The sequence below is a fragment of the Microseira sp. BLCC-F43 genome, assembly GCF_041929235.1.
In the GTDB taxonomy this organism is placed as follows: domain Bacteria; phylum Cyanobacteriota; class Cyanobacteriia; order Cyanobacteriales; family Aerosakkonemataceae; genus Microseira.
Genome location: NZ_JBHFNP010000152.1, coordinates 1 through 57671 on the forward strand (window position 1 = coordinate 1; position 57671 = coordinate 57671).

General features: G+C 44.8%; 52 protein-coding genes and 2 pseudogenes (1 of these 54 running past the window's edge). 27 read left to right on the forward strand and 27 right to left on the reverse strand.

Annotation, left to right across the window (positions count from 1 at the left end; genetic code table 11):
- The 3 genes and pseudogenes from ACE1CM_RS21580 to ACE1CM_RS21590 form a co-directional block, all read left to right on the forward strand.
- A pseudogene (locus ACE1CM_RS21580) lies at nucleotides 1-1091 on the forward strand (hypothetical protein); the annotation flags it as partial.
- A gap of 268 nt (nucleotides 1092-1359) precedes the next feature.
- Complete coding sequence (locus ACE1CM_RS21585; RefSeq protein ID WP_374880222.1) at nucleotides 1360-1650, forward strand: hypothetical protein; 291 nt, start codon at nucleotides 1360-1362, stop codon at nucleotides 1648-1650.
- A gap of 72 nt (nucleotides 1651-1722) precedes the next feature.
- Entirely contained in the window at nucleotides 1723-7083 is a 5361-nt protein-coding gene (locus tag ACE1CM_RS21590; protein WP_374880224.1) for an AAA family ATPase, read from the forward strand.
- On the opposite strand, the gene ACE1CM_RS21595 is transcribed toward ACE1CM_RS21590, so the two are convergent.
- Nucleotides 7055-7351, reverse strand: coding sequence for a hypothetical protein (locus tag ACE1CM_RS21595; RefSeq protein WP_374880226.1), 297 nt, complete (start codon nucleotides 7349-7351; stop codon nucleotides 7055-7057). The two genes, ACE1CM_RS21590 and ACE1CM_RS21595, sit on opposite strands and share 29 nt — an antisense overlap.
- 77 nt (nucleotides 7352-7428) lie before the next feature.
- On the opposite strand from ACE1CM_RS21595, the pseudogene ACE1CM_RS21600 reads away from it, so the two are divergent.
- Both ACE1CM_RS21600 and ACE1CM_RS21605 read left to right on the forward strand, forming a co-directional pair.
- Nucleotides 7429-12867, forward strand: a pseudogene (locus ACE1CM_RS21600) (AAA family ATPase).
- A gap of 338 nt (nucleotides 12868-13205) precedes the next feature.
- Nucleotides 13206-15869, forward strand: a complete 2664-nt coding sequence (locus ACE1CM_RS21605; protein WP_374880228.1) for a PAS domain S-box protein — start codon at nucleotides 13206-13208, stop codon at nucleotides 15867-15869.
- Between the two features lie 145 nt (nucleotides 15870-16014).
- Here the strand turns inward: ACE1CM_RS21605 and ACE1CM_RS21610 are convergent, their stop codons facing one another.
- Nucleotides 16015-16155, reverse strand: coding sequence for a hypothetical protein (locus ACE1CM_RS21610; protein WP_374880230.1), 141 nt, complete (start codon nucleotides 16153-16155; stop codon nucleotides 16015-16017).
- Nucleotides 16156-16314: 159 nt separating this feature from the next.
- Here ACE1CM_RS21610 and ACE1CM_RS21615 point away from each other — a divergent pair, with 159 nt between their 5' ends.
- Complete coding sequence (locus ACE1CM_RS21615) at nucleotides 16315-17199, forward strand: ion channel (protein ID WP_374880316.1); 885 nt, start codon at nucleotides 16315-16317, stop codon at nucleotides 17197-17199.
- 72 nt (nucleotides 17200-17271) lie between these two features.
- Complete coding sequence (locus ACE1CM_RS21620; RefSeq protein WP_374880232.1) at nucleotides 17272-19047, forward strand: ABC transporter ATP-binding protein; 1776 nt, start codon at nucleotides 17272-17274, stop codon at nucleotides 19045-19047.
- A 414-nt stretch (nucleotides 19048-19461) separates the two neighbouring features.
- Here the strand turns inward: ACE1CM_RS21620 and ACE1CM_RS21625 are convergent, their stop codons facing one another.
- The 3 genes from ACE1CM_RS21625 to ACE1CM_RS21635 form a co-directional block, all read right to left on the reverse strand.
- Entirely contained in the window at nucleotides 19462-19539 is a 78-nt protein-coding gene (locus tag ACE1CM_RS21625) for an element excision factor XisI family protein (RefSeq protein WP_374880318.1), read from the reverse strand.
- A gap of 46 nt (nucleotides 19540-19585) precedes the next feature.
- On the reverse strand, nucleotides 19586-19792 hold the full coding sequence (locus ACE1CM_RS21630) for an element excision factor XisI family protein (RefSeq protein WP_374880234.1): 207 nt from the start codon (nucleotides 19790-19792) through the stop codon (nucleotides 19586-19588).
- Nucleotides 19793-20033: 241 nt separating this feature from the next.
- A complete protein-coding gene (locus ACE1CM_RS21635) occupies nucleotides 20034-20423 on the reverse strand; it encodes a nuclear transport factor 2 family protein (RefSeq protein WP_374880236.1) in 390 nt (129 codons plus the stop codon).
- 147 nt (nucleotides 20424-20570) lie between these two features.
- On the opposite strand from ACE1CM_RS21635, the gene ACE1CM_RS21640 reads away from it, so the two are divergent.
- The gene (locus ACE1CM_RS21640; RefSeq protein ID WP_374880238.1) at nucleotides 20571-21035 is read left to right on the forward strand and encodes a GNAT family N-acetyltransferase; all 465 of its coding nucleotides are present in this window, start codon (nucleotides 20571-20573) and stop codon (nucleotides 21033-21035) included.
- Nucleotides 21036-21338: 303 nt separating this feature from the next.
- Here the strand turns inward: ACE1CM_RS21640 and ACE1CM_RS21645 are convergent, their stop codons facing one another.
- Nucleotides 21339-22133, reverse strand: coding sequence for an aspartyl/asparaginyl beta-hydroxylase domain-containing protein (locus ACE1CM_RS21645; protein WP_374880240.1), 795 nt, complete (start codon nucleotides 22131-22133; stop codon nucleotides 21339-21341).
- A gap of 70 nt (nucleotides 22134-22203) precedes the next feature.
- On the opposite strand from ACE1CM_RS21645, the gene ACE1CM_RS21650 reads away from it, so the two are divergent.
- Nucleotides 22204-23685 (forward strand): dihydroorotase family protein, encoded by a 1482-nt coding sequence (locus ACE1CM_RS21650; RefSeq protein WP_374880242.1) that lies wholly within the window; start codon nucleotides 22204-22206, stop codon nucleotides 23683-23685.
- A gap of 8 nt (nucleotides 23686-23693) precedes the next feature.
- Here the strand turns inward: ACE1CM_RS21650 and ACE1CM_RS21655 are convergent, their stop codons facing one another.
- The 11 genes from ACE1CM_RS21655 to ACE1CM_RS21705 all read right to left on the reverse strand — a co-directional run bounded on the left by ACE1CM_RS21655 (nucleotide 23694) and on the right by ACE1CM_RS21705 (nucleotide 31831).
- Nucleotides 23694-23987: a type II toxin-antitoxin system RelE/ParE family toxin gene (locus ACE1CM_RS21655; protein WP_374880244.1), complete on the reverse strand. Its 294-nt coding sequence runs from the start codon at nucleotides 23985-23987 to the stop codon at nucleotides 23694-23696.
- A gap of 2 nt (nucleotides 23988-23989) precedes the next feature.
- Nucleotides 23990-24253 carry a type II toxin-antitoxin system ParD family antitoxin gene (locus tag ACE1CM_RS21660; RefSeq protein WP_374880246.1) on the reverse strand — a complete coding sequence of 88 codons (264 nt, stop codon included), beginning with the start codon at nucleotides 24251-24253 and terminating at the stop codon, nucleotides 23990-23992.
- A gap of 411 nt (nucleotides 24254-24664) precedes the next feature.
- Complete coding sequence (locus ACE1CM_RS21665; RefSeq protein ID WP_374880247.1) at nucleotides 24665-25096, reverse strand: YybH family protein; 432 nt, start codon at nucleotides 25094-25096, stop codon at nucleotides 24665-24667.
- A gap of 1 nt (nucleotide 25097) precedes the next feature.
- A complete protein-coding gene (locus ACE1CM_RS21670; RefSeq protein WP_374880249.1) occupies nucleotides 25098-25463 on the reverse strand; it encodes a hypothetical protein in 366 nt (121 codons plus the stop codon).
- Between the two features lie 26 nt (nucleotides 25464-25489).
- Nucleotides 25490-26680: a class I SAM-dependent methyltransferase gene (locus ACE1CM_RS21675; RefSeq protein ID WP_374880250.1), complete on the reverse strand. Its 1191-nt coding sequence runs from the start codon at nucleotides 26678-26680 to the stop codon at nucleotides 25490-25492.
- Complete coding sequence (locus tag ACE1CM_RS21680) at nucleotides 26677-27450, reverse strand: DUF4437 domain-containing protein (RefSeq protein WP_374880252.1); 774 nt, start codon at nucleotides 27448-27450, stop codon at nucleotides 26677-26679. Before ACE1CM_RS21680 ends, ACE1CM_RS21675 begins: the two co-directional genes overlap by 4 nt.
- A gap of 4 nt (nucleotides 27451-27454) precedes the next feature.
- The gene (locus ACE1CM_RS21685) at nucleotides 27455-28276 is read right to left on the reverse strand and encodes an alpha/beta fold hydrolase (RefSeq protein WP_374880253.1); all 822 of its coding nucleotides are present in this window, start codon (nucleotides 28274-28276) and stop codon (nucleotides 27455-27457) included.
- Between the two features lie 24 nt (nucleotides 28277-28300).
- Entirely contained in the window at nucleotides 28301-28744 is a 444-nt protein-coding gene (locus ACE1CM_RS21690; RefSeq protein WP_374880255.1) for a DUF3598 family protein, read from the reverse strand.
- Nucleotides 28745-28760: 16 nt separating this feature from the next.
- Complete coding sequence (locus ACE1CM_RS21695) at nucleotides 28761-30179, reverse strand: aldehyde dehydrogenase family protein (protein WP_374880256.1); 1419 nt, start codon at nucleotides 30177-30179, stop codon at nucleotides 28761-28763.
- A gap of 69 nt (nucleotides 30180-30248) precedes the next feature.
- Nucleotides 30249-31271 (reverse strand): nitrilase-related carbon-nitrogen hydrolase, encoded by a 1023-nt coding sequence (locus tag ACE1CM_RS21700; protein WP_374880258.1) that lies wholly within the window; start codon nucleotides 31269-31271, stop codon nucleotides 30249-30251.
- Nucleotides 31272-31300: 29 nt separating this feature from the next.
- The gene (locus tag ACE1CM_RS21705; RefSeq protein WP_374880260.1) at nucleotides 31301-31831 is read right to left on the reverse strand and encodes a PadR family transcriptional regulator; all 531 of its coding nucleotides are present in this window, start codon (nucleotides 31829-31831) and stop codon (nucleotides 31301-31303) included.
- Nucleotides 31832-31935: 104 nt separating this feature from the next.
- Between ACE1CM_RS21705 and ACE1CM_RS21710 the strand changes: the two genes are divergently transcribed.
- From ACE1CM_RS21710 to ACE1CM_RS21730, 5 genes are all read left to right on the forward strand, one after another.
- Complete coding sequence (locus ACE1CM_RS21710; protein ID WP_374880262.1) at nucleotides 31936-32406, forward strand: DUF3291 domain-containing protein; 471 nt, start codon at nucleotides 31936-31938, stop codon at nucleotides 32404-32406.
- A gap of 24 nt (nucleotides 32407-32430) precedes the next feature.
- Nucleotides 32431-32841, forward strand: coding sequence for a 2TM domain-containing protein (locus ACE1CM_RS21715; RefSeq protein ID WP_374880264.1), 411 nt, complete (start codon nucleotides 32431-32433; stop codon nucleotides 32839-32841).
- Between the two features lie 59 nt (nucleotides 32842-32900).
- Complete coding sequence (locus tag ACE1CM_RS21720; RefSeq protein ID WP_374880266.1) at nucleotides 32901-33221, forward strand: hypothetical protein; 321 nt, start codon at nucleotides 32901-32903, stop codon at nucleotides 33219-33221.
- Nucleotides 33222-33330: 109 nt separating this feature from the next.
- Nucleotides 33331-34635, forward strand: coding sequence for an RNA-guided endonuclease IscB (iscB, locus tag ACE1CM_RS21725; RefSeq protein ID WP_374880268.1), 1305 nt, complete (start codon nucleotides 33331-33333; stop codon nucleotides 34633-34635).
- Nucleotides 34636-34967: 332 nt separating this feature from the next.
- On the forward strand, nucleotides 34968-36011 hold the full coding sequence (locus ACE1CM_RS21730; RefSeq protein ID WP_374880270.1) for an agmatinase family protein: 1044 nt from the start codon (nucleotides 34968-34970) through the stop codon (nucleotides 36009-36011).
- Between the two features lie 110 nt (nucleotides 36012-36121).
- On the opposite strand, the gene ACE1CM_RS21735 is transcribed toward ACE1CM_RS21730, so the two are convergent.
- From ACE1CM_RS21735 to ACE1CM_RS21755, 5 genes are all read right to left on the reverse strand, one after another.
- Entirely contained in the window at nucleotides 36122-37615 is a 1494-nt protein-coding gene (locus tag ACE1CM_RS21735; RefSeq protein WP_374880272.1) for an adenylate/guanylate cyclase domain-containing protein, read from the reverse strand.
- 257 nt (nucleotides 37616-37872) lie between these two features.
- The gene (locus ACE1CM_RS21740; RefSeq protein WP_374880274.1) at nucleotides 37873-38277 is read right to left on the reverse strand and encodes a hypothetical protein; all 405 of its coding nucleotides are present in this window, start codon (nucleotides 38275-38277) and stop codon (nucleotides 37873-37875) included.
- 213 nt (nucleotides 38278-38490) lie between these two features.
- Nucleotides 38491-39138: an HAD family hydrolase gene (locus tag ACE1CM_RS21745; RefSeq protein ID WP_374880276.1), complete on the reverse strand. Its 648-nt coding sequence runs from the start codon at nucleotides 39136-39138 to the stop codon at nucleotides 38491-38493.
- A 192-nt stretch (nucleotides 39139-39330) separates the two neighbouring features.
- Nucleotides 39331-40089 carry an SDR family NAD(P)-dependent oxidoreductase gene (locus ACE1CM_RS21750; protein ID WP_374880277.1) on the reverse strand — a complete coding sequence of 253 codons (759 nt, stop codon included), beginning with the start codon at nucleotides 40087-40089 and terminating at the stop codon, nucleotides 39331-39333.
- A gap of 147 nt (nucleotides 40090-40236) precedes the next feature.
- Entirely contained in the window at nucleotides 40237-41664 is a 1428-nt protein-coding gene (locus ACE1CM_RS21755) for a bifunctional orotidine-5'-phosphate decarboxylase/orotate phosphoribosyltransferase (RefSeq protein WP_374880279.1), read from the reverse strand.
- A 473-nt stretch (nucleotides 41665-42137) separates the two neighbouring features.
- Here ACE1CM_RS21755 and aroF point away from each other — a divergent pair, with 473 nt between their 5' ends.
- From aroF to ACE1CM_RS21770, 3 genes are all read left to right on the forward strand, one after another.
- Entirely contained in the window at nucleotides 42138-43001 is an 864-nt protein-coding gene (gene aroF, locus ACE1CM_RS21760) for a 3-deoxy-7-phosphoheptulonate synthase (protein ID WP_374880281.1), read from the forward strand.
- Between the two features lie 228 nt (nucleotides 43002-43229).
- Nucleotides 43230-43457, forward strand: a complete 228-nt coding sequence (locus tag ACE1CM_RS21765; protein WP_374880283.1) for a DUF433 domain-containing protein — start codon at nucleotides 43230-43232, stop codon at nucleotides 43455-43457.
- Nucleotides 43454-43777: a DUF5615 family PIN-like protein gene (locus ACE1CM_RS21770; RefSeq protein ID WP_374880285.1), complete on the forward strand. Its 324-nt coding sequence runs from the start codon at nucleotides 43454-43456 to the stop codon at nucleotides 43775-43777. Before ACE1CM_RS21765 ends, ACE1CM_RS21770 begins: the two co-directional genes overlap by 4 nt.
- Nucleotides 43778-43814: 37 nt before the next feature.
- On the opposite strand, the gene ACE1CM_RS21775 is transcribed toward ACE1CM_RS21770, so the two are convergent.
- Entirely contained in the window at nucleotides 43815-44279 is a 465-nt protein-coding gene (locus ACE1CM_RS21775) for a DUF29 domain-containing protein (protein WP_374880287.1), read from the reverse strand.
- Between the two features lie 212 nt (nucleotides 44280-44491).
- Between ACE1CM_RS21775 and ACE1CM_RS21780 the strand changes: the two genes are divergently transcribed.
- Complete coding sequence (locus tag ACE1CM_RS21780; protein ID WP_374880289.1) at nucleotides 44492-44911, forward strand: XisH family protein; 420 nt, start codon at nucleotides 44492-44494, stop codon at nucleotides 44909-44911.
- Complete coding sequence (locus ACE1CM_RS21785; protein WP_374880291.1) at nucleotides 44899-45237, forward strand: XisI protein; 339 nt, start codon at nucleotides 44899-44901, stop codon at nucleotides 45235-45237. The genes ACE1CM_RS21780 and ACE1CM_RS21785 overlap by 13 nt, the downstream gene beginning before the upstream one ends.
- Before the next feature lie 76 nt (nucleotides 45238-45313).
- On the opposite strand, the gene ACE1CM_RS21790 is transcribed toward ACE1CM_RS21785, so the two are convergent.
- Nucleotides 45314-46462 (reverse strand): alanine--glyoxylate aminotransferase family protein, encoded by a 1149-nt coding sequence (locus tag ACE1CM_RS21790; protein WP_374880293.1) that lies wholly within the window; start codon nucleotides 46460-46462, stop codon nucleotides 45314-45316.
- A gap of 535 nt (nucleotides 46463-46997) precedes the next feature.
- On the opposite strand from ACE1CM_RS21790, the gene ACE1CM_RS21795 reads away from it, so the two are divergent.
- A complete protein-coding gene (locus ACE1CM_RS21795; RefSeq protein WP_374880295.1) occupies nucleotides 46998-47186 on the forward strand; it encodes a DDE transposase family protein in 189 nt (62 codons plus the stop codon).
- A 67-nt stretch (nucleotides 47187-47253) separates the two neighbouring features.
- Here ACE1CM_RS21795 and ctpC read toward each other — a convergent pair whose 3' ends face one another.
- Nucleotides 47254-48552 carry a carboxyl-terminal processing protease CtpC gene (gene ctpC / locus ACE1CM_RS21800; RefSeq protein ID WP_374880320.1) on the reverse strand — a complete coding sequence of 433 codons (1299 nt, stop codon included), beginning with the start codon at nucleotides 48550-48552 and terminating at the stop codon, nucleotides 47254-47256.
- A 125-nt stretch (nucleotides 48553-48677) separates the two neighbouring features.
- The gene (gene ispG / locus ACE1CM_RS21805) at nucleotides 48678-49904 is read right to left on the reverse strand and encodes a (E)-4-hydroxy-3-methylbut-2-enyl-diphosphate synthase (RefSeq protein WP_374880297.1); all 1227 of its coding nucleotides are present in this window, start codon (nucleotides 49902-49904) and stop codon (nucleotides 48678-48680) included.
- Between the two features lie 215 nt (nucleotides 49905-50119).
- On the opposite strand from ispG, the gene ACE1CM_RS21810 reads away from it, so the two are divergent.
- The 6 genes from ACE1CM_RS21810 to ACE1CM_RS21835 all read left to right on the forward strand — a co-directional run bounded on the left by ACE1CM_RS21810 (nucleotide 50120) and on the right by ACE1CM_RS21835 (nucleotide 54657).
- Nucleotides 50120-50698: a CHAT domain-containing protein gene (locus ACE1CM_RS21810; protein WP_374880299.1), complete on the forward strand. Its 579-nt coding sequence runs from the start codon at nucleotides 50120-50122 to the stop codon at nucleotides 50696-50698.
- Between the two features lie 158 nt (nucleotides 50699-50856).
- Nucleotides 50857-53154, forward strand: a complete 2298-nt coding sequence (locus ACE1CM_RS21815) for a WD40 repeat domain-containing protein (RefSeq protein WP_374880321.1) — start codon at nucleotides 50857-50859, stop codon at nucleotides 53152-53154.
- A gap of 199 nt (nucleotides 53155-53353) precedes the next feature.
- Complete coding sequence (locus ACE1CM_RS21820; protein ID WP_374880301.1) at nucleotides 53354-53608, forward strand: hypothetical protein; 255 nt, start codon at nucleotides 53354-53356, stop codon at nucleotides 53606-53608.
- 197 nt (nucleotides 53609-53805) lie between these two features.
- Entirely contained in the window at nucleotides 53806-53940 is a 135-nt protein-coding gene (locus tag ACE1CM_RS21825; protein WP_374880302.1) for a type II toxin-antitoxin system HicB family antitoxin, read from the forward strand.
- Between the two features lie 277 nt (nucleotides 53941-54217).
- Entirely contained in the window at nucleotides 54218-54415 is a 198-nt protein-coding gene (locus tag ACE1CM_RS21830; RefSeq protein WP_374880304.1) for a hypothetical protein, read from the forward strand.
- 8 nt (nucleotides 54416-54423) lie between these two features.
- Nucleotides 54424-54657: a hypothetical protein gene (locus ACE1CM_RS21835; RefSeq protein WP_374880306.1), complete on the forward strand. Its 234-nt coding sequence runs from the start codon at nucleotides 54424-54426 to the stop codon at nucleotides 54655-54657.
- 165 nt (nucleotides 54658-54822) lie between these two features.
- Here the strand turns inward: ACE1CM_RS21835 and ACE1CM_RS21840 are convergent, their stop codons facing one another.
- Nucleotides 54823-56118, reverse strand: coding sequence for a response regulator (locus tag ACE1CM_RS21840; RefSeq protein WP_374880308.1), 1296 nt, complete (start codon nucleotides 56116-56118; stop codon nucleotides 54823-54825).
- 473 nt (nucleotides 56119-56591) lie between these two features.
- On the opposite strand from ACE1CM_RS21840, the gene ACE1CM_RS21845 reads away from it, so the two are divergent.
- Nucleotides 56592-57671, forward strand: the 5' portion of a protein-coding gene (locus ACE1CM_RS21845; protein WP_374880310.1) for an ABC-ATPase domain-containing protein. The gene runs 642 nt beyond the window's last position; only the first 1080 of its 1722 coding nucleotides appear in the window; its start codon is at nucleotides 56592-56594; its stop codon lies beyond the right edge, outside the window.

Here is a 57671-nt window from a genome sequence, read left to right on the forward strand (position 1 = left end):
CTTCCCCAGGGGGGCCAGGGGGGATCCTGCCTTCCCAAGGGGGGCCAGGGGGGATCCTGCCTTCCCAAGGGGGGCCAGGGGGGATCCTGCCTTCCCCAGGGGGGCCAGGGGGGATCCTGCCTTCCCAAGGGGGGCCAGGGGGGATCCTGCCTTCCCCAGGGGGGCCAGGGGGGATCCTGCCTTCCCCAGGGGGGCCAGGGGGGATCCTGCCTTCCCAAGGGGGGCCAGGGGGGATCCTGCCTTCCCCAGGGGGGCCAGGGGGGATTTTAGCCACCGGGAGTGCCGACAATACGGTCAAAATTTGGCAATCGGATACGGGAAAGCTGATTCGCACGTTGTTAGGGCATTCGGATACGGTGAATTGCATTGCGTTTAGCCCCAATAGTACTGGTGCGGAAACGCCGCCTTTAATTGCTTCCGGCAGCGGCGACAAAACGATTAAAATTTGGCAGTTAGATACGGGCAAGCTAATTCACACGTTGACGGGGCATTCGGTGACGGTATTTTCCATCGCCTTTAGTCCGGATGGGGAAATGCTTGCCAGCGCCAGCGGGGATGGTACGATTCGCCTGTGGCATCCCGGCACTGGCAAACTGCTCAACGTCCTCGCCGGACATTCGGACTTTGTCGAGTCGGTGGCGTTTAGTCCATCGGGCGATCGCATCGCCTCCGGCAGTTGGGACAATACGATTAGAATTTGGCAAGTCAGCACCGGCAAACTGCTTCACACGATCAAAGGACATTCTGGCGGCGTTTGGTCAGTCACCTTTAGTCCCGACGGTCAAACCCTCGCCAGCAATAGCGGCGATAACACGATCAAACTTTGGCATCCGGAAACCGGCACGTTGAAGTACACCTTGACAGAAAATTCAGACTCTACTTGGTGTGCTATCTTCAGTCCCGATGGTCAAACCCTCGCCAGCGATAGCGGCAACGACACAATCAAAATTTGGCACCTGCCCAGTCGGAAAGTGCGAACCACCCTCTCTGGACATTTATCCCAAGTGCGGTCAATTGCCTTTAGTCCCGATGGAAAAATGTTAGCCACCGGCAGCGACGACAAAACGTTCAAAATATGGCGATTTGAATAACAGGGATTAGGGGTGCTTCTTGTGCAGGTGAGCAAGTAATATCATGTCCTTAAGCAATGGTAGTGCATATTTTTTGATCTTGTAGGGGCGGGTTTGACCAATCAATCGGTGGAACCACGACATATCTCGTTAAACCCGCCCCCCCGTGGGATGCCGATGCAACCGGACATGATATCACGAGGAAAGTGGTGCGCGGATTTGGTATTAAGCGCGATCGCACGGAGCGTCGAACACCCCACTATACACAACCGATGCGAAGGGACAGGATATGACGCAAAGAAACCCGGTTTCTAACATCGTCGCGCCTAAGTTCTACGCTATATACACAGGACTAAAGCTGCCTGTCACAATCGGTGGTTGGTGCGTGACGCTACAAGTCCCATTGCTACGTTCAAATATGCTCGCCGCGTCACGCACCCTACAGAAAAAATATGCCAGTTGCGTAAGTCCTAATACATTCAAATTCCCCCCTGCACCACTGCTCACCTGCACACCTGCCCACCTGCCCACCTGCACACCTGCCCACCTGCCCCTCTGCCAAGATTTCCTGTTGATGTGAGTTTCAAAATTGAGCGGGGAACTATAGCATGTGATACCCTGCCCTCCAATTAGAAAAATAGACCAACAAACCATGCTAGAAACCCTGAGAATTCCCGGCTATGAGTTAACCGAAGTTGTTCGCGAAGGCGCAAATAATATCATTTGTCGCGCAATTTGGCAACCCGATCGGCAGCCCGTTATCCTCAAAATCCTCAAAGAGGAATATCCCACCCTCGAACAAATTACCCGGATCAAGCACGAATACAAAATCGCGGAAAATTTAGAGGCAGCAGGCATTGTCAAAATCTATCGCCTGGAGACTTATCAAAACCGTCTCGCACTGGTATGCGAAGACTTTGGCGGACAGTCGCTCAAACAACTGCAAGAAGGTGAAAAGCTTTCCCTCATTTCCTTTTTAGGCATTGCCGTGCAACTGGTGCAAGCTTTAGCATCCTTGCATCAGCAACAGATTATTCACAAAGATATTAAACCTGCCAATATTATTATTAATACCGCTAATGGAATTGTTAAAATTACCGACTTCAGCGTTGCTTCCCGCCTATCAAAAGAAACACCCCAACTGAGTAACCCCAATTCGTTAGAAGGGACGCTTGCTTATATGTCTCCCGAACAAACGGGGAGAATGAATCGTGCCGTTGATTATCGGACTGATTTTTATTCTTTGGGCGTTACTTTTTATGAAATGCTGACGGGAGAATTACCCTTTAAAAATAACGACTTCCTAGAATTAGTCCACTGTCATATTGCCAAACAACCCGTGGCGATTGAGGAATTAAATCCAGAAGTGCCGTGCGCGATCGCATCCCTAATCGCCAAACTGATGGCAAAGAACGCCGAAGACCGCTACCAAAGCGCCGCCGGACTTTTAGCTGACCTGGAATATTGTCTCGTTCAACTCAAAACTAACGGCAAGATTACGAATTTTATTCCCGGACAGCTAGATTGTTCTGCACAACTGCTCATTCCCCAAAAACTTTACGGACGGGAACAGGAAGTTGAGGAACTGTTAGCTGCGTTTGAGCGCGTTGCAGGAGAAGAGGACGCTCTGAGGCGGGGACGGGGAGACGCGGAGATAGAATCCAAAAGCGAAATGATGTTGGTTTCTGGATATTCGGGTATCGGGAAATCATCGCTAGTTAATGAAGTCCATAAACCGATTGTCCGGCAGCGGGGATACTTTATCAGCGGTAAATTTGACCAGTTCAAGCGCAACATTCCCTATGCATCTTTAATTCAGGCATTTCAATCTTTAATCGGGCAGTTACTAACCGAAGATGCAGCTTCTTTACAAGCATGGCGCGACAAATTGTTAGCCGCATTGGGGAGCAACGGACAAGTAATTATTGACGTAATTCCTGAAGTTGAACTAATTATCGGCAAGCAACCAGAAGTACCCCAACTAGGGGCAACCGAATCTCAGAATCGTTTTAACCGAGTTTTTCCACAATTTATCGGTGTTTTCACCCAAAAAGAGCATCCGCTAGTTATCTTTTTAGATGATTTGCAATGGGCAGATGCTGCTTCTTTAAAATTAATGCAACTGCTGATTACCGCTCCAGAAAGTCAATATTTGCTGTTAATTGGAGCTTACCGGGATAACGAGGTGAACGCGACCCATCCCTTGATGCAAACAGTGGAGGAAATTCAAAAAGCCGGGACAATTGTTAATAACATTGTCGTGAAACCGTTAAACTTAACTCACGTTCATCAAATAATTGATGACGCCCTTAACGAAACCGACAAAGTAAAAACGCAAGAACTCGCCTCGCTTTTGTTTAACAAAACCGCTGGGAATCCCTTTTTCCTGACGCAGATATTGAAGACATTGGAGCGGGAGAATTTACTTACCTTTGATTTTGTTAAAGGTTGCTGGGAGTGGGATATTAAGAAAATTCAAGCATTTGGCATTAACGACTTGAGTGTGGTAGAATTAATAGCTCGCAATATTTGCCAGCTGCCCCAGGGGACTCAGGAGATACTGAAACTGGCAGCTTGTATAGGCGATCGCTTCAAATTAGACGTACTTGCCACCACCAGCGAAAAATCCGCAGCTGAAGTCGCCAGGGATTTGTGGTCAGCTTTACAACAAGGGCTAATTTTACCCTTAAGCAACAACTACAAAATCCCCTTATTGTTTGGATGGGAAGAACTCCAGCGTTTCAGTTTTGATGACTCCAGATTAGAATATCGCTTCCTGCACGATCGCGTGCAACAAGCAGCATATTCTTTAATTCCCGATAGTCAGAAAAAAGCCGCGCATCTTCAAATAGGTCAACTGCTGCTAAAAAATACCGAACCCAATCAAATTGAAGACAACATTTTTGATATTGTCAACCAACTGAATATCGGTATTGAATTCATCGAGCGCCAGTCAGAAAAAAATCAGCTAGCACAACTAAATGCGATTGCTGGTAAGAAAGCTAAAGCCTCGAACGCTTATGAAGCTGCTGTTAAATATTTGAATTTGGGTTTAGAACTCCTAGCACCAGATAGTTGGCGTTGTCAGTATGACCTAACCTTAGAGCTTTATGTAGAAACCACAGATGCCGAATACTTAAATACCAACTTTGACCGAGCCAACCAGTTATCTACAATAGTTTTATCCCAAGCCAAAAATTTACTCGAAAAAGTTCCAGTTTATCAAACAAAAATCCAGTTTTATATTGCTCAAAACCAGATGCAATTAGCCATAGATACAGGTTTGGAAGTCTTGCAAATGCTGGGTTATAGTTTGAATGCAGAACCACCAAGTCTGCTAACCATCGAACAGTTGCTCAATCTGCCAGAAATGCAAGATCCGTATCAACTAGCAGCACTGCGGATCTTAAATCAGATGATTAATCCAGCTTTTATCGCAGCTCCTCATATTTTACAGCAGATTGTATTGACAATGGTCAATCTTTCTATCCAATATGGCAACTCATCTCTCGCTGCTATAGGCTACGTTTTTTATGGAATGATCCTGAGTGGTTTTATGGGAGATTTCGACGGAGGATATCAATTTGGCAAGCTAGCTGAAAGGATATTAGATAAATTTCCCAATATCGAATTAGAATCTAGAGTACAAGCGCCAGTTAACGTTGTTATCAGACATTGGAAGGAGCATATCAGAGAAACTTTAATTCCTCTGATGGATGCAGCTCAAACTGGGTTGATTGCTGGGAATTTAGAATTTGCTGCTATCTGTAGTAAAGACCGTTGTACTCATCTAGTTCTAATAGGAGAAGATCTTGAACATGTAGATGCTCAATTCATCAATTCTCTGAATTTATTGCGAGAAATTAAACAGGAATACTCTCTCTACTACGCAAAGATATGGAGACAACTGGTTTTGAACCTGATGGGGCGAGTTGAAGACAAATATCGTTTAATTGGTGAGAGTTTTGATGAAGTAGAAATGCTGCCCTATTTGGTAAAAACTAATAATCTAACTTCAGTATTTTCCGCATACCTTGCCAAAGGAATCCTTGGTTACTTATTTAAAGACTACGTCGAGTCAGTGGAAAATTTTGAGCTAGCAGCACGCTATGTAGAAACAGCTGTGGGGTTTGCAACTGTAGGCACGCTAAACTTTTACCAATCTTTGGCTATGCTTGCTTTGTATCCCACCGTTGAAACTGGCGCGCGAACGCAAATATTACAGCAGGTTCAAGCGAATCAGGAAAAAATGCAGCAATGGGCATACCATGCTCCCATGAACTATCAGCATAAGTATCAGTTAATAGAAGCTGAAAAAGCTCGCGTTTTGAGCAATAAAATAGAAGCTATTGATTACTATGACCAAGCTATCAAAGCAGCAGCGGAAAACGGTTACATCCAAGAAGAAGCCTTAGCTTATGAGTTAGCTGGAGAATTTTATGAATCTCTAGGTAAAGAGATAATTGCTCAGGCATATATGACAAAAGCCTATTATTACTATATCCGTTGGGGAGCTTTAGCCAAAGTTAAAGACTTAGAATCTCGCTATCCCTACCTAGTAACTCGCACAAAAGAAACAACATCCAAAGATATTACAGTCACAACTACTTCAACAACTGTTGGAAATGCTTTTTCCCTAGATATATCAACAGTTGCTAAAGCATCTCAAGCACTTTCTAGCGAAATTGTCCTAGATCGCTTGCTAGAGAAACTCATGCACCTAGTGGCAGAAAATGCAGGCGCTGAAAAAGTATTCTTTATCGCCAAAACAGACAATCAATTAGTCATAGAAGCAACGCTTTCCGGGGAAAGACAAGTCACGGTATTGCAGTCGCTTCCCATTAGCGAATGCGACAATATCCCCAGAACATTAATTAACTACGTAGCGAGAACCCAAACTCCCTTAGTCTTAGATGACGCTACCGAGGTAGAACAATTCAACCGCGACGCTTATATTGTAGCGAATCAACCCAAATCTATTCTCGTATCGCCTATCCTTCATCAAGGCAACCTCACGGGAATTTTGTACTTAGAAAATAATATAACGCGAGCAGCTTTTACCAGGGACAGGTTAAAAGTTTTGGGAGTGCTTTCTGCTCAAGCAGCTATTTCTTTGGAAAATGCCCGTTTCTATAACACGCTGGAAACGCGAGTCACCCAAAGAACCCAGGAATTGCAAACCGCCATAGAAGAACTGCGCTGCACTCAATTGAGGTTAATTCAAACCGAAAAAATGTCCAGTTTAGGACAACTGGTAGGGGGAATGGCACACGAAATTAATAACCCGATTAACTTTATTTATGGAAATTTACAACATGCGAACGACTATGCTCAGGACTTGCTAGAGTTACTGAGTCTGTACCAGAAACACTATGCCAATCCGATCCCGGAGATAGTAGAGAAAGCTGAGGAAATTGAACTGGAATTTATTAAGAAAGATTTTACTAAAATCCTTGGTTCAATGGAAAGCGGAGCAGAGCGACTTCGGGATTTGGTGCTGAGCTTGCGAAATTTCTCTCGGTTAGATGAATCCGCTCGCAAAACGGTCAATATTCACCAGGGAATGGACAGTACTTTAACGATTTTGCATAAAAAGTTAGGAGACATTAAAGTCATTAAAGAGTATGGCAAATTGCCTTTAGTGAACTGTTATGCGGGAGAAGTCAATCAAGTGTTTATGAATATCCTGAGCAATGCCATTGATGCGTTGGATCGAGGAGTAGGAAGTAAAGTAGACTCAACACAGGTTCCGACAATTCGGATTTGCACAGAATTAAGAGAAAGAAATCAAGTAGCGATTCATATTGCTGATAATGGCGTGGGAATAAGTTCAGAGGTAGTGGATAAAATTTTCGATCCGTTTTTTACGACTAAACCTGTGGGGAAAGGCACGGGTTTGGGATTATCAATTAGTTATCAAATTGTAGTGGAGCAGCATGGGGGACAGTTACTTTGCCAGTCTGCACCCGGAGAGGGAACGCAGTTTACAATTGTGCTACCCATAGCTCTGTAGTCCAGAAACCGGGTTTATTTGGTTGATAGAAACCCGGTTTCTTTGGTCGAGAAACCGGGTTTCTGCGTTGATCTCTGATTGCCAAACCAACGATTTTTCCTAGAAACCCGGTTTCTTTGGTCGAGAAACCGGGTTTCTGCGTTGATCTCTGATTGCCAAACCAACGATTTTTCCTAGAAACCCGGTTTCTGCGTTGATAGAAACCCGGTTTCTTTAAGAAACCGGGTTTCTGTGTTTGTTTCTGTGTTTCTGCGTTAGTTTCCGCCACCAGCTGGGAACTCTAATTGATAGGCAACTATATCCGCTTTGATCCCATTCCTCGTAGTTAAGGCAAGGTTTGCAGATATGAGCAACACTCTGGTTACGCTTCCAGGTTATCAAACTGTCGAACAAATTTACGCAGGGACTCGTACCCTGGTTTATCGCGGAATTAGAGAATCAGACTCATATCCCGTTGCGATCAAACTGTTGCGATCTGAATTTCCCAACTTTAACGAACTCGTACAGTTCCGCAATCAATATACCATTGCTAAAAACCTCGATCTGCCAGGAGTTGTTCGCCCTTTATGTCTAGAAAATTACCGCAATGGTTATGCCCTGATTATGGAAGACTTTGGGGGCATTTCCCTGAAAGACTATGTAGCTTTATTGGCAGCAGAGAGGCAAGAGGTATCCGGAAAATTACCAATTCCTGAATTTCTCTCCATCGCGATTCAAATTGTCTCCACTTTAGACTTGCTGATTCGCCACCGAGTCATTCACAAAGATATTAAACCTGCGAACATTCTAATTAATCCCAATACCAAAGAAGTCAAACTCATCGACTTCAGCATCGCTTCCTTATTGCCAAGAGAAACCCAAACTCTCACATCTCCCAATGTGTTGGAAGGGACTCTTGCTTACCTGTCTCCGGAACAAACGGGAAGGATGAATCGGGGAATTGACTACCGCAGCGATTTCTATTCTTTGGGTGTCACTTGCTTTGAATTGCTTACCGGACAGTTGCCTTTTAGTTCGGAAGATGCGATGGAATTGGTTCACTGTCACATTGCCAAGCTTCCCCCATCCGTTCATAGTCTCAATGCCGATATTCCGTCAGTTCTTTCTGAGATCGTCAAGAAATTGATGGCGAAAAATGCGGAAGACCGCTATCAGAGTGCTTTAGGGTTAAAGCACGATCTGCAAACTTGCCTCGCTCAACTGAAAGAAACTGGCAAGATTGAAGGGTTTGAATTAGCGAAGCGGGATCTGTGCGATCGCTTCCTCATTCCCGAAAAACTCTACGGTCGTCAAACCGAGGTTGAAACGTTACTAACTGCATTTGAACGGGTCAGTTCCGGTGCAACAGAATTGATGTTAGTAGCGGGTTTTTCTGGGATTGGTAAAACCGCTGTCGTCAACGAAGTCCACAAACCAATTGTACGGCAACGGGGTTATTTTATCAAGGGGAAATTCGACCAATTTCAGCGCAACATTCCCTTTAGTGCATTCGTGCAAGCATTCCGAGATTTGATGGGACAACTGCTGACAGAAAGTGACGCACAAATTCAACATTGGAAAACCAAAATCCTGTCAGCCTTGGGCGACCAAGGTCAAGTTATTATTGAAGTCATTCCCGAACTGGAACGCATTATTGGCAAGCAACCACCCGTTGGAGAACTTTCTGGAACTTCGGCGCAAAATCGCTTTAATTTGCTGTTTCAGAAATTCATCCAAGTTTTTACGACAAAAGGGCATCCCCTAGTCATTTTCCTGGATGACTTGCAATGGGCAGACTCAGCATCTTTGAAATTGATGCAATTATTAATGAGCGAAACCGATACTCGCTATTTGTTATTAATTGGTGCGTATCGAGATAATGAAGTTTCGCCAGCCCATCCGCTGATTTTGACCTTGGGAGAAATTCACAAAGCTGATGTTACCATCAATACCATTAATTTAGCACCCCTCAACCAAACTGACTTAAATCACCTGATTGCTGACACCCTTAGTTGTTCGTCATAACTTGCATTACCGTTAACGGAAATGGTTGATTTGAAAACAAAAGGTAACCCTTTCTTTGCGACGCAATTTATCAAATTATTGCCGGAAGATGGTTTTATTACCTTTAATTTTGATGCTGGTTATTGGCAGTGCGATCTTGCCAAAGTCCGCGAATTATCTCTGAATGATGATGTGGTTGAGTTCATGGCACTTCAGTTACAGAAGTTGCCGGAAGTCACTCAAGAAGTGTTGAAACTCGCCGCTTGTATTGGCAACCAATTTGACTTAGGTACGCTCTCGATTGTGCATGAGAAATCCCAAATCGAGACGGCGGCTGATTTGTGGAAAGCTTTGCAAGAAGGTTTAATTATTCCCGTTAGCGAAATTTACAAATTCTTTCAAGATGGCGAGGGAGAAGCATCTAGTCAATTACCCATTACCGATTACCAATTACCCAGTTATAAATTCTTGCACGATCGCGTGCAACAAGCGGCTTATTCTCTAATTGTTCAAGATAAAAAACAGGCAACTCACCTCAAGATTGGTCAACTGCTGTTGAAAAATATTCTAAAAGAGGAACGGGAAGAAAAGATTTTTGAGATTGTCAACCAGTTGAATATGGGGGTAGAGTTAATCACCGAGCAAGCTGAGCGGGATGAACTAGCTGAGCTAAACCTGTTAGCTGGAGGAAAAGCTAAGGCTGCAACTGCTTATGTTGCTGCGTTGGAGTATGCAAATGTAGGAATCGGGTTGCTGAGGACAGATAGCTGGCAAAGTCACTATGAGTTGACGCTGGCACTGTATGAGTTAGCGACAGAGGTTACCTACCTTTGTGGTTTATTTGAGCAGATGGAACAATTGGTTGAAACAGTGCTGCACCAAACCAAAACGCAGCTCGATCAAATCAGAGTCTATGAGATCAAAATCCAAGCGTATACATCGCAGAACAAACTTTTGCAAGCGATCGCGATCGCACAAAAGTTTCTATTCCAGTTTGGTATAAGTTTCCCAGATGAGCCAACCCAGAACGATATTCAGCAAGCACTGCAAGAAACCTCTACACTAATAGCTGGGAAAAATGTTGATGAATTGATCTACCTGTCGTTGATGACCTCGCCTGAAAAATTGGCAGTTATGCGGATCGTATCAAGTGTGGTTCCAGCAATCTATATAGCAGAGCCTAAACTTTATCCACTGATGATTTTGTCGCAGATCAAATCATCTATTCAGTATGGTAATGCACCGTATTCTGCCTTTTTTTATGCGAGTTACGGTCTCCTTTTAAACGGCATACAACAAGATATTGAAGCAGCGGATATGGTAGGCAGGTTAGCTTTAGGTTTGCTGAAAAAAATTGATGCTAATGAAATTAAAGCGCGGACAATTTTAATTGTGGGACTCTTTGTTGTTCCGGGCAAATATCATCTAAGGGACACCTTGCATTTTTTACAAGAAAGCTATCAAGCAGGATTGGAAACAGGAGACTTGGAGTTTGTTGGCTACTCCGCCAATGATTTCTGTCAGTATTCCTATTTAAGCGGTCAGGAACTGGGATGTTTAGAACAACAAATGAAGGCTTACACTCAAGTTTTAGTAAACTTCAAGCAAGTAACTACCTTAAACTATTGCCAAATTTACAGACAAGCCGTTCTGAAGTTACTAGGAAAAACTGATAATTCTTGTGTTTTATTGGGTGAAGCTTTCAACGAAGAGGGATTAGTATCTGTTTTCCTTGAAGCAAATGACATGACTGGACTTTATTGCTTCTATGTTCATAAACTCATACTCTGCTACTTGTTTTGCCAGGGGAGGCAAGCGTTAGCAGAAGCTGCGGCTAAAGCCAGACAATATTTGGCGGGAGGCATAGGGTATATCACCGTGCCTATCTTTCATTTTTATGATTCGCTCACAGCCTTGGCGTTGTACCCCGAAAACCAATCTGAGCAAGATAGTTTGCTCAAACAAGTGGCTGATAACCAAGCAAAGTTGCAGAAATGGGCAGATCATGCTCCGATGAATCACCTACATAAATTTTATCTAGTAGAGGCAGAACGGCATCGGGTGCTGGGTGAAAAAATAGAAGCGATGGAAATGTACGATCGCGCGATTAAAGAAGCGCGCATAAACGAATACATCAATGAAGAAGCTTTAGCTAACGAACTGGCTGCTAAATTCTACCTAGAATGGGGCAAAGACAAAATCGCCCAAACCTACGCGATTGATGCTTACTACTGCTATGCTCGCTGGGGTGCAAAAGCCAAAGTTGAAGATTTAGAACAACGCTATCCTGACTTACTCGCCCCCATCCTGTTGCGGGAAAAAATTAGCCCCAATCCCAGTACAGCGAATAGTATCACGTCTGAAACTTTCACTTCCACCAGTGCGGGTGTTTCGGCACTTTTGGACTTGACAACGGTGATGAAAGCTGCTCAAACTTTGTCTGAGGAAATTGTTTTAGAGCAGTTGCTTTCAACTTTGATGCAGGTGTTAATTGAAAATGCCGGGGCGGAAAATGGCTGTTTAATTTTGCCCAAGGATGGCAACTTGGTAATAGAAGCGACTAAAACCAGTCGCAGTACTCAGGCTAATGTACTGCAATCTATCCCAGTTGAGTCTAGCTCTGTTGTTCCAGTAACAGTTATTAATTATGTTTGGCGCACGCAAAAAACCCTGGTGACAAGCGATGTTACGACTCTTAACAGGTTCGCCTCTGACCCTTACATTATCCAGCGGCAACCTAAAAGTCTGTTATGTAGTCCGATTGTGAATCGCGGCAAGTTAATCGGGATTCTTTACTTGGAAAATAATTTGATAGCGGGGGCATTTACGAGCGATCGCATCTCGATCCTCAACCTTCTTTGCACCCAAGCTGCTATCTCTCTAGAAAATGCCCGCCTCTATCAAAAATCCCAAGATTATGCCCAGCAGTTAGAAGCATCCCTGCAACAACTCCAACAAACGCAACTGCAAATGATTCAAAGTGAAAAAATGTCTGCCCTGGGTAATTTAGTTGCGGGAGTTGCTCATGAAATTAATAACCCGGTTGGCTTTATTTCAGGCAATATTAACGAAGCAACGGCAACGGTTGAAGATTTAATCAATCACTTGCGACTCTATCAAGAAAAATTTGCCAATCCGGGTGAGGAAATTGAACGGGATGCTCTTGATATCGATTTAGAGTATGCTTTGTCAGATTTACCGAAGATGCTTTCTTCGATGAAAGTAGGGTGCGATCGCATACGCAATATCAGCACCTCTCTCCGTACTTTCTCCCGCGCCGATAGCACCTCTAAAGTCTCAGCCAATCTCCACGAAGGACTCGATACCACGTTGATGATTTTGCAATATCGCCTGAAAGCAAAGGAAACCCGTCCCGCCATTCAAGTTATCAAGGAATATGGGAAAATCCCCTCAATCAAATGCTATTTTGGACAACTGAATCAGGTGTTTATGAATATTATATCGAATGCAATAGACGCGCTTGAAGAATCGAATCAGGGACGCAGTTATGCGGCAATTGAACAGCATCCTAATATGATTACAATCAAAACAGAAATTCCTGAAGATAACCAAAGTGTCGTGATTAAGATTAAAGACAATGGTTTGGGGATGACCGAGGAAGTTAAGTCGCGCATCTTTGACCACTTATTCACTACGAAAGGAGTTGGAAAAGGTACTGGGTTAGGGTTATCAATTAGCCGTCAAATTGTGGAAGAAACCCACGGCGGTAGTTTAACTTGCGAGTCAGTGTTGGGAGAGGGGACTGAGTTTGCCATCGTACTCCCCCTCGATCGAGCTTAAATTACTCCGAACCAAACTTGTATATTATGAAACCAAGTATTCAACAGCGATAGTTGCAGCGCGATCGCCCTGGCTTAATGTATTGCGATCGGGACTGACGCAAAGAAACCGGGTTTCTATCTACGCAGAAACAAGAAACCCGGTTTCTGGGATCGTCGTGCGTCAGTCCTCGTCATATAAAATACGGTTAATTTCAGTCCTAACTTGGGAATTCTATGGCTGGGGCGTAGTAAATTACGTCACAGGGAGTGATTACTAGGAACGCAAAAACTGAGACATTTTCCGAAAAAGTAGTACATCTCGCTGTAATAAGTGCAACTAAAGGAAAAGAATTAACTATGCCACAGGCCAAATCGCGGCGCCAAGATATAACCGCTCTCCGCCAGCGTGTCGCTGAACTAGAACGAGAATTAACACAAACCCAGCAGCAGTTAACCGAGTGCCAATGCTTGCAGGCAGATGAAACCCTGAAACTGTACAAGTATGCTGTGGAAAGTTCCAGCGATGCGATTGGCTTTGCCGATGGTACAGGTAAGCATTTATACCAAAATTCAGCCTTTGGCAGCCTGTTTGAGTGCGATCGCCCAGAGGAGTTTCACGCCGCTGGGGGAATTCCGGCAAGGTTCGTTAATCGAGAAATTGCTGACGAGATGCGGCAAACTATGATCAAAGGGGAATCTTGGGCGAGCGAAGTGGAAATGCAGTCGTGCAAAGGTCGGCGTTTCCAGGCTTGGGCGCGATTCAATGGGATTCGCGATGAATCTGGCAGGATTTTAGCGCTAATCGGCACGATCTCGCACATTACCGCCCGCAAGCAGGCAGAGGAAGCTTTGCGGGTATCGCAAGCAAGGTTTGCAGGCATTGTAGAAATCGCCAAGGATGCGATTATTTCGGTAAATTCCAGCCAGCGCATTACCTTGTTTAACCAGGAAGCAGAGAAGATTTTCGGCTACACGGCGGCTGAGGTTTTGGGGCAACCCCTCAGTCTGCTCCTACCGCAGCGGTTTGCAGCAGCCCATGAAAAGCATGTGAGTAATTTTACTCAATCGCGCCCAATGGCAGAACGAAGCGAGATTTTCGGTCGCCGCAAAGATGGTAGGGAGTTTCCGGCAGAAGCGTCAATTTCCCATCTGCAAATTGGGGACGAAACTATCTACACGGCGATTTTGCGGGATATTAGTTCGCCCATTGCGGCGGCAGCTGCCCTCGCCCAAAGCAATGCCCTGTTGCGAAGCGTGATGGAAAGCACAACCGATGCCATCTTTGTGAAAGACTTGCAAAGTCGGCACATACTGTTGAATTCCACCACGCTCGAACTCTTGGGTAAATCTGAGGCAGAGGCGCTCGGTAAAACCACTGAGGAACTCTTTCCCCCCCATGTGGCTGATTCCTTGATGCAAGTTGACCGTCGCATCATCTCTTCGGGGGTAGGAGAAATGATCGAAGAAACGATCGTCGATAGGAATGGTATCCAACGCACGCTGCTGACAACCAAGAATCCCTGGCGCAACGAAGACGGAACGGTGATGGGAGTGGTAGGAATTGCGCGAGATATTAGCGATCGCAAGCTAGCGGAGGAAGCGTTAAAAGCACAAGCGGGGTTGTTGTCTTTTCGGGCAGAAGTTGATGGGATTCTGGCTCGCAGCGAGCAGCTACAGGATATGCTACAGGAATGCACTGAGGCAATTGTTGAGCGTTTCGATGCTGCTTTTGCGCGCATCTGGACGCTTAATCAAGCCGAAAATGTGCTGGAATTGCAGGCGAGTGCGGGCATGTATACGCACATTGACGGCCCCCATCGCCGCGTTCCAGTAGGAATGTACAAAATTGGCCTCATAGCAGCAGAAAAGCAACCCCACCTCACCAATTCTGTACTGGAAGATTCCCGCATCAGCAATAAAGAATGGGCGAAACGAGAAGGAATGGTGGCGTTTGCCGGATATCCGCTGTTGGTGGAAGATGCGCTTGTCGGTGTAATTGCCATGTTTGCGCGCCATCCCCTGTCGGAGTCCGTTTTAGAGGCAATTTCATTAGTTGCCAATGAAATTGCGATTGGGATCAAACGCAAGCAAGCGGAATTGGCATTGCAAGCATCGGAAGCGCAACTCAGACAGCAAACCCAAAACCTGGAACAAACCCTGCGGGAACTCCAACGGACTCAATCCCAGCTAATCCAAAGTGAAAAAATGTCTTCTCTCGGTCAACTGGTAGCTGGCGTTGCTCACGAAATTAATAACCCCGTCAGTTTTATCTTCTGCAACATCACCCATGCCGACACATATACTCAAGACTTACTCCAACTAATTCAGCTTTATCAAAAACACTATCCTCAACCAGTTGCCGAAATCCAAGCGCAAGCAGAAGCAATCGACTTGGAATTTATGTTAGAAGACTTACCCAAACTCCTCACCTCAATGAAAGTGGGTGCAGAACGCATTCAGCAAATTGTTCTTTCCCTGCGTACCTTCTCCCGCATGGATGAAGCACAGATCAAACAGGTTAATATTCACGATGGCATCGATAGCACGCTGACGATTCTGCAAAATCGCCTCAAAGCCAAACCAGATTGCCCTGAGATTGAGGTAAGTAAAGACTATGGCAATTTACCTTTGGTCGAGTGCTACGCCGGACAACTCAATCAAGTATTTATGAATATTTTGTGCAATGCAATTGATGCGCTGGAAGAGGGTCATAAGTCACGAGTCATCGGGCATAGGAAAGAAGACCAATCGCCCATTCCCACAATTCGCATTCGCACTCAATTGATACAACCTAACCAGGTGATAATTCAAATTGCCGACAACGGACCGGGAATGACGGAAACAGTTAGACAGCGCTTATTCGATCCGTTTTTTACTACCAAACCAGTTGGTAAAGGCACGGGGATGGGTCTATCAATTAGCTACCAAATTATCACCGAACGGCACGGCGGATCGTTGCAGTGTATTTCTTCACCCGGACAGGGAGCAGAGTTTGCGATTCAAATTCCGCTCAAACAGTGAAGGGGATGCTTTGTTTGGGAATTGGTAATTGGGAATTGGTAATTGGTAATTGTTCTGAATTATTATTTATATGATGTCCGCCTAATTACCCTGAATAAAAATTTCGACCCGTCACCGTGTCACCCTTCTCCCAAGTCATTCCTAACTATGGGTGTTTCACCGGACATGATATTATTACCTCTGCCGACCCTTCTACAAACACGCTGTCGGTAAACTTAATCGCATTTCCAATTAGCTTGTGCAGCATCTTTTGCCAGGGATTTTCATCAGCTCGATCTAGGGGCAATGCCAATCATACCGTTGAGTAGCGTTCGCAGTTCGTGAGAAGTATTGCCTAAAATTTCGCGACTTTTCCGACTTTTCCGACTTTTTCGACTTTTTCGACTTTTCCGACTTTTTTGGCGAAGTTTTATGGAATTATAAAGATAGCTAATGACTTGTGACTATGGGCAAAAGGCAAGATTCCCCCGCGCGCTCGCGCTTTGTCCGCCGGGATGGACAAACTGATATCCTCCGTAAAGGTTCGTCTCACTCTTTGAAAAGCGATCTGTATCATTGGCTACTCGCACTAAAGTGGCTTCAATTCTTTGGTTTAATTAGTCTGCTGTATCTGGCATCTAACGCTTTATTTGCTTTTGCGTACTTGCTAGAGGAAGGTAGCATTCATAACGCGCGACCTGGGTCTTTTTTGGATGCCTTTTTCTTCAGCGTCCAAACAATGGCGACGATTGGTTACGGTGCGATGTATCCGCAAACGCCTTATGCGAATGCGATCGTTGCTTTAGAAGCGCTTGTGGGTTTATTGGGAGTAGCAATGGTGACTGGATTGGCATTCGCGCGCTTTTCCACACCCACAGCAAAAGTAATGTTTAGCGATGTAGCAGTAATTGCCACCCGAAATCAAGTGCCAACCTTGATGTTACGCGCAGCTAACCGACGCCGCAATTCGATTTTAGAAGCGCAAATACGGCTAACTTTGGCACGCAACGAGTTGACCGACGAGGGGGAATTTATGCGTCGCTTGCACGACCTGGAATTAATTCGCAACGGGACGCCAATTTTCGCACTAAGTTGGACGGCAATGCATCCGATCGATCGGAAAAGTCCTTTATATGGATGTACAGCAGAATCCCTGGCGGAGCAAGAAGTTGAGCTAATCGTCACCCTGACTGGACTCGACGAAACGGTTTCGCAAACGATTCACGCGCGTTACTCTTATGTAGCAGAGGAGATTTTGTGGAATATGCGTTTTGTGGATATTTTGGGCAAAACTCCTGAAGGAAAGCGCTATGTTGATTACAGACGCTTTCATGATGTAATTCCTGTATAGTTGGTAATTGGTAATTGCTAATTGGTAATTGGTAATTGCTAATTGCTCCTCTGGTCACCTTTCCTCTGTCTTATGCCTTATAAAGTTCATCCCCTCCAGCGACTGCTAACTTATGGTCGCAAATATCGCGGGCAAATTTGGCTGGCAACAATTTGCTCCATCCTGAATAAAATATTCGACCTCGCACCTCCCGCTATCATCGGTGCTGCGGTGGATGTGGTGGTGCAAAAACAAAATTCTTTGATTGCTCAAATAGGCATCAAAGATTTATTTGGACAACTTGTGGTTTTATCCATCATTTCCGCGCTGATTTGGAGTCTGGAATCTGCGTTTGAGTATGCCTATAATTGGCTTTGGCGCAATCTCGCCCAGCGGATTCAGCACGATTTGCGCTTGGATGCTTATACGCATATTCAAAATTTGGAATTGGCTTATTTTGAAGACCGCAGTACGGGCGGGTTGCTGTCTATCTTAAATGACGATATCAATCAATTGGAACGGTTTTTAGATGGGGGAGCGAATGAAGTTATACAAGTTATTACAACGGTAATAATTATTGGCGGGGGTTTCTTTATTTTATCTCCTAGCTTGGCTTGGTGGGCGATGCTGCCGATGCCGTTTATTTTGTGGGGTGCGATCACATTCCAAAAATTCCTCGCTCCCCGCTATGCAGATGTGCGGGAAAAGGTCAGTTTGCTCAACGGACAACTATCAAATAACTTGAGCGGAATTACCACAATTAAAAGTTTCACAACTGAGGAATATGAAGCGAGGCGAATTGAGAGAGAAAGCGAGGCATATAAGAAGAGTAATCGAAGAGCGATCGCTCTCTCTGCCGCGTTCATTCCTTTAATCCGCTTCCTGATTTTATTCGGGTTTACCGCAACTTTATTGATTGGGGGGCGAGAAGCGATCGCAGGTAGATTATCCGTCGGCAATTACAGCGTTTTAGTCTTCATAACTCAGCGCTTACTTTGGCCTTTAACCAGATTAGGTCAAACCCTGGATCAATATCAACGGGCAATGGCATCTACTAACCGCGTCATGCATCTTTTATATACACCCATCGCGATTCATTCCGGACATATTTCTTTACCCGTTCAGCAAGTACAGGGCGAAGTACAATTAAACAACGTCACCTTTGCTTACCGCGAGGGATTTCCAGTCATTAAAAACCTGACATTATACGTACCGGCGGGAAAAACGATCGCGATCGTTGGTTCCACTGGATCGGGTAAAAGTACTGTGGTAAAATTGTTACTAAGACTGTACGAAATTCAATCGGGAACGATTACTCTCGACGGTATTAACTTGCAAGATTTGAAATTGCCAGATTTGCGGCGATCGATTGGTTTAGTCAGTCAAGATGTATTCTTATTCCACGGAACAGTTGCAGAAAATATTGCTTACGGCAGTTTTGAGGCAAGTTTAGCAGAAATAATCGAAGCTGCAAAAATTGCCGAAGCCCACGATTTTATTATGCAATTGCCGCAAGGATACGACACAATTGTAGGCGAACGAGGGCAGAAATTATCCGGAGGACAAAGACAGCGAATTGCTATTGCGCGTGCGGTGTTAAAAAATCCGCCGATTCTCATATTAGATGAAGCGACATCGGCGGTGGATAACGAAACCGAAGCGGCGATTCAGCGATCGCTCGAACGGATTACGATAGAGAGGACGACGATAGCGATCGCGCACCGCCTCTCCACCGTGCGTAACGCCGATTGTATCTACGTCATGGAACAAGGTAGCATCGTAGAACGAGGACGACACGAGGAATTATTGGAACGAGGCGGAATTTATGCCAGTCTTTGGCGAGTGCAAACAGGAGTGAAAGAATTTTAGATTGTAGATTGCTGATTGCAGATTGAAAGAATTGATTAAATCTCAAAAGCCTTTACCTGTAGGGTGCGTTAGCGCTAGCGTAACGCACCGCCTCGCTATATTTCGCATCATAGCGCTGAAATAAATTTCGCACTCAAAGCTTAAGTCATATGATGTCGGGTTGATTACCCATAATTAGCAGCCGGGACACGGCAAAATCAAAGTTATCTGTTTGTCCGAGAAATCTATGATGCCGTGTCCCTACGCAACAAGAGGGTGAGGTTTTTTTATTACGGGCAATTCAACGGACATTATATCAGTTAAAGCTGACTAAAAATTCAACCTGTTTTGACAGGTTCAGAACTGACGCAAAGACACTAAATATCGCGTAATGGTGCGTTACGCTAGCGCTAACGCACCCTACATATAGAAACTTTAACCAACAGCAAACTCAGTAAATTTCCGTTTATAGGGAGCCTTAAATGCCAAAACTATATCTTGTGCGCGGAACACCAGCTTCTACTAATTCATTAGCAACTCCGATTTCTGTACCATCCCGTTATATCCAAATTTTGCCATCTTTAATTTCCACGTAAATGATACAACCAAATACTCTGGTTAAATCTTGCCAACCAATATTAAGAACTTGATAGCGCTCGCGCTCTGTATCAAATATTAGTTGCACTTCTGTCTGACTATTTGGACGATTTTTTACATGATTTTTCAGAATTGTTTGTACCACTTCTGGGTAATTTAGTTTCTCCATCTCACAATCTCCTCTCTTTCTGGGTTAAAAATTAATTTTGAATATGCCATAGCAGCATTAGAAAAATTTGGGTTTGACACTAAATATGGTGAATGGTGCGTTATGCGATCGCTAACGCACCCTACATATCTACATATAGAAACTGAAACTTCAACCTGTTTTAACAGGTTTTAGCTTTCAGCCTGAAATTTATTTCAGGGCTGCAAACTCTGACTATTACCCATTACCCATTACCCATTACCTAATTCGACTTCCCATCGCTGCCCAAATATTCCCGATATCCGCAAATCTTATCGCCTCGAATATCAAACGAAACCGCAATTCTATTTTTATAAGGTTCACCCCGCATTTTACCCTCATCCCGAAACTCAAAAACAACCGTCGTATCGCTGCTAGTAACTCGCTCTATCGAGGTAATTGTAATGCCTGGGCTGAAGAGTTCACTCACATACTCAAAAAATGCCCTTGCTCTTTCTTTCCCCTCATTTAAGCCGTGGAAAGAACCGACGGGAAACCAAAAAGTAAAATCATCGGTGAGCATATCTAAAAACGAGTCCCACTCCCCCGTCGCCAAGCCGTGAGTAAAGTACTCGAATCCCTGCTGGGCGACTGCCATCGTGTCTTGCTTCATTGCGGTTGTTAAGTTTCAGCTATCAGCTTTTATTATCCTGTTCGATGGGGGCATTGCGATCGCAAAACCAGACGCTCCCCTCATTCCCAGGCTGAGCCTGGGAATGAGAAAATAGAGGCTCAGCCTCTAGCTCAAACGAGCAACGCCATGAAAAGTAGAGTTTCAATTGTCGATTACTCAAACTCACATCGCCCTGCAATTCGTAGAATTCTCGAACATATAGGCTGGGCAGAGCAATACATTACTGCTAGCGAACACAACGCTGATGTTTTTTCGCAGAATTCCGATATCTATGGCGTATACATTGCTATTCACAACGATATAGCGATCGCATTCATTTACGTGCAATTCCATATTTGGAATCAACTTGCTCAAATTCAAGGATTGGCAGTCGATCCAACCTATCAAAGACAAGGTATAGCCTCAGCATTGGTAGACAAAGCAGAAGCTTTTGCACGACTCAAAAAGGCACGAGGCATTTATGTTGATACACCCGTTTTAAATGCTAAAGGAAGAAGCTTCTATGAAGCCGCTGGTTATCAATTTGCCTACATCATGCCGCGTTATTACGAAGATACTCTCGATGGAGTAACGTATCAAAAGTTTTTTTGAACAAAAACCATGACAGGCATCTGCATTCGGTGGCATCTTTTCGATTAATATCGATTGTAGGGGCACGGCGAGAGAAAACCTTCTCGTTAACGGCAAAGCTGATTTATGCCGTGCCCCTACCAGGATCGTTGATATTGCATGTTTCTGGCACAACACATATCGTCATTATCTTCTAATATCAAATCCGGTTCGACAACCCCTATAATCTTCTTTCTTCTTGGCGAACAGGCGCGTCTTGGCGGTTCATTTAAAAGGAGGGTCATGGAAGCGGATTTGGTATAATATCCAACTATCCTATTAAGCTTACAAAGCTTTATCCCATTCCAACTGATGACTTAAATTATACTTAATAAAGTCTTCAGTTGTAGCTTTATCATTCTTCCCAAAAACACCTAAACTGTAAGGATTTTCTTCCATCCGCTGACTGACTAATTCCCGTTCAAACTGGAGCGATTCTTCTCTAGAATTCTCAGGTTTAAAGAAATCTACAACCAAAACAGTCCTTTCGTAATCGGTGTAATTATGCGGACAGTGGGGATAGCTGTGATCTAAAATCATAAATTCGCCTTCATGCCAATAAAGCTTGTCATGGCAGATTTTCATCGCCACATCTCCTTCTGGTACAATTAACCCTAAATAACCGCGATTCATGTGCGGGTTATAATTCACATGCAGTTTAACATCCAGCCCTGGAAGAAATGTCCCAAAATAGACATTTCTGAGAATGTTGTCATTCAGCGAATTTGTTGCTTCTATCGCCTTAGTTAAATTGGGAAAGTATCTTTCTCTTAATTCCCGTGCTTTTTCGGGTACATCCTGTAACTCATACTGAGGATATTGAATTTGATGCACTTGAATATATTGTTCAATAAACAGTCCTTGAAATAGCACCCCAAAAGCGCTATACTTCGACTTACCTTTGGTCTTAATCGTTTGACTTTTAGGCCCCATCACGTCAAAGGTAAACTGCAACTCTTCCTGAGAAGCTTTCTGCCTAAAGTTGGTGAATTCATCTCGAATCGCTTCCCAGTTCTCTTGCAGGGTGTTCAGAAAAGGGAACTGCTTTGGGTCTAAATGATACTCGTTAAAAGTTTCCATTGTCTTTTCTCCTGAATGCGATCGCATAGAACCCGGTATAATTCCATTCTAGAAGCTTGATTTTACACCTGTGTCTGAAACTATAGTTCTGGATAGACTGATCAAAAACGTCCGCGTAGTTCGTCCCAATCAATCATCGGTGGATCGCCTGGATCTGGGAATAAAAGATGGTAAATTCAGCCAAATTTCACCGGAAATCAGCCCAGAACAGGCACTAGAGGTGTTTGACGCTCAAAACCTACTCGGTTTTCCAGGGGTGGTTGATGCCCACATGCACATCGGCATCTATCAACCCCTCGACCAAGATGCTGTCACCGAAAGCAAAGCAGCGGCAATGGGGGGAGTGACCACCAGCTTGAACTATATCCGCACGGGTCAGTATTACCTGAATAAAGGTGGTTCTTACAAAGATTTTTTCCCTGAAGTGCTGGCTTTATCAGATGGCAATTTTTTTGTTGATTATGGCTATCATATAGCGCCGATTAGCCCTCAGCATATCGAAGAAATGCAGTGGTTGTTTGAGCAGCATGGGGTCGCTTCGTTCAAAATTTTTATGTTTTATGGAGGTTATGGCCTTCACGGTCTTTCCGAGCAACAGAATCTATTTTTAATGATTAATAAGGAAGACCGTTACGACTTCGCTCACTTTGAATTTATCATGCGGAGTTTGTCTAAATTAAGGGAACGTTACCCCGCGATGCAAGAATCGATCAGCCTCAGTTTGCACTGTGAAGTGGCTGATATTCTCAATGCTTATACTAAAATTGTGCAACAAGATTCTAGCCTGACTGGACTCAATGCTTATAGCGCTGCCCGTCCTCCCCATTCAGAAGGTTTAGCTATTTGCATTGCATCTTATCTGGCTCACGAAACTAATTGTGTCAACATCAATTTGCTGCATCTAAGTTCTCGTAAAGCTGTGGAAGCAGCTTTGATGATGCAAGCAACTTTTCCCCACATTAACTTTAAGCGAGAAGTTACAGTGGGTCATTTGTTGTTAGATGTAGATGCCCCCACGGGTAAATGGGCAAAAGTCAATCCGCCGATTCGCCCGCGTGCAGATGTGGAATATTTATGGAATGCCGTATTGCAAAATCAAGTTGATTGGATTGTGAGCGATCATGCCTGTTGTTCGGCAGAGCAAAAAGCCAGCTTCAAAGAGCCGGAAAACATTTGGTTGGCTAAATCTGGCTTTGGTGGTACGGAATATTTGCTATCAGGAATTGTCAGCGAAGGTAGCAAGCGGGGTATGTCATATAACCAAATGGCAAAGTTATTGTGTTGGAATCCGGCACAACGATTTGGTTTGTTTGAAAAGGGCGATATTGCTATTGGGTATGATGCCGATTTGGTGCTAGTAGATCCAAATGAAACGTTTGTTGTTCGTGCTGCTGAATCAGAGTCACAACAAGGTTATACCCCCTTTGAGGGGATGGAGTTAACGGGAAGGGTTAAGAACACATTTTTACGCGGGAATTTGATTTATGACCGGGGGCAGGTATTGGGGTCACCTTTGGGGCGGTATTTGAAGCGATCGCACCAATTAAATTGACACAATTTCTATGAGTTGGTGAAGAGCGATCGCAAATCCCGTTTCCCATGAACCACTCGGACAATTTCAACCCGATCGGTTATGACTTGATACAGGATGATGTAACCCTCCAACGGCAAACCCCGCAAGTTAGCCCTTAACTCACTGTAACTACGACCGGAATTGGGAAAAGAGACAATCTGCTGACATCGCCGCTCGAATTCATCCAAAAACCGCTCACCTGCTGCAATATTAACTTGAGCAAAATAATCTGCGATCGCTTGCAAATCTCGCGATGCAGGCAGCGAAATTACATACCGCACAACTACTGCGCCTCTCTTGCTTTTTGTAATTTAGCTCGCAACTGATTCATAAACGTTTCCCCATCGACGACTTCACCCCGTTCCAAAGCGGCGATTCCCTCTTCCACTTTGGCGCGAGTATCAGCTAACCAAGCTTGGTAAGCTAGTTGCTCAGTTTCTAACAAGGCTAACGCTGCGGAAATCACCTCATCGACTGTTTGGAACTCTCCCTGAGTTAGCAAATTTTGTACAACAATTTCTTGTTCGGGTTTGAGAGTAATGTTCATAGCCATCTCACAATAGCGAACTTTCCACAACGTACTTCCTCATTCTAGCTTAAATTCTAGCCTTACCGAACTCAATTTTACGCGGGAATTTGATTTACGATCGCGGGCAGGTATTGGGTTCACCTTTGGGGCGGTATTTGAAGCGATCGCACCAATTAAATTGAGACAATTGCAATAGACCTCTTGCATAAATGCCTTGAAATAAAACCGGAGGCTCTGCCTCCTCGACCTCGTTCCCAGGCTGGAGCCTGGGAACGAGAATCTAGAGGCAGAGCCTCTAGTTGCAAAACCGGAGGCTCTGCCTCCTCGACCTCGTTCCCAGGCTGGAGCCTGGGAACGAGAATCTAGAGGCAGAGCCTCTTTTCTTTGCATCAGCCTGAGATTAAAAATTTCTCTCCATTGCGAGGCAAGTTAAGAATCATTTTTTTTCAACCAATCTCCAATGCCATAAGGGTCATTTAGCGGCGCCGAAACATGTTCGTGCCGAATTTGCCAGCTACCTGCTTGATTTTTCTCAAGTACATAAGTAGCCCGAAAAGTTTGTTGCAGAAGTTGACCGTTTACACCTACTGTTAGCAGTATTATTCCTGCTACCCAAGCGAAATCACCAGCCGCTTCGGTAAACGGCCCTTCTACCCACTCAATTTTTTCCAAGGTTAGTCCAGAATTGCAAAAATCTCGCCAACCCTTGGAAATATGGGTATAGCCAATAGTAGAGTAGCGAGGCCCTTCCACAAAAACGTAAGTATCTTCTCTAGGAACGTAACTCTGGCAAATACGCTCCAATTCTTTGTGCATGATAGCACGATAAAAGCTATTAATTTGCTCGATTGCAGTTGTCATTTTAATACTCAAGTCCCAGTTCTTCTGCGATCGCTTCCAGATCTCGATTGTTTTCCGGATGTTCTAAAGCCTCTAGTTCTTGTTGGACAATCCGCAGGATGCGAGCAATATATTCTGCCTGCCAGCGTTGGCGTTCCAGAGCCGCTGTTTTGTCGGGTTCGTAGGCATCAATTTCAGATTTACTCAGTATTCCTTTGGCTTCTAGGAGGCGCTCTATAGTATCCAAGCGTTCGCGAGTAACGGCATGTTCCATAGCTACAGCCATAGTAATATTGAGTACCCGTTCAACAGCGGGATCTTCAAAGAAATATGGACGTTTTCCTTTACTCTTACTATTCGCTAAAATCAAGTCATTAATCTCTTGCATAGTTACTTACTTTGAGGTTGAAAACATTAGTATTTCCAGGCACCAAATACATTCCAAACAGGCGAACGACCGTAATCTTCTACCTTTTGATCGGCTTGTTGGCCTTCTGGGATGTCATTTACTGCTTTGACGCCGATTTGGATGAAGGCATTTTCTTTAAACCCAGCCTGGAGCATGAGTTTTTTTACATCTATGTCGTGCATCTTAGACCAAAAGGGTTCGTTGTTATAATAGGCATCCCAATCCCGGATGAATTGCTCGTACAGATCCATATCTTCGGTGTATTGTGGTTGTTCGATATGAAGATTTAAACCACCGGGCTTCAGCATTCGATAAATTTCTTCTACGATTTTGTGGAGGGCTTTATCGGATGTTTCGTGCAAAAACATGGTGGTTTGAATCCAATCGAATGACTCATCTGCAAATCCGGTATTCGTACCATCCATCTGGATAAAGGTGACGTTGTTGACGCCTAAGTCTTGAGCGCGAGCATGTCCGTATCTCAACATAGGAGCAGCTACATCAATGGCGATGACTTCAGCATCGGGATAAGCTTGCGCTATGGGAAGTACGTTGTGACCTAATCCGCAACCGATATCAAGGATGCGTTTGGGCTGAAATTCCACATGCTCGGTTTTCAGCCACTGAGCGATCGCCAGACCTCCTCCATCATTCATTCGCCCTAGTAAGCCAGTTGTTGTGACAAATAGCCCGGAGTCGTAATTAGCCGCAGCTGTTACGTCTCCCTCTATAAGTTCCGTGTAATAACTACCTGGCATACAGTGATGATCCACTACTCGAACATAATGGGGGATTTCCACTTCCGGATTGAGTTTAAGCGTATCTTTGCCCTGATTCAGATGGTTTGCTTTTTCTGCCAGTTCATCTGCCTGACGCAATACCAACGAACGACCTGCTTGTTGTCTCATTTCCATAGCACATCGGCGCATAGCACTCCAAGTCTGATAGTAAGTGTCTTTTTTCATGGCTTCATGCACCTCTTTTCGCGTTTCCAAGTCGCGACCGTATTCTTGTTCAAAGGTCGGACGAACACGCTTTTCATAGGCGATTTTATTCCCAGGAGAAACAACACTTGCCAGGTAACGATTCAAATTAGCCAGAAAATTATAGCGAGCGATTTCGTCATGCTTAGCTTCCGGAAACACAGCATGTTTTCCCACTCTATTCCAAACAGGAGGTAGGTTATATTGACTCATTTGTTCCAGTTCCAGGGATAGTAGGTGTGAAACGGGGGTTCCCAGGCATGGTACCAAGCATGGGGATAGCCGCCACGCACTAGGGCAAAGTATCCAGTTTCTGTGTGTGTCGGACCGTGGGGAATCAGTGGTGGACGCCAAAAATAGCAGCCTGGAGTCATGTGACCTGCATGTGTTGTGATACTGCCTTGGAGGACAAAGTTCTCCTCTGGAATGGGATGATACTCGGCAGAAGTTTCGGCAAACTGCGGTAAACACCCCAGAAGCCAGGTGCTTCTTCCGCCTTCAGGCTCCTTACGCAAGGTTTTTCTCATCGCTCCTGGCGGGAAACCTGGGGTTAGAGTTTGAGACCAGGGAATCAGCTCAGAACTCAGGGAGGGGATGTAGAGTTGTCTGTTGGCTCCCGGTGCATCGTCCCATGATTGCACAAAGCTGGGATGGCGGTCAGGCATCCATAAAGCTGTAGTCTTTTCTTGGGCAATCCACGGTTCAATGCAAACCCCTTCCGGAATGAAGCCATAAGTGTAGCGTCCCAGACGAAGTTGCCCAATCCGCATTTCTCCACTGATAACAAAAATTTCCACGTTGCAGTTGAAATAACCAGAATCGCTTTCCCAGGTTCGCGTCCACTCGACCAGTTCGGTGGAGGCATTTGTTTCAGTATCGAAGCTCAGAATGCGTGTCAAGGCACCTTCGGTGAGGCCATCTACAACCCATGATTTTTGCACGACATCCGCTGATTGAATGAACTCAATGTGCTTTCTTGCCATATCGTTAGTTACCTGTTCCGTCAAGGAAATCACCTACTACTTTGGCTATTGCTTCAGGCATTTGATTCATCATGCAGATTGTCCCGCCTTCAATTTCAACCATTTTTGCCTGAGGAATTGCTGTTGAAATAAAATGCCTATTATCTGCCTTGGATAAACCTAGTCGTTCAAGTTGTTTTATGTCTTCGGTTCCCGACATTATCAGGATAGGACACTTAATTAAACGAAATCGTTCTTCTACAGCATCGATATAATTTATCACCGCCCAAGGTGCATACAAAGGATAGCCAAAGCATTTCAAATCGTCTAAAACCCAACGATGATTTAACTCAGCAGAACCTATATATTCTGCTCTAGCTGACCATCTTTCCATCAGGTGGGAGCCATCTGCTTTGATTTTGAAATCTTCAAATTTCTTGGCGAGAGCTGCTTTTGTCTCTTCGCTAAAGTTATCCACGTTACATAATATAATTTTTTCAACCCGATCGGGATAAGCTGCCGCTACTTCTCCTGCGATATAAGCCCCTGTATGGTTTCCCAGGATGCTTACTGTTTGTAGACCTAATGAGTCTAGGAGTAAGACGACGGTTTTTGCGTAGTCCTCCATTGAATACATTCTTGAAGGTTTGTCGGAATCTCCCAGCCCCAATAAGTCCATCGCGATCGCGCGGTACTTTTGTGCCAAAATCGGCATCAACTCTCGATACTCGTCACTACTGCGAGGGTTCATATGCAATAGCAGCAAAGGCTCTCCCTCCCCGCCTATTCGGTAATGAATTTGCCCATCTTCTGTGTCTAGGAAAGCACGCTTAATTGGGTTGATCATTTTATTTTCTCAACTCAAAATGTGTTATCGCATCCGTTCTTCTTGAATTAAAGTACGTTGGTAAATTTGATTGTTCTTCAACCAATGCCAAGTGCGGGCGCGATAGTTATTGCAGGGACTAATCAAAATCATTTCATATAAAGACATCTCGGGCATGTTTTTATAGGTGAAGTGCAGGATAATGGTAGTATCGTCCGCTTCCCAGGCGCAACCATCTATACGTTCCGTGTCAAACCAGAGTTTTTTATCCCGGTACATTCCTGGAAATTGATATTCCTCCCGCTTACCGTCAGCCCACTCATACCGATTAGTTTGGTAATAGGGATAGTCTCTATCTTCTGGAAATTGGCAAGTTAAATGGGAGTTGTATTTATCAAGGATATTTCCCTGATTATCTATTACCGTATACGTCCCCACCCAGTCGCCTTCGTGTCGGACGAGTACGGGCATTTCATCGCGTATAGACATAGCTTTGTTCCTCAATTTATTCAATCTTAAACCACCAAGGATCGGGTATAGACTCAGTTTTAACTAACAAGGCTTTTTTTCGCATAAATCGTTTTATCCCAGCATCCCCCATGCGCGAACCTCCCATTCCCGAATATTTAAACGAGTTTTTCTCGCCTTCGTAAATCAGTGCAGTTAACGCACAATCGTTGATGCTAATCGCCCCGCAGTTGATTTGCTGGGCTATTGCGATCGCTTCTGATTCCTCCCCCGCAAAAACCGCCCCACTCAATCCATAAATACTATCATTTGCTAGATAAATCGCCTCCTCAATGTTAGAAAATGACATAATCGGCATAATTGGACCAAAGGTTTCTTCCGCCATCACCTTCATCTGATGATTCACTTGCGTCAGGACAGTCGGACGACACCAAAAACCGCCATCCAATTCTTCGACTGTTCCTCCACAATGTACCTTTGCTCCTTTTTGAACTGCATCATCGAGGTGTTCTTGAATAATAGCCGCTTGTCTTTCAGCAATAATCGGGCCAATTTCTCCGCTTTCAATTCTGGGATACGCTAGCTGAACTCGTTGCGCTTTTTCTGTCAATTTCACTACAAAATTATCGAAAATAGATTCGTGTACGTAAATCCGTTCAATCGATAAACAGGATTGTCCTGTATTAACAACTGACCCCCATAATAAAGACGAAGTTGCTAATTCTATATTTGCCGATTCTAAAACAATTGCCGGGTCTTTTCCTCCTAATTCTAAAAATGCGGGAATAAATCGCTTCGCTGCTGCTTCTGCAACTTTTTTACCCGTGGCGACGCTGCCTGTAAAACATACTAAATCGACCAATTCTATTAAATTTGCACCCGTATCGCCTGCGCCTTCGATGTAGGTTAATATATCGCGTAAGTTGGGAACTGATGCAATTGTTTCTAGTAAGGGTTGAATAAATCTAGGGGCAATTTCGCTGGGTTTTACGATGACTGCACACCCGGCTAGTAAGGCGGGAATTGTATCAATAATAGAAAGTAATAGGGGGAAGTTCCACGGACTGATGACCCCAACTAATGGGTAGGGAACGAGTTGACTTTGCAGGCGGATAAAGGGAATCGTTGTGTTTTTTGATTGTTCTGATAATAAGTCTGGGGCTATTCTACACCAGCGGTCGATGCTGGAAATGAATGAATCAATTTCTAGGATTGATATGGGTAATCTGCCGGTGTCGGTTATTAATGCTTCTTTTAGTCGATCTTTTTGGGATAAGATTGCTTGTTTCCACTGTTGTAATGTTTCAATTCTGTGGGATAGTCCTTGCTGTTGCCAATTGATTTGTGCTTGGCGCAGGTGGGTGCTTTTTTCCGCCAGTTGTTCGGATGTTGGCGGGGTAATTGTGTAGTCGGTTTTTCCGGTTCTGGGATTGCGTATGTTAATCTGTTGGGTCATATCAATTTTTGAAGAATTGAACCGCCGAGACGCAGAGGACGCAGAGGAAGGAAGGCGATCGAGAGATTTTTAGATTATGCCTAAGTTAGATAGGTTTTCGATGGTTTTTTGTTGGGTTTGGATGAAGTGTTTTCGATCTATTTCTGGATTTAGCATTGTGTTGGGGGGGTAAATTTGGGTTTGGTGGTAGGTTTGGGCGTAAAGTTCTAGTCTTTGGCGGGAAAGGAGGTTATTTAGTCCGGGGCGGCGGCGGTATCTTCGCAATGCTGCGAGATCGATTTCGGCGAAGGCTGCCATGCTTTCTCCTGTTGCTGTTTCTGCTAAGATTAATCCGCGATAATCTATGATTTTAGAGCCGCCGTCGGCTGATGAAGTTGGGATCGATGTGTTGGCTATTCCGGCTGTGTTGGCTGATATTACGTAGGCCATGTTTTCGACGGCACGGCATATTTTGGCGGCGTCTTTTGGCGAGGGATCTCTACCATATACTTCGGAGGTGGAATGTAAAAATATCTCTGCGCCCCGCAAGGCTAAGCAGCGGGCTACTTCTGGATACAATATTTCTTCGGATGCTAGTGCTGCTAAGTTGCCGATGGCTGTTTTGGCTACGGGGAATACTCCATCTAATCCGTAACATTCGAGGTATTTGTCCCACACGTCGTGGGGTGTGGGGGCAAACATGGAATTGAGGCGTCGATAGCGCAAGATTATCGTGCCGGAAGGATCGATGATAAAGCAGGTTTGGAAGTATAAGCCTGGAAAGTTGGGGTCAAGTTCGTAGGCGTTTCCGGCTAAAAAGATGTTGTGTTTTTGGGCAATTTTAGCGAGGGCTTCGTATTCTGCGCCTGCCATTTCGATGCAAGCTTTTTCTGCCCAAACTGTTAGGGATTCTCCCATCGGAAAGCCGGTGAGGAAATATTCTGGCAGGACGATTAATTTGCAGTCAAAGCCGATAAAGGCGATACTGGCGGCGATTTGTTGTTCTAAGCGAGCGATCGCTTGGTATATTAGCGATCGCGCTTCTTCTCTATCCCGCGCCGCGTTGACTGCATGGCACGTCACCTGGAGTGCTAAAACCCTGAATGAGTCCATTTTGTTCGCCGATTGGGGTTGCCCAGATTTTAGCTCAAGAATGCGATCGCTTCCTCACACCAAGCTAACCATTCCGTTTCGGAGCGAATTCCCTGCCTTAAGGTCAAATACACGTATTTTCCCTCAATCGGCAGCGTTTCCGGGTTCTTAAAGTACTTTTGCTCGATTTCTCGATATGTCGCTAATCTTTCCAAGTGCTGTGCCCGGTGATTTTCCAGTTCCGCCAGCATAGTCTGCACGGGAACTACATACCCGGCAAACAGTTTAACCAGCAACTCATCCTTCATCGGACCGATCTCACCAGGCTTGGCAATCCATTCTCTCAAATGTGCCTTGCCCTCCTCCGTCACATTGTAAAGTTTTTTATCCGGTCTTCCCTCTTGATGGACTCTTTCAGCACTGATAAAACCAAGTTCTTCTAACTTTGTCAGTTCTCGGTAAATCTGCTGATGCGTTGCCTTCCAGAAGAAGCCCACAGACCCATCAAACCGCTTTGCTAAGTCGTATCCGCTACATGGTTTCTCGATTAACGCTGCCAAAATTGCCTCTGCTAAAGCCATAACTCACCCTTGACATATGCAATTTGTTGAGTATACAGTGAACCCATAACTGCAATTAGTTGCATATTAAACGAGTTGCAAAAAGAGCTCGAGAGGATTTGACCATGACATTTATTTCTGTAACGAGGTTGCGTTTGCGATCGCGTCTCTATCTACCACCATTTTTGTTGAACGTATTGCTAAGTACGTGGCAAGTTATCAACACGAAAGGTTTTAAAGGAGGGAAGCTTTTAGTAGATGCAAATCAAACTTATTGGACAATGACAGCTTGGGAAGAACAAGCAGCGATGAAAATTTACCGCAACGCAGGCGCACACCGCAGCGTCATGCCAAAAATTCAAGATTGGTGCGATGAAGCTTCATTAGTTCACTGGCGACAAGAAGATGACAATCTTCCCGACTGGATAGAAGTTCACGAACGCCTAATTAAAGAGGGTTTTTTAACTAAACTATCTCATCCTTCACCTGCTCATTTGCAGCGAAATATCCCGCAACCTAAATCCTCTAAAATAGGACTGAGATTGCATCCCAGAATCAAATACAGAACTCCTAGAAACCGGGTTTCTTTGTTTTAGCTAGCAAAAATCGAGGATACACACATGGCTACCTTTCATTCAGAAGAAGTACAGCAAATTCTGCAACGGGCAATGAATCATCAACAAACCGGAGAATTTTCAGAACAACAGCTAAAAGAAATGGCAACAGAACTGGGAATTTCTGCCTCTGCACTGCAAATTGCCCAACAAGAATGGCAGCAAGATCGAGAAAAAATCCAACAGAAACAGGTAGTGGACGCCCGCCGCCAAAGAGGGTTTAAAGCACATTTGATTCCATTCGTAGCGGTCAATACCTTTTTAATACTTTTGAACCTAGTAACTAACCCGAAATATTTTTGGGCAGTATATCCCTTACTGGGTTGGGGGTTAGGTCTAGGAATTCACGGTTCATGTACGTACCATCTAAAAGATGAAAAGTACTCAGCCGCATCTATCGGAAGATTGAAATATTAAAAGCAAACATGGGGCGGTTTTGAGCTAAGCTTCTAGCAGGGTAACAAATTTGGCATCAAGTGAAATATATCGCTCTACTGCTGTTAGTAACTTTATGGTTTGTGCTGGCACACCCGGCACAAGCATCCTTCTGTCGCACCTCGGATCGCCGCGTCATTTGCATCAAAAGTATCAAGCGCAGTGCCAAGAATTACTGGGAGTATCGGGCAGTTGTTAGCATTGATGGGGTGGCAAGGCCACTTGAGGTTTATAATTGTCGCTATCCACCAAACAGTGGACAAAAGTGGAAAACCACTTCTTTCATTGCAGAGGTAGCCAGCCTTAGTTACAAACTACGTTTTGGGGGTCATGACACCTACGGGTGCTTTCGGTGCCTGTAGCCCTGTCTTCAATCGTTAAACATCCGTATTTGGTTAAGGAAGTGCGATTGACACAACAAGCCCTCAAAACATTGGCGAGGAAAACATTACCCCGAAAGGGAGGACATTGATGTCTAATTTTGTATTTGTTATCGATACCAACGGACAACAGCTTAACCCCGTACCACCAGGACAAGCGAGGCGATTGTTAAAACAACGAAAAGCAGCTATTTATCGACGTTACCCATTGACAATCGTACTCAAATACGCAGTATCTCATCCCCAAACACAGCCCCATCAATTAAAAATTGATCCTGGTTCTCTCTTAACAGGATTAGCAATTGTCCGGGATGACAAAGTAATTTGGGGTGCCGAATTAACCCACAGGGGACAACAAATTAACAACGACTTAGAATCGCGTCGTGCAATTCGTCGTCACCGCAGAAACCGGAAAACCAGGTATCGCCAAGCACGGTTTAAAAACCGGACTCGTAAACCAGGATGGTTGCCACCTAGCATAGAGTCTAGAATCGCAAATATCCTGACATGGGTAAACCGGATACGCCGATACGTGCCGATTGCAAGCATATCTCAGGAGTTGGTTAAATTTGACACCCAAGCAATGTCAAACCCGGAAATATCTGGTAGAGAGTACCAACAAGGAGAACTAGCAGGCTACGAGATTAGAGAATATTTACTAGAAAAATGGGGAAGAAAATGTGCTTACTGCCATGCAGAAAATGTCCCCTTAGAAATTGAACATATTCACCCCAAATCAAAAGGTGGAAGTTCCCGAGTCTCTAATTTGACAATTGCTTGTAACGCTTGCAACCTTGCCAAAGGAAATCAAGATATTAAAGATTTCTTGCCACAGAAACCAGACGTGTTAAATCGGATCTTAAAACAAGCAAAACAACCCCTGAAAGATGCAGCAGCAGTAAATAGTACCCGCTGGCAACTCTTCAACAGATTAAAAGCAACATCATTACCTGTAGAAACTTCAACCGGCGGTCGCACCAAATACAATCGGACTCGATTGAAATTACCAAAAACTCATTGGTTAGATGCAGCTTGCGTGGGGGTAGTGTCCGAATTAAAAATCTTGACTTCACAACCTTTATTGATTCAAGCCAAAGGATGGGGCAGCCGTCAGATGTGCCAGCCTAATAAATATGGCTTCCCAATTAAACACAAAACACGGTGCAAGGAATTTTTTGGTTTTGAAACAGGTGACATGGTACAAGCAACGCTGCCTACAGGAAAATTTGCGGGGACTCATGTCGGTAGGCTAATTGTCAGAGCGAGTGGAGTTTTTGAAATGATTTGTGCCACAGGAAAAGTCAGTCCAGTCCGTTACAAATACTGTAGGACAATTCACCGCAATGATGGCTATATGTATAAGTTCTCCGCTATTGTCCCTGGAATTGGCGATTAGATGTGTCGCGATCGCACAAAAATTCGCCCCGATGGAACCCTGGTGCCATTTGAATCCAATGGTGCAGGCGAACTAATCTGCAATCTCCTCAAAAAATAGAAATAACGCTAATATGATCGAGGCGTTCTGTTAATTAAGATCTTGTACCTTACCACCAACCCGCCCGGAAATAAATTTCCGGGCTAATAGCAAAAGTCCATTAAAATGGACTGAATTATTTTCCCAGTCCTGTTTAGAGGACTTTCGCTATTAGCCAGGGATTTCAATCCCTGGCGGGTTGTGGAAGCTATGGCAAAATCTCAACTAACCCAAATCAATCGAGGAAAAATTCAATGGTGACAAAAGAAGAAATCCTGCAAAACTTTAATCCCAACGATATTGGTATCGATAACGGCAACTTTTTGGGACTTCCCTTTGATTACGAATCTGCCAATATTATCGTCTTCGGCGTACCCTGGGAAGTAACAGTTTCCTATGGCGGCGGTACAGCATCTGGTCCAGGGAGAGTTTTAGCAGCTTCTCGCCAACTAGATATCTACGATTTCGACAATCCAGAAGGCTGGAAACAAGGTATTTTCATGGGAGAAATTCCTGCCCATATCCAGCAAAAAAATGAAGCCAAGAGACAAGATGCTACCCGAATCATCGAACATTTGGAACAAGGATATCGCATCGAAGACGATCCCGATCTTTCACAAATCCTAAAAAACATCGCTCGCGAATGCCAAAACGTCAATCAATGGCTATTTGATAACGCTACTGCTGCCATAAACCAAGGTAAAAAAGTAGCAGTAATTGGCGGAGATCACAGCGTCCCCTTGGGATATATCCAAGCATTAGCACAACATTATCCAGACTTTGGAATTTTACACATAGACGCCCACGCCGACTTACGCGACGCCTACGAAGGATTCCAATATTCTCATGCCTCAATCATGTTTAACGCCCTACAATTGCCGCAAATATCCAAATTAGTTCAAGTAGGAATTCGCGACATTTGTCAAGATGAAATTAACATAATTCAACAATCCAACGGACGAATTTCCACCTACTACGATCCGATGTTGAAACAAAAACTTTATGCAGGCATTCCCTGGTTAGAAATCTGCAAGCAAATCGTCGCAGAATTGCCCCAACAAGTTTACATCAGCTTCGACGTAGATGGACTAGACCCCAAACTATGTCCCAACACAGGAACACCCGTCCCCGGAGGATTAGAACTAGAACAAACTTATTGCTTATTCCGAGAACTCCTACATAGCGGACGCCAAATTATTGGCTTTGACATCTGCGAAGTTGGCGATGGTGAATGGGATGGTAACGTAGGAGCAAGAGCAGTTTATAAACTGTGCAATTTAATGGCATTATCCCAGTAAAAGCTCACCCAAGTTGCTAGTTATCTCGCCAACAGCGGCTAATGGCTAATCGCTAATGGCTAATGTCAGTAAAAATCCTATATTAGCAATTAGCAATTAGCAATTAGCAATTAGCATTTCCTGCCAATTAAAAGATAAGTCATCATCTCGCCCTTGCCTTTAATTTTAATTTCACCCCTTGCCTCAAACTCGAAGCGATCGCCCAACCTTTCGTAAGTATCAGCAGTTACCTGAATCGCCCCTGGCATACCATGAGACTCCATCCGACTGGCGACATTAACCGTATCGCCCCAAAGGTCATAAATAAACTTTTTCGTACCAATTACCCCAGCAACAACCGGACCCGTATTAATCCCAATTCGGATATTACAATTGCTGTCATGCCTTTTGTTAAATTCAGCAATTTCCTCGCGCATATCCAGCGCCATTTCTGCCACCGCCTCAGCATGATCCGGACGTGGATTGGGAATCCCCCCCGCCACCATATACGCATCGCCAATCGTCTTGATTTTCTCCAAACCATATCGTTCGGTCAAGCGATCGAACGCCGAGAAAATTTCATTCAGCAACGAAACTAATTCTTCTGGCGATACCTGTGAAGATAGCTCGGTAAACTTAACGATATCGGCAAATAAAATCGTCACTTCAGCAAATCCATCGGCAATGCTTTGGTGTTGATCTTTCAGGCGACTCGCAATCGGTTCGGGCAGAATATTGAGTAACAAACGCTCGGATTTTTCCTGTTCTACTGCGAGTTCCTCGTTAGCCTTGCGTAAATCTGCCGTGCGTTCGATTACGCGCAATTCTAACTCTTTCGCAGTGTGCTTCAACCTGGCAATTACCAGGGTTATCCCCATTATTCCCAATAAAGAAATCCCGGCTAAGGTGAGCGAAGTTTCTTTCAAACCATCCTCAGTTTTTTTCATCACTCGATCGATGGGAGTGGAAATTTCCAAAATTCCTCGCACGTCTCCAACCTGCCAATCTTTTTTAGGACTATCAGCCAGGGTGTTGTGACAACCGATGCAGCTAGGTTTGAGGATATCCGCCTGTGCATATCGCAGGCATATACGACCGTGAAAATTTTCAAAGCGAATAAATTTTTCATCGGGATGCTGTCTCAAATAACTCAGCGCTTCCCGTTCAAAATCATCTTTAGCACCCCCTTCAGATTGCCGCGAAGGAAAGGGGTAATCGCTATACAGTCGCACTGACATTCCAGGGTTTTCTGCACTCAAGCGCTTACCGAGTTCGATCAAAAATGTAACTGGTACGGGGATGGATCCCATTTGGTTTTGATAGGTGTCGGTGACGATCAAATCTTCGTGAATCGCTTTGATCCGATCGACAACCTCAGAACTGTAAACCGTGCGTGCTTCTTGGATTGCTTGGGCATATAATGCTGTATTTTGTATAGCTTGCCATTTAACTAAACCCGATGATAAGCGGGACATATTCCAAACAGCTGCCGTTACTCCTGCAAAGAAAAAGAGAATCAGTAACAGGATAGTTCGCCTGTACAGAAGTTGGAGCAATGTTTCTAGGAATTTGGCAATCGACTGGCGGATTGTCAGTTTAATTTTAGGGGTGCTGTTGAGATTCATGGAATCATTCCCAGATTGGTATCGAGCTATAAGTTAGATAGGTGGCACCGAGCAAAAATCCCGTTTGTAGTAGGGGCACGCCAGGATTAATTTTGTTAAATTATCCTCGATATCTAATTTGCCCTGCCCCTATTCCTCCACGATTAGATCTTCAACATCGGCGATCGCCATTTCGCGCCATCGCTTATTCTTCCAGTAGATGCCCCATTACTACTACGAAGTAAATTTATATACTGGATTGCCCGTCGGCGAATGGTTCATCTCGCTCGTTCCAATCTAACAATTCTTGCTTCTAATCGATCCAGGCGTTGTTTCTGTTCGATAACTAAGGTAGAAAGTCGAGCAAACATCGGATCGCTTGATGGGATTCGCCTCGTACTTCTCGGAGGGAGGGGAACCTCTACGGGGGGAGGAGATTCCCTGGGGATAGTGCTTGACGAACTCAGTTGATTAATTTGGCTTTCGATGCGGTATAACTCGGATTGCAAGCTCAAAACTCGCGACTCTAAACTAGAAAGGCGGGTTTCCACTCCACCATCGGCGGCAATAGAGACGGTGGCGTTTTGTTTGAGTAACGCCGGGGTGATGATAGCGATTGCTGCTAAAATGAGTGCCAGTGCGAACGCCACAACAGCACTTTTTTGCTTCCGTCTCCCGTTCATCAACTCTCCTTAAAGATGGCGAACGAATCAGAATTTAGTCCTTCTCTACACAGATTTAGCCAATCCCACTTCGGAGCGCATCTATCATACGATTGGTTATCGACCCATCAGCGATTGCAGCAACTATTCATTTATCAAGCATTAAGTAAAGGCGGGTTTTACAGACATTTTAGATAAACCCGCCCCCAGCTCAATTCCCCATCTAAAATCCCCTCAACCCCGCAGCAAATTCCATACCTGTTCGTCAGTAAAATCCGGCACAACATTAAACGCCCCTGCTGCCAACAAAGTCTGAGGATTGTGAGTAGAAGCAATCCCAATAGTCAAAATACCCGCACCCACAGCAGAACGAATTCCTGCTGGAGAATCCTCAAAAACCAACCCTTGCTCTGGCGCAATATCTAATAAATTCAAAGCCATTCTATACAAAGCTGGGTCTGGTTTAGAGACTCCCGCATTTGACGCCACAACAACCGGATTAAACGCTTCTGTTAACCCCAAAACCGAGAGCATAAGCTCAACATTTTTAGGAGGAGCATTAGTTACCAATGCGCGTTTTAAATTGCATTCTTCTGTCCAAGCAAGAATCCGATCCAATCCCGCAACAGGTTTTAATTCCGATGCCAATTCGCGAAATCGAGCTTCTTTATATTCAGCCAACTCGTAATTTTCAGTTTCTGACAGTTCGGGCAATATATCTTTTATAACTAATGGATTCAATCCCCCGCTAATGCGACTATCATAAAACTTTTGATCGATTTCCAAGCCATAATCTTCCAACACTTCTTTCCAAACCCTGTAATGCAAAGGGTCTGTATTAACTAAAGTTCCATCTAAGTCGAATAAAATTGCTCTCAGCATAATCCCCAAATCCAATATAGCTGTAATAAACCCAACCCCACTGTTCTATTTTACCCCCTTCGCGCTACTTCAATAACCTACCTCTTCTTTTCTCCTCTCTCTGCGTCCTCTGCGTCCTCTGCGGTTCATTTAGATATTCTTCTGACGCGAAAAGCATAATACTTACCCCCACCGCTTTAACTTTAAATCAAATCAGCGCACATAAGAAGCCCCATTGATATCGATAGTAGTACCAGTAGCATGGGGCGCCAAACCAGAAGCCAAAAAAGCGATAACATTAGCAACATCTTCCGGCGGGGCAATTTTTCCCATCGGAATATCGCGGGTAAGGAAATCCTCTCCATAATCTTGGATAAATTTCTCCGCCATTTCTGTACGAACAAAACCAGGCGCAACAGCAAAAGCGAGGATATTATCCTTGGCAAATCCTCGTGCAATACTGCGCGTCAGGGAAATAATCCCACCTTTAGATGCAGCATAATGCATATATTCCGGCGTATCGCCTCGAAAAGCAGCGCGACTGGCGACGTTGATGATTGTGCCACCATTGCGACTTTTAAAATGATGAATTGCTTCGCGACATAAATCCGCAACCGCAATTAAATTAACTTGTAAAGTTTTCTGCCAAGCACTTGACCAAAGAGCCAAGTTGTCATCCACTCCGGCGGCTAACATAATACCGGCATTGTTGACTAAAATATCAATGCGTCCTTGCCAGGATATTGCATCCTTCCACAAGGTTACCGCCCCATTTTCTTGGGTGAAATCTGCTGGGAGTAAATGAATGCGATCGCATCCAATCTCCCCCACTATTTCTTCAGCTTTATCCCGCTGACTACAATAATGCAAAATCACCATCGCCCCAGCATTTGCCAATGTCCGCACCGTCACCGCGCCAATACCCGATGACCCCCCCGTAACTAAGATGACTTTTCCCGTTAAATCAATCATAATTTATCCTTAAAATTGTAGGTTGGGTTTCGTTACCTCAACCCAACCCCAGAGATTATTTCAGTTGGGTTTATTCGAGTAACTAATGGCTAATAGAACAATCAGAACAAATGCTCCCTTTAGCAATTAGCCATTAGCCAGCCTTAACTACTCAACAAACAGTTTAAACTGCGACCCATCAATCCGTCCCGACTGATACAAAGTTTCGGCAATCTCCCCTATCGTCAAAACAGCATGACCCCGATAACCGTTTTCCTTCAATCTATCCTTGACCCCCTTTCCATGATCGATAAACACCACGATATCTTCTACATGCAATCCCACTGATTTCAGTTTCTCCGCTCCTTGCATCACGCTTTTACCGCTAATTAGAATATCATCGATTACGACAACTTTTTCACCAGGTGCAAAATGTCCCTCAATTAACCGTTTCGTCCCGTGTTCTTTAACCTCCTTGCGCGGAAATATCATCGGACGTTCTAAGCGCAAAGCTAACCCAGTCGCCGTCGGTAAAGAACCATAAGGAATTCCGGCAATTCGGTCAAATTCCAATTGTTTGAGAATCTCCGCATATGCACCTAAAATTTGATGGAAGATTTGGGGTTTGGAAATAATAGTCCGCAGGTCGATATAATAGGGAAAAGTTGCCCCCGACGCTTGCACGTGTTCGCCAAAAATAATACAGCCAATGTCGAAAAGCTGTAAAATTAAATCTCGATGCGGGTCGGATTGCAAAAAGCAAACATTCGGCAACCATAAATCGCAAGTCGGATTTCCTTGTACAACCCGCTGACGTTCTTGGTTGATAGTATCCCGCAGCTTTTCTATTTCCTGGGATGGATGTTCAACAGTTAACAACTCAGTCGGAATTGGAACTAATAAACCCTGCCCTTCCGCATTTAAACCCGCTGACAATAACTTTGCCAAATCTTGCTCATCCGACCAAGTTCCTTGCATTAAAATTAGGCGTTCCGGTGCCGTTGCCCGCATCTTCGCTACAATATCCGGCATCGCCGCACCGACTTTCAACCCCACTTGTTCCGGACTGCCCCAAGTTTGCGCTTGCTTGACAAGATGCAAATAAAATGGTAAATATGCCGCTGGGTGTTCTTGCAATACCGCCGCAGAAGGGTTAGCCGTCGCGCACAGGACAAAGACAGCCTTGTTGGGATAAACCAAAAACGGGGCTATCTGTTCGTGTCCAGCATAGGGTAAAACGGTACAAGCATCCACCAGCCAATTTTCAAATGCGGTACGGGCGAAGACGGTGCTGGTATTAATGTCGCCGTGTTTGGCATCCAAAATTACCGGGATGTGAGGGGGGATAGTCGCCAAAGTATGTTGGAGCAATTCTAAACCGGGGATACCCAGCGCTTGGTAAAAGTCGAGGGTAAGTATATACGCAGACACCAATTCCTCGGTTTGGGAGATGACGAAGGGTAACCAGTCCCAGAGTTGGCGTAGGGATGACAAGCGTTCGCTTCCCGACAACACCTCCGGATCTGGGTCAAGTGCCGCGTAAAGCAAGCTCTGATTGCGATCCATCGCCACAAGCAACTTATCAAAAAAATTCATACTTTTATCTCTTGACGCAAACCCGATTACTTTGTTATCGTGAATAGTAATAGGAATATCATCAACTATCAAACAAAAACCCCGCAAATGTATCATAGCAGTTACTATTTTTATTTTTGGTATCCAGAGGTTCACCGGAAGTGAATCCAGTACCCCCTGGAAACCCCCGGTGAACCGCAGAACAAAATCTGCGGTTTTTTGTTTTGTAGGATAACTCCTAATACCAAATACCCGCACCATTTTCCCTCACCCTTAAGGGTGGGGCTACACAACCAAAGCCCGCCTACGCGGGCTATGAAACAAACGGTAAACAAGTATGACACTCTACTCTAACTGGTTTTACGGCTTTTATTTTTGGCCCCGAATAAGTTCTGGGTAGATAGCATCATGCTGATGAATCACGACACCCGGAACTTGAAAAAGCTCCGGGTTTTTTGTTATCCCATTGATTAGTTTGAACAAGGAGAAAAACAATGAACGCTGCTAAACTCGCTACTGCTTCTCACCCCAATCACCAAACAGTTGTGAAAGTCTCAAAACAAGTCGCCATCGGTGGAAAAGAACTGACAATTATCGGTGGTCCCTGCACGGTAGAAAGTCTAGAACAAATGGAAATAGTCGCCACCCATCTAGCATCTGCCCCAGTACAGATGTTGCGCGGTGGCGTTTACAAACCCCGCACCTCGCCCTACGCTTTCCAAGGATTAGGATTGGAAGGATTGAAGATTTTGGCAGATATTAGGCGCAGTCACGGCGTCCCAGTTGTCACAGAAGTAATGTCAATTGGACAAATTGATGATGTTGTCGAACACGCCGATATGCTGCAAGTCGGCAGTCGCAACATGCAAAATTTCGACTTGCTGAAAGCATTAGGTCAAGCAGGCAAACCAGTATTGCTCAAACGGGGACTCGCCGCCACAATTGAAGAATTCATTATGGCAGCAGAATATATTTTGAGTCACGGGAATCCGGATGTAATATTATGCGAACGAGGGATTCGCAGTTTCGATAATTACACGCGCAACGTTTTAGATTTAGGCGCAGTGGCAGCTTTGAAACAATTAACGCATTTGCCGGTGATTGTAGATCCTTCTCATGCAGTTGGAAAGCGGGAATTAGTCGCACCTTTGGCAAAAGCTGCGGTTGCTTGTGGCGCAGATGGGTTAATTATCGAATGTCACCCAGAACCAGAAAAATCCGTTTCCGATGCAAGGCAGGCGCTTTCGTTGGAAGATATGGTGAATTTAGTTCGGAGTTTAAAACCCGTCGCGGAATCTGTGGGCAGGAGTGTAGCTGGAATTAATACACTTCCTCGTTTGACAGTATTGAGTGCTTAGATAGGGACGTATTTCGATACGTCCTTATTTTTTTGGGTGGGCAATTGCTCATATCATAACCAGTTCTATCGGTTGCGTAAGGCCAGGGCGAAGCATTCGGATATAAAACCTTGGGTTGATTGCAGAAGTTATCGCCCTCAGGCTTCGCCCCTACAATAATTATTGTTTGAATCCTGCTAAACTACTGGTGTATCGGAGAAACTTTATCCGGTACAAGGGGCGAATGTTATGCAGAATGCAGACCTCTTGGAAGTGATTGAACGTCATCCCACTAAAGTAAGTGGTGCATGGGTATTTCGAGGAACGCGCGTACCTGTTGCTGCCTTGTTCGAGAATCTGAAAGATGGAGCTTCTGTTGACCAGTTTCTAGAATGGTTTCCGGGGGTGACGCGCACCCAAGTCGAAGCGCTACTTGATCGCGCGCTGGTATGCTTGACGCAGATGGCACAGGCATGAAGATACTGTTTGACCAGGGTACGCCAGTACCGCTGCGCCGCTTGCTGCTGGGCCATAATGTAGATACTGCTTATGAGCGTGGATGGTCAGAATTAGCCAATGGCGATCTACTCGACATGGCTGAACGTGAGGGGTACGATCTGCTCGTCACAACGGATCGAAACTTGCGCTATCAACAAAACCTTGCAAACCGACAAATCGCTATTGTGGTATTGCTGTCTACGTCGTGGCCTCGTATTCAACAGAATGTGGACGTAATACAGAACATTATTGATACCATTGTTCCAGGGGCGTACCGCGAAGTTGAGATTGCGCGCTGAAACAGCATATTCTCGTAGTTGTAGCTTGTGGAGGCGATTATTCTTCTGTCTCATCACTTTGATTCAACTCCGGTAGGAATTCAGGATTCATGGTTTGCTCTAGAGTGTAAGGGCAGACTTCTGGAAAAATCTGTTCGCCTAACCGCGTCTCTCGAATTGCTAAAGCTATACCTAATTCGTAGGCAGCGAGGAAAACTTCATTTAAATAGGATTTCAAACTAGGATTATCCTGCAAAAGTAGCCTGATTTGCACGCGTTGCTCTCTAATTGTACCCAACCAACTATTGCTGCGTTTTTCAGGTTGAAAGTGCCACTTTAATAGGTGTCCTAATAACAAACCCAGTCGATTCCTCAGTTCTTGTCGCTCTTTCCTGCCCAAAGCTTCAATTTCCTCAATCAGATTAACTGTGTCTAATCGCTCCCACTGCCGATCTTTGAGCAGGCTAACCTGTTCTTGAGTCCAGGCATAAAAATCTGTTTCATAAAGGTTAGGTGAGTACATTTTGGCAATAAGTATAAACTTCTATTTAGCCAAAGCCTAGCACAAACTCAATGTAGCATCTCACCGTTCAACCCAACGTACAGTTGCAGCCTTGTGCGTTCCCTCGCAATTATAGTAGAGGTGGAGGTATCGGTTAGATGTTCGCAGTCATCAAACCTGCTCATTGTATCCGGCAAATCAAAAAATATCCAGCACGCTAAAATAAAGGCACTATGCCTGCCAGAGATACTTATCACAACACCGTTAAAAATGCCTTGATCAAAGATGGTTGGACAATCACGCACGACCCATTGCGAATCCGTCTAGCCCGTGGTAGAAATCTGTTTGTCGATTTAGGCGCAGAGCGTTTGCTAGCAGCAGAACGGGGAACTGAGAAAATAGCAGTTGAGGTCAAAAGTTTTACTAGCCCTTCTGACATGAAAGATTTAGAACAAGCTGTTGGTCAGTTTATTCTGTACGCTCGTTTGCTGAAACGTTATTATCCCGAACATACACTGTATCTTGCAGTTTCTGAGAATACCCGCAAGCTAGTATTTGAAGAAGAAGCGGGTCAAACCTTAATTGAAGATGGCATTATTCGTATAGTTACATTCGATCCAACAGAGGAGGCGATCGTCCGATGGATTCGCTGAACGTTCAATATCGCGACATTGTGGAAACAACCCTCCAAGAATATGCCGAATTTCTGGGTAACGATGACCAAGTTCAAGTAGAATTGGTGTTCGATCGAGATCGCGATCGCTACCTTTTAGTTGAAACAGGTTGGCAAAACGGCTATCGCATCTACGGCACCTTGTTACACATCGATATTATTAACCACAAACTTTGGATTCAGCACGATGGTACAGAAGAGGGAATCGCTTTGGATCTAGTTGCTGCTGGAATTCCCAAACACCATATCGTTTTGGCTTTCAAATCCCTTGAACAACGTCAACATATGGACTTTGCCATGTCTTGAATCTGCCTATTGTGCCAATCAAATGTGGATGAGAACAAGCGCCAACAACCCATGTTCTCATCCAGTTTAAACAACATCAATTAGGTAAAACTTCCCCCAGTGCTGACAAGAGTCGGTCAACACTTTCTGGACGACTGTTATAACCCATCAAACCAATCCGCCAAACTTTACCAGCAAGTTCGCCCAATCCTCCCCCAATTTCTATATTGTATTCGTTGAGCAAGCGGCGTTGAATTGCTTTACCATCCACACCATCTGGAATGCGAACCGTCGTGAGAGTTGGTAGGCGGAATTGTTTCTCGACGTGTAAGGTAAGTCCAAAAGCTTCTAATTTCTGCCAGAGATATTCGGCGTTCTTTTGATGGCGAGTCCAGCAGTTTTCTACTCCTTCTTCGGCAACCAAACGCAACGCTTCCCGCAAAGCGTAGTATAGATTGATTGGGGCGGTGTGGTGATAGATGCGTTCGCTACCCCAATACTTACCCAACAAATTCATATCCAAATACCAATTCGCCACCAGGTCCCGGCGTCGCTGCAATTTTTCCATTGCCCGTGAACCCATCGTAAATGGCGAAGCTCCCGGCGGACAACCTAACCCTTTTTGGCTACAGCTATAAGCGAGGTCAACTTTCCATTCATCCAAAAATAACGGCACGCCACCCAAACTGGTTACGGTATCTACTAATAGCAGACAGTCAAATTCGCGACAAAGGTCGCCCACGCCTTCTAACGGTTGACGCGCCCCCGTCGATGTCTCGGCATGGACTAACGCCAGAATCGCCGGACGATAAGTTTCTACAGCTGTCCGCAGTTCCTCCAGGGAGAAAACTTCCCCCCAGGGTTTGGTAATCTTTTGCACATCAGCACCATAGCGTCCCGCCATATCAACCAAGCGGTTACCGAAGTAACCAGCGACACCTACCAGCACCACATCACCGGGTGAGGTGGCGTTAGCGATCGTTGCTTCCATCGCCGCCGTCCCCGTGCCGCTGACAGCAATCGTCAGAGGGTTTTCAGTCTGCCAAACATAGCGCAGCAGCGCCTGAATTTGGTCCATCAGCGCCAGAAATGCTGGGTCGAGATGTCCCACAGGGGAGGTACTCATCGCCTGGAGGACGGCGGGATGGGCATTCGAGGGACCAGGACCAAGTAGCAGACGATGGGGTATTGCCAACGGATTCAGTTGCAGTCGCCCAGCGTTGTTAATCGAAGATGTTAGAGTCATTATTTGTTCAAAGATTATGCAGTAACTAAAAGTTTAAAGCTTAACAGGGTGCAAGCAACGCGCTTTAATTTTTTTATCTATGATGGCTAATTGCTAATTGCTAATGACATTTTGGCATGTCCCCATAAGCTTTTTCAAAATCTTCTAACTGCTTTACTAAATCAGAAACTAAAGATGCAAAATTGTCCGGTACTTGTATCATGGAAGCCTCGCTAAAATGTCATCGATTCCGGCTATTTTCAGAGCTAAAAAGCAACTATAGAGAAGATAAAGAAGACAAAAGCAAGTTCTCAAACTGATGCGATCGCGGAAGTTGACCCGCAAGGGGTAACTTCTTTTTATATTTTTGGCTAGCGATCGCAATACCCACTACTAACCCGCATTTTTCAACATATCTTGACGCACCGGAATCTCAATTACAAACTCGGTTCCCTCACCAGGAGCAGAGGTACAATACAGCTTACCGCCACGTGAGTCAGAACTTCCGCTTGTTGCATCGCCACGCCGATGTGGATTGCATTACAACCAACAGCTTATGGAAAAATCACAAAATTGGTATATTGTCAAGCGCCCGGAGGGACATTGTGAAATTCTGCCGGGGGCCCAAGTGCAAGAAAAAGAAGACCCCAGTATTGTAGAATGCTGGGGGCCGATTGGTTCTCAAACTGATGCGATCGCGCGTCGCATCGGACTCATCCGCTCTGGAAAGTGCAAACCCCAATAAAGAATTGCAGATTGCAGATTTAAGATTTCAAATTTAAAATCTGCAATCTGCAATCTCAAATCTCAAATTACCTTGATGCTGCCGAATTCCCGCCACCGCTGTTGCGGCGGGCGATTTGTTGCTGCAACACTTCAATCCCTTTGGCGTATTGGGGATCTTTCGCGGTGCCGATTTCGTCGCGGTTTTTGCTCAACTCTTGCCGTTGAGCATCCGAGAGTTCTATTACCACATCGGGGGCAATACCGGCGTGGTTGATATCGCGACCGCTGGGGGTGAAGTACTTAGCAATTGTGACAGCGAGTCCGGAACCGTCACCCAGTCCGCGCACTGATTGTACCAAACCTTTACCAAAGGTTTTGGTTCCGACTAAGACGGCGCGCTTGTTATCTTGCAGCGCGCCGGATAGAATTTCGCTAGCACTGGCAGAACCGCCGTCTACTAGGACTACGAGGGGTTTATCGGTGAGTTGACGATTGTTGGCTTTTTCGCGAGAATTCACTCCTTGCCGATCCACCGTCGAGACAATGCCCCCATCTTTAATCCACATCCGGGCAATATCCACACTCGCATAAAGCAGACCGCCTGGGTTAGACCGCAAATCTAGAACGTACCCGGTAACACCCTGCTTTTCTAAATCCTGAATCGCCGCCCGCATTTCTGCTGCCGCGTTGGCGCTAAACTGGTTCAGGCGAATGTAACCTGTCTTTTGCCCTGGAATATCTTGCTTCACCGAGTGGCGTACCGGGTGGATTTCGATTCTTTCCCGTTTGAGCTTAAATACCTTTTCCGCACCGCCGCGCTTAATCGTCAAGGTCACTTCCGTACCCGCCTGACCCCGGATTAAAGCAACCGCATCGTTGACATCCATGTCCTGGGTACTCTTGCCATCGATCTTAGTAATGATATCCTTAGCAAGAACACCCGCCTTAGCCGCTGGCGTCCCTTCAATCGGGGCGATCACCACCAGCTTTTTGGTTTCTTCATCTAATGCCAGTTGAATCCCCACCCCTGTCAGTTCCCCGGAGGTTTCCACTTGCATGTTCTTGAACTCTTCCGGGTCCATGAACCGGGTGTAGGGATCCCGCAGCTTCTCCAGCATTTCCCGCACTGCCTTATAAGCATCCTGCTTATTGGCATAATTCCGACTCAGATATTCTTGGCGAACTGCCTTCCAATCAACCTGGTTGAACGTGCCATCAACGTAGTTGCGGTCTACGATCTGCCATACTTCATCGATCAGTTCTTTGGGACTATCGCTGAAGAAAGCTTGACTTTGAGACAGATGAATACCCGCGCCGGTTACGGCGACAGTAGATAGTACTGCTGCTGTCGCGCCTAATACAAGCCCGCGTTTTGTTATTTCCATCATGAATACTGAGCCGGAGGAGAATAATAGAAGTCTGAGTAAGCCCAATGTAGCATAGGCTTTTAGCTGAAGGATGCAGCAAGTATTATTAATGCTGCTCCTTCAATTTTAATCGCTACAACAGTTTATGGATCTACCCAGCGTCCGTCAGCTTTAATTAAATTAATTAACTCTTCGACGCCTTTATCCTCTGGAACTTTTTTGATTTCTTCCCGACCTCGATAGAGAGAAATAAATCCTGGCTGTTTGCCGACGTAACCATAATCTGCATCTGCCATTTCGCCTGGGCCATTGACAATGCAACCCATTACTGCTATATCCAACCCAGTTAAATGTTTGGTGGCTTCGCGAACTTTGTGCAGCACTTCTTCTAGGTTAAACAAAGTGCGACCGCAAGAAGGACAAGCGACATATTCCACCATTGTTTTCCGCAGTCCCAAAGCTTGCAGGATGCTGTAGCAAACAGGGATTTCTTTTTCCGGTGCTTCGGTTAAAGATACCCGAATCGTATCGCCGATGCCTTCTGCTAGCAAAGTGCCAATTCCGGCAGTAGATTTAATTCTGCCGTACTCGCCATCCCCCGCTTCCGTCACTCCCAAATGCAGGGGATAATCCATACCTAGCTCATCCATTCGTTGTGCCATTAAGCGATAGGCAGCTACCATCACGGGGACGCGGGAAGCTTTGAGGGAAATGACTAAGTTTTTATATTCTAGGGATTCGCAAATACGGAGAAATTCTAGGGCAGATTGCACCATTCCTTCCGGAGTATCGCCGTAGGTAAATAGCATTCTTTCTGCTAAAGAACCGTGATTTACTCCGATTCGCATTGCTTTTCCTTGTTCTTTTAAGGAAAGTACTAAAGGTTTCAGAGTTTCGCGGATTTTTTCCCCGATTTCGTCGAATTCGGCTTGGGTGTATTCGGTGCGAGTTGGTTTGGGTTTTTCAAATACGTATAACCCAGGATTAATTCGCACCTTATCCACGTGTTTGGCAACTTCCAAGGCGATTTTCATCCCATTGTGATGCACGTCGGCAACGAGGGGGACATCTTGGTAGGTTTGAATTAGTTTTTGCTTAATTTCCGCTACAGCTTGGGCGTGGGCGATACTGGGCACGGTAACGCGGACAATTTCGCAGCCAATCTCGTGCAGGCGACGAATTGCAGCAACGGAACCATCGATATCGAGAGTATCTTCGTTAATCATCGACTGCACCACCACAGGGTAACCGCCGCCGATGGTGATATTCGCCACCTTGACGGGACGGGTTTTGCGCCGCTGGATATTCCCGTCAGTGGACATTTGGCTGTAAGCAGGTTTGGACGTGGCTGGATTGGGCAGAGTTTGCATAACCTTTTCTTTACTTTTCGCGTTCCTCGTCTCTTTTTTAGGTTGCCATAGAAGGGGGCAATTTTGACTCTTGAGGGAAAAGAGAGTTCGTAGTAAGGACTTCAGTCCTTGCTGAACTATTGGGTATAAACTGCGCCATTGCATTAGCTAAGTACGGCTTGCCACAATCGATGAAGCTATATTGGTGATATAGATAAGCTTGACGACTCTGGTAAATGAATAGCAGCGATAATCCCATTAAAATTCTGTTTCTCACAGCTGACCCCAGTGACACTTCCCGTCTACGTTTGCAGCAGGAGTGTCGAGAGATTGAAGAACGGCTGCAACTAGCCAAACAGAGGGAAAAATTTGTGCTAAAGCCACGACTATCGGTTCGTGTGGGAGATATCACTCAAGCATTGTATGATGTTGAGCCACAGATTGTGCATTTTTCTGGGCATGGTACAAGCACTGGCGCTCTTTGCTTTGAAAATGAATTGGGTAAAACTCAACCTGTAGAACCGAGTGCTTTAGCCGCAGCGTTTGAATTGTTCGCAGATCAAGTGAATTGTGTGGTACTAAATGCTTGTTATTCAGAGGCTCAGGCGAAGGCTATTGCCGATCATATACCGTTCGTTATCGGTATGAACGAATCAATTAGTGATGAAGCTGCTATTAAATTCGCCGTTGGTTTTTACAAGGCAGTGGGGGCAAATCGTTCGATTGACGTAGCTTACCAGTCTGGTCGTGTTGAACTTCAACTAGCAAGTATTCCAGAACACCTAACGCCGGTTCTTTACGAAAAAAAAAAGTAGTCTCGGCTAAGTCAGAATTTACAACAGACGCTCTCAGTTCTGAGCAAGGAGTAAACTCCACTCAGCAATTCCCAGAACCAGAAAGTTTAAGGTACGATCATAATTCTATACAGGAAATAGATCGAACTCAGCTAACTACACTAAAACCTAAAAAGAAGATTGGCACATGTGTACATACCCTCTTAGGACATGCACATACGGTTAAGTCTATTGCTTTTGGCCCTGATGGACAGCTCATTGTCAGCGGCAGTAATGATAGGACAATCAAAATTTGGGATGCAAAAACTGGCGAACCGATCCTGACTTTGACTGGGCATTCAAGTGACATTTGCTGTATCAGCATCAGTCCTGATGGACAGACACTTGCCAGCAGTGGTGGTTTTGACAAGACAGTCAAAATTTGGAATTTAGGAACGGGAGAGCTAATTCACACCTTTTCCGAATCTTCGGGTTTGGTTACTTCAGTCGTTATTAGCCCGGATGGGCAAACACTTGCTAGCGGAAGTACTGACAAAACAATTAAGATTTGGAATCTGGATACAAAAGAACTACTCCGCACCTTGACTGGACATTCTGGCACAGTTAATTCAGTTGCTTTTAGCCCAAATGGGCAATTCCTCGCCAGTGGTAGTTCTGATAAGAAAGTCAAGATCTGGAATCTAAACAATGCGAAATCAATCCGCACCCTTCGGCATTCAGAAGCAGTTAATTGCATTGCCTTCAGCTGGGATGGGCAGATTCTTGCTAGCGGTAGTTATGACAAAACAATTAAGCTATGGAACCCAGAAACCTGGGAAACGTTCAGCACCCTTACTACTATATCTTTAGACGTGGTTCACTCGCTCGCCTTCAGCCCTAATCACCAGCATCTTGTTAGCGGTCATAATGACAAAACCATCAAAATTTGGAAGTTAGATGGTGGGACAATACTCCGCAGCCTTGAGGAGCATTCAGGTTATATTAGTTGCGTCGCCTTCAGCCCGGATGGACAAACCATAGCTAGTGGTAGTGCTGATAGAACAATCAAGATTTGGTTCATATCGTCTACGCCAGATTTTGGCAAGAAACCGCCCACCGATAAAGTTACTATTAAGCCCGATCGGGCTAAGTTAGAAAGTCCAGCAAGTAGTCCCAATCTCGTTGAGAAGATAGAAGATAACGAATCAGACTTTCAAGCAGCGCTAGAAATAGCAGATGAAAAGTTTTTTGGCGAGACAGGAAGACGCTTAAAGAGTGACCAGAAACAAATACTTCAAGGGGCTTGGCAAGGTAAGACCTATGAGCAAATTGCTTACGATACTATACCTAGACACGATGCGAATTACTTGAAAAAGATTGGGAGTGAGTTATGGAACAAACTTTCACAAGCCTTGGGAGAAAATGTTAATAAAAATAATTTTCGTCAAGTTCTAGAGAGACGATTACAGACACCAGCTTCGCGATCCAGTAGGAAAAAGCAACAATCGCAGAGGGAACTCTCAAAAACACCTACGCTGTCTAATGACCCTGGTCAAAACTTTGATAAGAAGTTGACAGGATATGAACTTTTAGCACTAGAGCTTCCCAGTCAAACTTGGAATTGTTTATACACTCTCAGTGGACATACAGGCGGAGTTAATTCTGTAGCTATTAGTCCAGATGGGGAAATTTTAGTTAGCGGTAGTGAGGACACCCAAATCAAATTATGGAATCTAAACATAGGGCAGGAAATTCGTACTCTCGGCGGTTTCTTTTCTAGACCGCATTCAAAGTCAGTCAACGCTGTTGCTATCAGTCCAGACGGAAAGATTTTAGCAACTGGTAGTGAAGATACTAAAGTCAAAATTTGGCAATTGAGTAGTGGGAAGCTTCTATATTCCGACCTTTGTGAGCATTCAAAGGCAGTCTATTGCCTTGCTATCAGCCCCAACGGAAAGATTCTAGCCAGCGGTAGTGCTGACACGAAAATCAAAACTTGGGATTTGGTTACTGGGAAAGAGATTGCAACCTTGATGGCTCATGATGGTGCGATTACTGCCGTCGCCATTAGTCCTGACGGAAAGATCCTCGCTAGTGGGAGTGCTGATATGACCATCAAAATTTGGGATTTGGGTGCTGGAAAAAAAATCGACGCTTTACCGGCTCACTCATGGCCTATTATTTCCCTTAGCTTTAGTCCAAATGGGCAGTTTCTTGTTAGTAGCAGCAAAGATAACAAAATCAGGGTGTTGAATCTACAAACTAGAGAAGAACTGTACACTCTCCGCGGGCATTCAGCAGCCATTAGCCCTGATGGGCAGATATTGGTCAGTAGTCTGGACAAGACGATTAATATTTGGAATTTTTCTACTGGAGAACTGCTTGGCACGCTCAATGGACATTCAGCCTCAGTTAAAGCTATTGCCTTTAGCGCTGATGGGCAAACTATCGCCAGTGGTAGTTATGACAAGACAATCAAGATTTGGCGACGAAGTTAAGTGACGGAACCAGCCTTGATTCTGAAGGCTGCGATCGCTTTCCGGGCTAATAGCTCAAGTCCATTAAAATGGACTGAAATTATGTATTCAGTCCACTTAAGTGGACTTGAGCTATTAGCCAGGGGTTTAAACGCCGCACCGGGTGAGATAATTTAGAAAAAAGTTTAGCAAGAGCAGAAAAACGATTGAGGCGGGGTAAATGATTTCCAAGCTTGAAAAACCATTAAATGTGAATGCTACTCTCTCAGTATTATTAAATGAACTGGGGGAAGAATGCGAAACGGTGTTGTTTTTGCTGACTCAGCTAAAATTACCGAACCTCACCGATGACCAAAAAGGCGATATTCTGGCTGAATTAACGGGTGCTGTTTGTCACTTGCACGTTCATACTGAAAATTTGCCCGATCTGATTGCAGATGAGATTGAAGCTTTACCAGATGATGGAGAGGATTAGAAAGAATTTTAAAAGCTCTTTGGTTGGCTTTAAAGCCCGCCAGGAAATAAATTTCCACAGCGAGTAGCTCAAGTCCATTAAAATGGACTGAAATTATGCATTCAGTCCACTTAAGTGGACTTTAGCTGTGAGCCAGGGGTTTAAACCCCGCACCGGGTGAGATGATAGAGAGAAGAGGCAAAAAAAGGTAAAGAATAATGCGGTATGCAATTTTAATTGAAAAGGCAACAAACAACTATCCTGCTTACGTTCCAGATTTACCCGGATGCGTAGCAACTCTTGCAACTCAAAGAAGAAATAGAGGAGCAAATACGGTGAGCGATCGCTTTTAATTTATCAGGGTTACCTGGGGAAGGTTATCGGGTAGGGACACGGCAACCGAAATATATCGGATTATCTAACAACATTGTTGATGCCGTGTCGCTACAGCAGCGATATGCCGACCGCACGCCTTTACCCTGCGCGATACGGCTTTAGCCACACTTCGTGACCGCATACAATAAAGTTATCCCACCAGGAATGATAGATTTTTTGAATTGTTATAAGATGATAAGTTGTAATTAATCATAAAATATCGGGCATTTTGAAATAATAGGAGAGATTAGGGATGTGGAAGCGATCGCAATTAACAACTCGATTCGGGAGGTGGCACGGTTACGAAAATTTTATGGTGCTAGACGCTGGAAAAAGCTAAAAGGAATAGCTACTATTCGTCTTGGAGATGGGACAATTTGCGAGGCTGAGTTACATTGGTATGAAGCCCACGGGATTGGTAAAAAGGAAATCAAAATTAAATGTATTTTTTAGGAGTAGCCATGAATACATCAAGCTGGGAAACACAATTTGTCTTGTGCGTTAAAAATGACAACTATACAGCATCATTGGAAGTGCGAAAAGTATATCGGGTGATTTCCGACAGTCGCGCCGCCGAACATCAATTAATCCGAGTCATTGATGAATCAGAAGAAGATTATCTGTATCCATCTGACTATTTCGTGCCAATTGAGTTGCCAAAAGCGGCAGAAACAGCTTTTTCAGAAGTTAATTAACTGAATTTGTGAGTAGCTGATGCGGTATTATTCAAAAGCGCCTCATGCCACAATTATGAGATCGATCGCACAACTTTAAAACATGCGATCGCGACCGCTAAAAATCAATATTATGGCAAATTTTCGATGGAAGCGGACAAATTTAATCAAATCTGAAATCTGAATTTAGACAGAAACATCGTGTAAACAAGAAAATTTATCCGGGGGCAAAGACTTTACATCCAAATGCTTCAGCAAAACGGATAAGATTTTACGCGCTTCGATTGGCTTGGCTATAAAATCACTGGCTCCTACCATTTTAGCACGAACGCGGTCAACAATGCTATCGCTGCCGGTGAGAATAACTATGGGGGTAGTTTTGAAGTGTTCAACTCGGCGAATTTGGCTGCAAATTTCATAGCCGTTAGCAATGGGCATTACTAAATCTAAAAAAATGAAATCTGGCTTATATTGCAGCAGCATCAGTACAGCTTGTACAGAATCTGGGATACTGACAAATCCATACCTGGCTTTGGTGAGAATATCTGCCATCATGTTGCATTCTTGTACGCTATCTTCCACACAAGCAACTAAAGGTCTGACTAAATTTGCCTTGGTATTGGATGATGCATGAGAAATATTTTGAGCAGGCGGGGTTTGGAAGACGCGGGGTTTGAGAGAATGGGTTTGTATGTGAGTTGCTTGTGCTTTCAAAATCCCGCTGGTTTCCTCCCCCTCTGCAATGGGTGCGATTAATTGGGGGAAGTCGGGAATTTTGATGACGCCTATAATTTGTCTGCGGATATAGGGAACTAGCGCGCGCGTCACCACCAGCAAGTCTTGGTTCACCCGAACTGCTAAATCTCGAAACGTGCTTTTTCCATCAATTAATTGCACCAAGTTGTTGTAAACCCCAGGAGAAGTCATCTGATGCAATGTCTCTGCTTGCAGCAGCGTTGGCGCTATGTTAGGAGATAGTTTCCCTAACCCAGCATTGCGCCAGATTGCCCAACTTTGCTGTGCCGCCTCTAGTGCTTTGTCTGGGTTGATCGGGGTGAACGAAGCATCTAAAATATCTTGGGTATCGCTAATCAAAATTAACCGCTCTGTTTCGGCGTGCTGAAGAATATCAAACAAGACTTCTGTTATAGTACTTTTGATCGTAGCAACAGCTTGTTCTCCAGTAATATTCTGTCGCCTTACTAATACAGTTAAAGCCAAATACTCCCAGGTATATCTGGGCATATTGGCTTCGCGGAGGCGAATTTTATCCGGTTCTATCTGGGGACAATATTGTTTTAAATTCCGATGCCAGCGCCGCACCGGATGCTCTCCCCCTGCCGCCCAAACTAAGCGCCCCATGCAAAAATAAAGGCTCCAAGTTATTGCTGCGCGGATATCAAGCCTGCCTGTAAATCCCCTCTGGCTATAAGCTTGCAATTGAGCGGTCAGCGTTTCATTAGCTAAGTCATTGAGCATCATCCTGGTACGCTCAAGTAATTTTCACACAATTTTCACTTTTATCTTATATAGTTTTTTTCAAAAACATATGATTAAAAATACTGAAAATCTGTGGGTGAATAAAATTATGTTTTGGTAAAATTTATGCATTTGTACGTATAATTAAGGATAAAATTTATACTTAAAACAGCTACCAACCCTGCATCGGGACAGACTCAACCCCAAAAGCCCCTCTTCCCTTGAAGATACCAGCCAACTTATAAGCTGCAAGAGACAATCTAAGAAGGCGATCGCACTCTTGTAATCTCTAAGGTCAGGTTAAGAAAAGAGGGGTGTTACCCCCCCACCTGTATCCTGGAAGCGAAGGGTAAAAAAATATTTGGTAGCAGTTAAAACATCAGTTAGACTTAAGTTATTCACCAAAAGCTAAGCATCCTACTCAACTTGAGCGATAAACCTACGGTATTGAGCCGGTTCCCATCCAAATCTAAACTATGCCGAATCACGAAAAGCTACGCCAGCAGCTCTTACAACTAGACGGACACGGGTATAAAGCTTACCAAGATATTCTTGGTAATTACAGATGTGGCGAGGATTTTGTCCTATGGTGCGATCGCATCCAAGGCGACCCGTTCGCATCGCCGAGCAATTTTCGCGTCCAGGTGTCTGGGAAGGTGGCAGGGTTTCCCCGCCAGCTTTACCGAACCAAAAGCCGAGAAATTGCCCTAAAAGACTATTTAACGCGCCAATTTGACAGTTTGGCGCGGCGGATCGGTCAAAGGCGGGGGACTGGGAATAGCGGGTTAATTGCCAGCGCCAAAATCGGGCAAGAAGTATTAGAAAGAACATCGGTTCTGATTAACGCTCAAATGGTTGAAGTGCGATTTGTGGTCGGGTTACCCGCAGGTGGAAGGCGTATTTTAGGACAGCAAGCAGTGGAAATGCTGTTAGAAGATATTCCCCATTTAGTTGATAGAACCCTTAAATATTCTCACCTGGATGCTAAAGCAATACAACGCCATGTGGAAACAATTGAAGATGCTGATTGGATGCGGGAAAAATTAGCAGAAAAAAATTTAGTTGCCTTTATTGCTGATGGGGCAATTTTACCCAGACGCAGCGGAGTGGATGACAAACGTTTACAAGATAAAGTAGTAGGATTTCAATCGCCAGAGTCGTTAAAAGTAGAGTTTAATTGTCCGAATCGAGGATTAATTTCTGGCATGGGAGTGCCAGCAGGGGTAACCTTAATTGTCGGCGGTGGATATCACGGGAAGTCTACCTTATTAAAAGCGATTGAATTGGGAGTTTATAACCACATACCAGATGATGGACGCGAGTTTGTCGTCAGCGATCCGGCAGCGGTGAAAATTCGCGCCGAAGATGGGAGAAGTATTGCGAGTGTCGATATTTCTCCTTTTATCAATCATCTACCGCAAAATCGGTCTGCGACGGATTTTTCCACAACTAATGCTAGTGGGAGTACTTCCCAAGCGGCAAATATTATCGAAGCATTGGAAGCGGGTGCAAAAGTGCTGCTGGTGGATGAAGATACCGCCGCGACGAATTTTATG

Coding starts and splice junctions, on each gene's coding strand:
- ACE1CM_RS21585 (WP_374880222.1), top strand. CDS start 1,360: ATGACGCAAAGAAACCCGGTTTCTAACATCGTCGCGCCTAAGTTCTAC.
- ACE1CM_RS21590 (WP_374880224.1), top strand. CDS start 1,723: ATGCTAGAAACCCTGAGAATTCCCGGCTATGAGTTAACCGAAGTTGTT.
- ACE1CM_RS21605 (WP_374880228.1), top strand. CDS start 13,206: ATGCCACAGGCCAAATCGCGGCGCCAAGATATAACCGCTCTCCGCCAG.
- ACE1CM_RS21615 (WP_374880316.1), top strand. CDS start 16,315: ATGGGCAAAAGGCAAGATTCCCCCGCGCGCTCGCGCTTTGTCCGCCGG.
- ACE1CM_RS21620 (WP_374880232.1), top strand. CDS start 17,272: ATGCCTTATAAAGTTCATCCCCTCCAGCGACTGCTAACTTATGGTCGC.
- ACE1CM_RS21630 (WP_374880234.1), bottom strand. CDS start 19,792: ATGGAGAAACTAAATTACCCAGAAGTGGTACAAACAATTCTGAAAAAT.
- ACE1CM_RS21635 (WP_374880236.1), bottom strand. CDS start 20,423: ATGAAGCAAGACACGATGGCAGTCGCCCAGCAGGGATTCGAGTACTTT.
- ACE1CM_RS21640 (WP_374880238.1), top strand. CDS start 20,571: ATGAAAAGTAGAGTTTCAATTGTCGATTACTCAAACTCACATCGCCCT.
- ACE1CM_RS21645 (WP_374880240.1), bottom strand. CDS start 22,133: ATGGAAACTTTTAACGAGTATCATTTAGACCCAAAGCAGTTCCCTTTT.
- ACE1CM_RS21660 (WP_374880246.1), bottom strand. CDS start 24,253: ATGAACATTACTCTCAAACCCGAACAAGAAATTGTTGTACAAAATTTG.
- ACE1CM_RS21665 (WP_374880247.1), bottom strand. CDS start 25,096: ATGACAACTGCAATCGAGCAAATTAATAGCTTTTATCGTGCTATCATG.
- ACE1CM_RS21670 (WP_374880249.1), bottom strand. CDS start 25,463: ATGCAAGAGATTAATGACTTGATTTTAGCGAATAGTAAGAGTAAAGGA.
- ACE1CM_RS21675 (WP_374880250.1), bottom strand. CDS start 26,680: ATGAGTCAATATAACCTACCTCCTGTTTGGAATAGAGTGGGAAAACAT.
- ACE1CM_RS21680 (WP_374880252.1), bottom strand. CDS start 27,450: ATGGCAAGAAAGCACATTGAGTTCATTCAATCAGCGGATGTCGTGCAA.
- ACE1CM_RS21685 (WP_374880253.1), bottom strand. CDS start 28,276: ATGATCAACCCAATTAAGCGTGCTTTCCTAGACACAGAAGATGGGCAA.
- ACE1CM_RS21690 (WP_374880255.1), bottom strand. CDS start 28,744: ATGTCTATACGCGATGAAATGCCCGTACTCGTCCGACACGAAGGCGAC.
- ACE1CM_RS21695 (WP_374880256.1), bottom strand. CDS start 30,179: ATGACCCAACAGATTAACATACGCAATCCCAGAACCGGAAAAACCGAC.
- ACE1CM_RS21700 (WP_374880258.1), bottom strand. CDS start 31,271: ATGGACTCATTCAGGGTTTTAGCACTCCAGGTGACGTGCCATGCAGTC.
- ACE1CM_RS21705 (WP_374880260.1), bottom strand. CDS start 31,831: ATGGCTTTAGCAGAGGCAATTTTGGCAGCGTTAATCGAGAAACCATGT.
- ACE1CM_RS21710 (WP_374880262.1), top strand. CDS start 31,936: ATGACATTTATTTCTGTAACGAGGTTGCGTTTGCGATCGCGTCTCTAT.
- ACE1CM_RS21715 (WP_374880264.1), top strand. CDS start 32,431: ATGGCTACCTTTCATTCAGAAGAAGTACAGCAAATTCTGCAACGGGCA.
- iscB (WP_374880268.1), top strand. CDS start 33,331: ATGTCTAATTTTGTATTTGTTATCGATACCAACGGACAACAGCTTAAC.
- ACE1CM_RS21730 (WP_374880270.1), top strand. CDS start 34,968: ATGGTGACAAAAGAAGAAATCCTGCAAAACTTTAATCCCAACGATATT.
- ACE1CM_RS21735 (WP_374880272.1), bottom strand. CDS start 37,615: ATGAATCTCAACAGCACCCCTAAAATTAAACTGACAATCCGCCAGTCG.
- ACE1CM_RS21740 (WP_374880274.1), bottom strand. CDS start 38,277: ATGAACGGGAGACGGAAGCAAAAAAGTGCTGTTGTGGCGTTCGCACTG.
- ACE1CM_RS21745 (WP_374880276.1), bottom strand. CDS start 39,138: ATGCTGAGAGCAATTTTATTCGACTTAGATGGAACTTTAGTTAATACA.
- ACE1CM_RS21750 (WP_374880277.1), bottom strand. CDS start 40,089: ATGATTGATTTAACGGGAAAAGTCATCTTAGTTACGGGGGGGTCATCG.
- ACE1CM_RS21755 (WP_374880279.1), bottom strand. CDS start 41,664: ATGAATTTTTTTGATAAGTTGCTTGTGGCGATGGATCGCAATCAGAGC.
- aroF (WP_374880281.1), top strand. CDS start 42,138: ATGAACGCTGCTAAACTCGCTACTGCTTCTCACCCCAATCACCAAACA.
- ACE1CM_RS21765 (WP_374880283.1), top strand. CDS start 43,230: ATGCAGAATGCAGACCTCTTGGAAGTGATTGAACGTCATCCCACTAAA.
- ACE1CM_RS21770 (WP_374880285.1), top strand. CDS start 43,454: ATGAAGATACTGTTTGACCAGGGTACGCCAGTACCGCTGCGCCGCTTG.
- ACE1CM_RS21775 (WP_374880287.1), bottom strand. CDS start 44,279: ATGTACTCACCTAACCTTTATGAAACAGATTTTTATGCCTGGACTCAA.
- ACE1CM_RS21780 (WP_374880289.1), top strand. CDS start 44,492: ATGCCTGCCAGAGATACTTATCACAACACCGTTAAAAATGCCTTGATC.
- ACE1CM_RS21785 (WP_374880291.1), top strand. CDS start 44,899: ATGGATTCGCTGAACGTTCAATATCGCGACATTGTGGAAACAACCCTC.
- ACE1CM_RS21790 (WP_374880293.1), bottom strand. CDS start 46,462: ATGACTCTAACATCTTCGATTAACAACGCTGGGCGACTGCAACTGAAT.
- ACE1CM_RS21795 (WP_374880295.1), top strand. CDS start 46,998: ATGGAAAAATCACAAAATTGGTATATTGTCAAGCGCCCGGAGGGACAT.
- ctpC (WP_374880320.1), bottom strand. CDS start 48,552: ATGGAAATAACAAAACGCGGGCTTGTATTAGGCGCGACAGCAGCAGTA.
- ispG (WP_374880297.1), bottom strand. CDS start 49,904: ATGCAAACTCTGCCCAATCCAGCCACGTCCAAACCTGCTTACAGCCAA.
- ACE1CM_RS21810 (WP_374880299.1), top strand. CDS start 50,120: ATGAATAGCAGCGATAATCCCATTAAAATTCTGTTTCTCACAGCTGAC.
- ACE1CM_RS21820 (WP_374880301.1), top strand. CDS start 53,354: ATGATTTCCAAGCTTGAAAAACCATTAAATGTGAATGCTACTCTCTCA.
- ACE1CM_RS21825 (WP_374880302.1), top strand. CDS start 53,806: ATGCGGTATGCAATTTTAATTGAAAAGGCAACAAACAACTATCCTGCT.
- ACE1CM_RS21835 (WP_374880306.1), top strand. CDS start 54,424: ATGAATACATCAAGCTGGGAAACACAATTTGTCTTGTGCGTTAAAAAT.
- ACE1CM_RS21840 (WP_374880308.1), bottom strand. CDS start 56,118: ATGATGCTCAATGACTTAGCTAATGAAACGCTGACCGCTCAATTGCAA.